General features: G+C 71.1%; 51 protein-coding genes and 1 tRNA gene (2 of these 52 only partly in view). 18 read left to right on the top strand and 34 right to left on the bottom strand.

The window, feature by feature from the left end; all coding sequences use genetic code 11:
• Positions 1 to 720 carry the start of an ATP-dependent chaperone ClpB gene (gene clpB, locus MMF94_RS13235; RefSeq protein ID WP_241036670.1) on the bottom strand. The gene continues 1,893 nt to the left of window position 1, outside the view, so 720 of the gene's 2,613 nt are visible here — the first part of the coding sequence; the start codon lies at positions 718 to 720; its stop codon lies beyond the left edge, outside the window.
• A 125-nt stretch (positions 721 to 845) separates the two neighbouring features.
• On the opposite strand from clpB, the gene MMF94_RS13230 reads away from it, so the two are divergent.
• The 3 genes from MMF94_RS13230 (at position 846) to MMF94_RS13220 (ending at position 4,485) form a co-directional block, all read left to right on the top strand.
• Entirely contained in the window at positions 846 to 2,108 is a 1,263-nt protein-coding gene (locus MMF94_RS13230; protein ID WP_241036669.1) for an AAA family ATPase, read from the top strand.
• A complete protein-coding gene (locus tag MMF94_RS13225) occupies positions 2,105 to 3,127 on the top strand; it encodes a tetratricopeptide repeat protein (RefSeq protein ID WP_241036668.1) in 1,023 nt (340 codons plus the stop codon). Before MMF94_RS13230 ends, MMF94_RS13225 begins: the two co-directional genes overlap by 4 nt.
• A gap of 185 nt (positions 3,128 to 3,312) precedes the next feature.
• Complete coding sequence (locus tag MMF94_RS13220; RefSeq protein ID WP_241036667.1) at positions 3,313 to 4,485, top strand: globin domain-containing protein; 1,173 nt, start codon at positions 3,313 to 3,315, stop codon at positions 4,483 to 4,485.
• Between the two features lie 76 nt (positions 4,486 to 4,561).
• Here the strand turns inward: MMF94_RS13220 and MMF94_RS13215 are convergent, their stop codons facing one another.
• From MMF94_RS13215 to MMF94_RS13165, 11 genes are all read right to left on the bottom strand, one after another.
• The gene (locus MMF94_RS13215; protein WP_241036666.1) at positions 4,562 to 5,020 is read right to left on the bottom strand and encodes a heat shock protein transcriptional repressor HspR; all 459 of its coding nucleotides are present in this window, start codon (positions 5,018 to 5,020) and stop codon (positions 4,562 to 4,564) included.
• Positions 5,017 to 6,222 carry a molecular chaperone DnaJ gene (gene dnaJ, locus MMF94_RS13210; protein ID WP_241036665.1) on the bottom strand — a complete coding sequence of 402 codons (1,206 nt, stop codon included), beginning with the start codon at positions 6,220 to 6,222 and terminating at the stop codon, positions 5,017 to 5,019. Before dnaJ ends, MMF94_RS13215 begins: the two co-directional genes overlap by 4 nt.
• Positions 6,223 to 6,241: 19 nt before the next feature.
• Positions 6,242 to 6,916, bottom strand: coding sequence for a nucleotide exchange factor GrpE (grpE, locus tag MMF94_RS13205; RefSeq protein WP_241036664.1), 675 nt, complete (start codon positions 6,914 to 6,916; stop codon positions 6,242 to 6,244).
• 73 nt (positions 6,917 to 6,989) lie between these two features.
• Positions 6,990 to 8,849: a molecular chaperone DnaK gene (dnaK, locus tag MMF94_RS13200; protein ID WP_241036782.1), complete on the bottom strand. Its 1,860-nt coding sequence runs from the start codon at positions 8,847 to 8,849 to the stop codon at positions 6,990 to 6,992.
• A gap of 167 nt (positions 8,850 to 9,016) precedes the next feature.
• Positions 9,017 to 9,445, bottom strand: coding sequence for a hypothetical protein (locus MMF94_RS13195; RefSeq protein ID WP_241036663.1), 429 nt, complete (start codon positions 9,443 to 9,445; stop codon positions 9,017 to 9,019).
• Positions 9,446 to 9,482: 37 nt separating this feature from the next.
• Positions 9,483 to 10,475 carry a C40 family peptidase gene (locus MMF94_RS13190; RefSeq protein WP_241036662.1) on the bottom strand — a complete coding sequence of 331 codons (993 nt, stop codon included), beginning with the start codon at positions 10,473 to 10,475 and terminating at the stop codon, positions 9,483 to 9,485.
• A 16-nt stretch (positions 10,476 to 10,491) separates the two neighbouring features.
• Entirely contained in the window at positions 10,492 to 11,109 is a 618-nt protein-coding gene (locus MMF94_RS13185) for a hypothetical protein (protein WP_241036661.1), read from the bottom strand.
• Positions 11,099 to 13,018, bottom strand: coding sequence for a hypothetical protein (locus tag MMF94_RS13180; protein WP_241036660.1), 1,920 nt, complete (start codon positions 13,016 to 13,018; stop codon positions 11,099 to 11,101). The genes MMF94_RS13185 and MMF94_RS13180 overlap by 11 nt, the downstream gene beginning before the upstream one ends.
• Positions 13,018 to 16,035, bottom strand: coding sequence for an ATP-binding protein (locus MMF94_RS13175; RefSeq protein WP_241036659.1), 3,018 nt, complete (start codon positions 16,033 to 16,035; stop codon positions 13,018 to 13,020). The genes MMF94_RS13180 and MMF94_RS13175 overlap by 1 nt, the downstream gene beginning before the upstream one ends.
• Positions 16,022 to 16,507 (bottom strand): hypothetical protein, encoded by a 486-nt coding sequence (locus tag MMF94_RS13170; RefSeq protein WP_241036658.1) that lies wholly within the window; start codon positions 16,505 to 16,507, stop codon positions 16,022 to 16,024. Before MMF94_RS13170 ends, MMF94_RS13175 begins: the two co-directional genes overlap by 14 nt.
• Positions 16,508 to 16,511: 4 nt before the next feature.
• Complete coding sequence (locus MMF94_RS13165) at positions 16,512 to 16,775, bottom strand: hypothetical protein (RefSeq protein ID WP_241036657.1); 264 nt, start codon at positions 16,773 to 16,775, stop codon at positions 16,512 to 16,514.
• 432 nt (positions 16,776 to 17,207) lie between these two features.
• Between MMF94_RS13165 and MMF94_RS13160 the strand changes: the two genes are divergently transcribed.
• Positions 17,208 to 19,550 carry a (Fe-S)-binding protein gene (locus tag MMF94_RS13160; RefSeq protein WP_241036656.1) on the top strand — a complete coding sequence of 781 codons (2,343 nt, stop codon included), beginning with the start codon at positions 17,208 to 17,210 and terminating at the stop codon, positions 19,548 to 19,550.
• Positions 19,551 to 19,574: 24 nt separating this feature from the next.
• Here MMF94_RS13160 and MMF94_RS13155 read toward each other — a convergent pair whose 3' ends face one another.
• Both MMF94_RS13155 and MMF94_RS13150 read right to left on the bottom strand, forming a co-directional pair.
• Positions 19,575 to 20,477, bottom strand: a complete 903-nt coding sequence (locus tag MMF94_RS13155; RefSeq protein WP_241036655.1) for a hypothetical protein — start codon at positions 20,475 to 20,477, stop codon at positions 19,575 to 19,577.
• Positions 20,478 to 20,529: 52 nt separating this feature from the next.
• Positions 20,530 to 21,438, bottom strand: a complete 909-nt coding sequence (locus MMF94_RS13150; protein ID WP_241036654.1) for an AraC family transcriptional regulator — start codon at positions 21,436 to 21,438, stop codon at positions 20,530 to 20,532.
• Positions 21,439 to 21,562: 124 nt separating this feature from the next.
• On the opposite strand from MMF94_RS13150, the gene MMF94_RS13145 reads away from it, so the two are divergent.
• Positions 21,563 to 22,207: a class I SAM-dependent methyltransferase gene (locus MMF94_RS13145; protein ID WP_241036653.1), complete on the top strand. Its 645-nt coding sequence runs from the start codon at positions 21,563 to 21,565 to the stop codon at positions 22,205 to 22,207.
• 4 nt (positions 22,208 to 22,211) lie between these two features.
• Here the strand turns inward: MMF94_RS13145 and MMF94_RS13140 are convergent, their stop codons facing one another.
• Together MMF94_RS13140 and MMF94_RS13135 are read right to left on the bottom strand one after the other, a co-directional pair.
• Complete coding sequence (locus MMF94_RS13140; RefSeq protein WP_241036652.1) at positions 22,212 to 22,859, bottom strand: response regulator transcription factor; 648 nt, start codon at positions 22,857 to 22,859, stop codon at positions 22,212 to 22,214.
• Positions 22,856 to 24,052: a sensor histidine kinase gene (locus MMF94_RS13135; RefSeq protein WP_241036651.1), complete on the bottom strand. Its 1,197-nt coding sequence runs from the start codon at positions 24,050 to 24,052 to the stop codon at positions 22,856 to 22,858. The genes MMF94_RS13140 and MMF94_RS13135 overlap by 4 nt, the downstream gene beginning before the upstream one ends.
• Positions 24,053 to 24,190: 138 nt before the next feature.
• Here MMF94_RS13135 and MMF94_RS13130 point away from each other — a divergent pair, with 138 nt between their 5' ends.
• Complete coding sequence (locus tag MMF94_RS13130) at positions 24,191 to 25,141, top strand: ABC transporter ATP-binding protein (RefSeq protein WP_241036650.1); 951 nt, start codon at positions 24,191 to 24,193, stop codon at positions 25,139 to 25,141.
• The gene (locus tag MMF94_RS13125; protein ID WP_241036649.1) at positions 25,138 to 25,923 is read left to right on the top strand and encodes an ABC transporter permease; all 786 of its coding nucleotides are present in this window, start codon (positions 25,138 to 25,140) and stop codon (positions 25,921 to 25,923) included. Before MMF94_RS13130 ends, MMF94_RS13125 begins: the two co-directional genes overlap by 4 nt.
• Positions 25,924 to 25,942: 19 nt before the next feature.
• Here the strand turns inward: MMF94_RS13125 and dcd are convergent, their stop codons facing one another.
• Both dcd and MMF94_RS13115 read right to left on the bottom strand, forming a co-directional pair.
• Positions 25,943 to 26,524, bottom strand: a complete 582-nt coding sequence (dcd, locus tag MMF94_RS13120) for a dCTP deaminase (RefSeq protein WP_241036648.1) — start codon at positions 26,522 to 26,524, stop codon at positions 25,943 to 25,945.
• Positions 26,525 to 26,547: 23 nt separating this feature from the next.
• Positions 26,548 to 27,699 carry a UDP-N-acetylglucosamine 2-epimerase gene (locus MMF94_RS13115; protein ID WP_241036647.1) on the bottom strand — a complete coding sequence of 384 codons (1,152 nt, stop codon included), beginning with the start codon at positions 27,697 to 27,699 and terminating at the stop codon, positions 26,548 to 26,550.
• 185 nt (positions 27,700 to 27,884) lie between these two features.
• On the opposite strand from MMF94_RS13115, the gene MMF94_RS13110 reads away from it, so the two are divergent.
• Together MMF94_RS13110 and MMF94_RS13105 are read left to right on the top strand one after the other, a co-directional pair.
• Positions 27,885 to 27,958: transfer RNA gene (locus MMF94_RS13110), tRNA-Gly, on the top strand.
• Positions 27,959 to 28,216: 258 nt separating this feature from the next.
• Positions 28,217 to 29,542: a phosphoribosyltransferase gene (locus MMF94_RS13105; RefSeq protein WP_241036646.1), complete on the top strand. Its 1,326-nt coding sequence runs from the start codon at positions 28,217 to 28,219 to the stop codon at positions 29,540 to 29,542.
• A 227-nt stretch (positions 29,543 to 29,769) separates the two neighbouring features.
• Here the strand turns inward: MMF94_RS13105 and dinB are convergent, their stop codons facing one another.
• A complete protein-coding gene (dinB, locus tag MMF94_RS13100; RefSeq protein WP_241036645.1) occupies positions 29,770 to 30,969 on the bottom strand; it encodes a DNA polymerase IV in 1,200 nt (399 codons plus the stop codon).
• A 43-nt stretch (positions 30,970 to 31,012) separates the two neighbouring features.
• Positions 31,013 to 31,507, bottom strand: coding sequence for a cupin domain-containing protein (locus MMF94_RS13095; RefSeq protein WP_241036644.1), 495 nt, complete (start codon positions 31,505 to 31,507; stop codon positions 31,013 to 31,015).
• Positions 31,508 to 31,578: 71 nt separating this feature from the next.
• On the opposite strand from MMF94_RS13095, the gene MMF94_RS13090 reads away from it, so the two are divergent.
• A complete protein-coding gene (locus tag MMF94_RS13090) occupies positions 31,579 to 32,487 on the top strand; it encodes a LysR family transcriptional regulator (protein ID WP_241036643.1) in 909 nt (302 codons plus the stop codon).
• A 146-nt stretch (positions 32,488 to 32,633) separates the two neighbouring features.
• Here MMF94_RS13090 and MMF94_RS13085 read toward each other — a convergent pair whose 3' ends face one another.
• From MMF94_RS13085 to MMF94_RS43350, 7 genes are all read right to left on the bottom strand, one after another.
• Positions 32,634 to 32,873: a hypothetical protein gene (locus MMF94_RS13085; protein WP_241036642.1), complete on the bottom strand. Its 240-nt coding sequence runs from the start codon at positions 32,871 to 32,873 to the stop codon at positions 32,634 to 32,636.
• The gene (locus MMF94_RS13080; RefSeq protein WP_241036641.1) at positions 32,870 to 33,031 is read right to left on the bottom strand and encodes a hypothetical protein; all 162 of its coding nucleotides are present in this window, start codon (positions 33,029 to 33,031) and stop codon (positions 32,870 to 32,872) included. Before MMF94_RS13080 ends, MMF94_RS13085 begins: the two co-directional genes overlap by 4 nt.
• A 369-nt stretch (positions 33,032 to 33,400) precedes the next feature.
• Positions 33,401 to 33,748, bottom strand: a complete 348-nt coding sequence (locus tag MMF94_RS13075; RefSeq protein ID WP_241036640.1) for an MmcQ/YjbR family DNA-binding protein — start codon at positions 33,746 to 33,748, stop codon at positions 33,401 to 33,403.
• Between the two features lie 64 nt (positions 33,749 to 33,812).
• Positions 33,813 to 34,631 (bottom strand): hypothetical protein, encoded by an 819-nt coding sequence (locus MMF94_RS13070; protein ID WP_241036639.1) that lies wholly within the window; start codon positions 34,629 to 34,631, stop codon positions 33,813 to 33,815.
• Between the two features lie 48 nt (positions 34,632 to 34,679).
• The gene (locus tag MMF94_RS13065) at positions 34,680 to 35,153 is read right to left on the bottom strand and encodes a GNAT family N-acetyltransferase (protein ID WP_241036638.1); all 474 of its coding nucleotides are present in this window, start codon (positions 35,151 to 35,153) and stop codon (positions 34,680 to 34,682) included.
• A 33-nt stretch (positions 35,154 to 35,186) separates the two neighbouring features.
• Positions 35,187 to 35,459 (bottom strand): hypothetical protein, encoded by a 273-nt coding sequence (locus tag MMF94_RS13060; protein ID WP_241036637.1) that lies wholly within the window; start codon positions 35,457 to 35,459, stop codon positions 35,187 to 35,189.
• 187 nt (positions 35,460 to 35,646) lie between these two features.
• Positions 35,647 to 37,737: an Hsp70 family protein gene (locus MMF94_RS43350; protein ID WP_277398719.1), complete on the bottom strand. Its 2,091-nt coding sequence runs from the start codon at positions 37,735 to 37,737 to the stop codon at positions 35,647 to 35,649.
• A 293-nt stretch (positions 37,738 to 38,030) separates the two neighbouring features.
• On the opposite strand from MMF94_RS43350, the gene MMF94_RS13050 reads away from it, so the two are divergent.
• The 4 genes from MMF94_RS13050 to MMF94_RS13035 all read left to right on the top strand — a co-directional run bounded on the left by MMF94_RS13050 (position 38,031) and on the right by MMF94_RS13035 (position 43,802).
• The gene (locus MMF94_RS13050) at positions 38,031 to 38,936 is read left to right on the top strand and encodes an IniB N-terminal domain-containing protein (protein ID WP_241036636.1); all 906 of its coding nucleotides are present in this window, start codon (positions 38,031 to 38,033) and stop codon (positions 38,934 to 38,936) included.
• 505 nt (positions 38,937 to 39,441) lie between these two features.
• A complete protein-coding gene (locus MMF94_RS13045; RefSeq protein ID WP_241036635.1) occupies positions 39,442 to 40,302 on the top strand; it encodes an IniB N-terminal domain-containing protein in 861 nt (286 codons plus the stop codon).
• 168 nt (positions 40,303 to 40,470) lie between these two features.
• Positions 40,471 to 42,318 carry a dynamin family protein gene (locus MMF94_RS13040; RefSeq protein ID WP_241036634.1) on the top strand — a complete coding sequence of 616 codons (1,848 nt, stop codon included), beginning with the start codon at positions 40,471 to 40,473 and terminating at the stop codon, positions 42,316 to 42,318.
• Complete coding sequence (locus MMF94_RS13035; protein WP_241036633.1) at positions 42,315 to 43,802, top strand: dynamin family protein; 1,488 nt, start codon at positions 42,315 to 42,317, stop codon at positions 43,800 to 43,802. Before MMF94_RS13040 ends, MMF94_RS13035 begins: the two co-directional genes overlap by 4 nt.
• Before the next feature lie 23 nt (positions 43,803 to 43,825).
• Here the strand turns inward: MMF94_RS13035 and MMF94_RS13030 are convergent, their stop codons facing one another.
• Positions 43,826 to 46,477, bottom strand: coding sequence for a helix-turn-helix transcriptional regulator (locus MMF94_RS13030; protein ID WP_241036632.1), 2,652 nt, complete (start codon positions 46,475 to 46,477; stop codon positions 43,826 to 43,828).
• Between the two features lie 331 nt (positions 46,478 to 46,808).
• On the opposite strand from MMF94_RS13030, the gene MMF94_RS13025 reads away from it, so the two are divergent.
• Complete coding sequence (locus MMF94_RS13025) at positions 46,809 to 47,630, top strand: sugar phosphate nucleotidyltransferase (RefSeq protein WP_241036631.1); 822 nt, start codon at positions 46,809 to 46,811, stop codon at positions 47,628 to 47,630.
• Positions 47,631 to 47,660: 30 nt separating this feature from the next.
• On the opposite strand, the gene MMF94_RS13020 is transcribed toward MMF94_RS13025, so the two are convergent.
• On the bottom strand, positions 47,661 to 48,623 hold the full coding sequence (locus MMF94_RS13020) for a peptidoglycan recognition protein family protein (RefSeq protein WP_241036630.1): 963 nt from the start codon (positions 48,621 to 48,623) through the stop codon (positions 47,661 to 47,663).
• A gap of 267 nt (positions 48,624 to 48,890) precedes the next feature.
• Here MMF94_RS13020 and MMF94_RS13015 point away from each other — a divergent pair, with 267 nt between their 5' ends.
• Positions 48,891 to 50,741, top strand: coding sequence for an acyl-CoA dehydrogenase (locus tag MMF94_RS13015; RefSeq protein ID WP_241036629.1), 1,851 nt, complete (start codon positions 48,891 to 48,893; stop codon positions 50,739 to 50,741).
• A 71-nt stretch (positions 50,742 to 50,812) separates the two neighbouring features.
• Here the strand turns inward: MMF94_RS13015 and MMF94_RS13010 are convergent, their stop codons facing one another.
• The 5 genes from MMF94_RS13010 to MMF94_RS12990 all read right to left on the bottom strand — a co-directional run bounded on the left by MMF94_RS13010 (position 50,813) and on the right by MMF94_RS12990 (position 56,760).
• Complete coding sequence (locus MMF94_RS13010) at positions 50,813 to 51,241, bottom strand: CBS domain-containing protein (RefSeq protein ID WP_241036628.1); 429 nt, start codon at positions 51,239 to 51,241, stop codon at positions 50,813 to 50,815.
• Positions 51,242 to 51,340: 99 nt separating this feature from the next.
• Positions 51,341 to 54,034: a VanW family protein gene (locus MMF94_RS43345; protein WP_277398718.1), complete on the bottom strand. Its 2,694-nt coding sequence runs from the start codon at positions 54,032 to 54,034 to the stop codon at positions 51,341 to 51,343.
• Positions 54,035 to 54,085: 51 nt separating this feature from the next.
• A complete protein-coding gene (locus tag MMF94_RS13000) occupies positions 54,086 to 54,403 on the bottom strand; it encodes a GroES family chaperonin (RefSeq protein ID WP_241036627.1) in 318 nt (105 codons plus the stop codon).
• Positions 54,404 to 54,611: 208 nt separating this feature from the next.
• Positions 54,612 to 55,802, bottom strand: coding sequence for an ATP-binding protein (locus MMF94_RS12995; protein ID WP_241036626.1), 1,191 nt, complete (start codon positions 55,800 to 55,802; stop codon positions 54,612 to 54,614).
• Positions 55,803 to 55,926: 124 nt separating this feature from the next.
• Positions 55,927 to 56,760 (bottom strand): DUF1206 domain-containing protein, encoded by an 834-nt coding sequence (locus MMF94_RS12990; RefSeq protein WP_241036625.1) that lies wholly within the window; start codon positions 56,758 to 56,760, stop codon positions 55,927 to 55,929.
• 99 nt (positions 56,761 to 56,859) lie between these two features.
• Here MMF94_RS12990 and MMF94_RS12985 point away from each other — a divergent pair, with 99 nt between their 5' ends.
• Together MMF94_RS12985 and MMF94_RS12980 are read left to right on the top strand one after the other, a co-directional pair.
• Positions 56,860 to 57,489, top strand: a complete 630-nt coding sequence (locus MMF94_RS12985) for an SIMPL domain-containing protein (RefSeq protein WP_241036624.1) — start codon at positions 56,860 to 56,862, stop codon at positions 57,487 to 57,489.
• Between the two features lie 79 nt (positions 57,490 to 57,568).
• Positions 57,569 to 57,671, top strand: partial view of an Rv1733c family protein gene (locus MMF94_RS12980; RefSeq protein ID WP_241036623.1) — the 5' end (the start) only. 461 nt of this gene lie beyond the right edge of the window; only the first 103 of its 564 coding nucleotides appear in the window; its start codon is at positions 57,569 to 57,571; its stop codon lies beyond the right edge, outside the window.

Genomic DNA, 57,671 nt, shown 5'->3' with positions numbered 1-57,671 from the left:
GGCCACGACACGCTTGCCGCGCAGCGACTCCGGGACGTCGCCCGCCACGATCCGCTGGGCGAGCCCCTCGACGATCGCCGTCTTGCCGACGCCGGGCTCACCGATGAGCACCGGGTTGTTCTTGGTGCGCCGCGACAGCACCTGCACGACGCGGCGGATCTCGGTGTCGCGCCCGATCACCGGGTCGAGCTCGCCCTTGCGGGCCCGCTCGGTGAGGTCGACGCCGTACTTCTCCAGGGCCTGGTAGGTGCCCTCGGGGTCGGGGCTCGTCACCCGCGAGCTGCCGCGGACCTTGCTGAACGCCTCACGCAGCGCCTCCGGTGTGGCTCCGTGGCGGCGCAGCAGGTCGGCGACCTGGCTACGCGCCGATGCCAGCCCGAACAGCAGGTGCTCGGTGGAGACGTACTCGTCGCCCATCTCCGTGGCCAGTTGCTGGGCAGCGGTGATCGCCGCGATGGCATCGCGGGACAGCTGCGGGGCGCTCACCGTGGCACCTGCCGCCGAGGGCAGGCGGTTGCCGAGCTGCGCGAGCTCACCTCGCACGGCCGCCGGATCAGCACCCACCGCCGTGAGCAGCGGCACCGCGATCCCGTCACCCTGGGCGAGCAGTGCCCCCAGCAGGTGCGTCGGGCCGACATCGGGGTTACCGGCGAGCGCAGCAGCCTGCACGGCGGCCGAGATGGCCTGCTGCGCCTTGGTGGTGGGGTTGAAAGAGTCCATCCCCTGTACCTCCTGCATCGTCGCCTGGGCACCATCGTGCCCGTCGCTTGGAAGAACGTAAGGAAAGTTGAGTCTGTTCCGCTCAAGGCAAAGCCGGGCCCCTTCCTCGGCGATACTTCCGGCCGATGTCTGACGATGTTCTCCTGACCAGCCTGCTCACAGCGGTGACCACCGCCCCCGACGACGTTCCGCTCCGGCTGCACGTGGCCGGGCTGCTGGCCGAAAGAGGCCGGAGCGCGGAGGCTCTGCAGCACTGCATCCAGGTGCTGGCCCGCGACGCGTCCAACGTCGACGCAATGGGTCTCCTGCAACGTCTGACCAGCGGGCTCACCGCGCCCCCCGCCCCGGACGTGGCCGCCGCGCCTGCGGAACCGGCACCCGTAGCGCCGCCGGCACCCGACAGAACGGGGCAGCACCGGCTGCAGGGCTACGACTGGACGCACGCCGAGGAGGAGGTCGCCGGCACCCCGGAGCCGGTACTCGCCCACGACGAGTCGTCACCGGTCGTCGAGGACATCGAGCAGCCCGGCATCCGCCTGGCCGACGTGGGCGGCATGGAGGACGTCAAGCAGCGCCTGGAGCTCGCCTTCCTCGGACCCATGCGCAACCCGGAGCTCGCCAAGGCCTTCGGCAAGACCCTCACGGGCGGCCTGCTCCTGTACGGGCCTCCCGGCTGCGGAAAGACGTTCATCGCCCGTGCCGTCGCCGGCGAGCTCGGGGCGAACTTCTTCACCGTCGGCATCTCCGACGTCCTCGAGATGTACACCGGTCAGAGCGAACGCAACATGGCCCGGATCTTCGCCGAGGCCCGGCGCCGCGCTCCTTGCGTGCTGTTCTTCGACGAGCTCGACGCCCTGGGCCAGAAGCGCTCGCAGCTCAGCCACGCCAGCAGCATGCGCAACACGGTCAACCAGATGCTGAGCGAGATGGACTCCCTGGGCGGGAACAACGACGGCGTCTTCACCCTCGGTGCCACCAACCACCCGTGGGACGTGGACAGCGCCCTGCGCCGCCCCGGCCGGTTCGACCGCATGGTGCTCGTCCTGCCGCCGGACGCCCCCGCGCGCACCGCGATCCTGCGTTACCACCTGCGCGACCGCCCGGTGGCCGAGATCGACCTCGATCGGATCGTCCGGCTCACCGAGCATTTCTCCGGGGCCGACGTCGCGCACGTCTGCACCACGGCAGCCGAGCGGGCCCTCGCCCTGTCGATGCAGATCGGCCGGCTGCACGCGCTCACCACGAAGGACCTGGAGGCGGCCGTGAAGGAGGTCCGGCCGAGCACCGGGGCGTGGTTCGCCACGGCCCGCAACGTCGTCGCGTTCTCCAACTCCGACGGCGACTACGACGACCTCTCGGCCTACCTGCGGAAGCACAAGAAGCTGTGACGACCGCGCTCCACCGCGTGGAACAGCTGCGCCTCCTCGGCCGGTTCGACGACGCCGAACGGGCCGCGCGCGAGGCGCTCGCCGCCTCCCCGAACGACCCCGGGCTGCTCCTGGGGCTGGCGGCCGTGCTGTACGAGTCCGGACGGCTCGTCGACGGGCTGGCCGCGGCCGAAGCAGCGTCGGCCGCCGCTCCGGAGTTCGATCGGCCCCAGGTGGTGCGGGCCGCGATCCTCTCCGGACTCGGCAGGCACGACGAGGCCGTCGAGGCCGCGTACCGGGCAGTGACACTCGCCCCGGAGGAGACCCCGGGCGCCACGATGTACGCCGAGGTGCTGAAGCAGGCCGGGCGCCTGCCCGAGGCGGCACAGGCGGCCCGGCGGGTCGTGGAGCTCGCTCCGAACTCCCCGGCGTCGCATTTCCTGCTCGCCGACGTCACCAGCGGCCTCGGGGACAAGGAGACGGCCCGCCAGGCCTACGAGGAGGTGCTCCGGCTCGATCCGCAGCACGCCGTGGCCAGGCACGACCTGGCCGTCCTCGACGCCAGGGGGCACCGCCCCGCGCAGGCTCTGCGCGGGCTCATCGACGCCGGCATGCTCGCACCCGGGATGCCCAAGGTCATGCAGACCATCAGGGCGGTGCTCTGGCAGTTGTCCTGGCGGCTGCGGATGCTGCTCGGGCTGGCCACCGTGGCCGTCATCGTCTTCAGCGGCGAAGATCCCCTCGACTCGACGTGGTCGGGCCGCATCGCCGCAGCCGTCACCTTGGTGATCGCGGGCGGACTGACGTGGTGGACAGTCCGCAACCTCCCGAAGCAGACCAGGCCCGTGGTCCGGGCGGCGCTGCAGGGGGACGGGCCGCTGCGCTTCACGTACGTGGCCGTCGCCGCCTGCGTGCTGCTCCTCGTCGTCGTCCTGATCACCGGGGTCGGGGTGTTCGCCGCGCTGGTGTGGCTGGTGCTGGGCCTGCTGGGTGGACTGGCGATCGTCGTGAGAACGGTGCGCCGGTTGCGCCACGGCTGACCCCACCCCACCGGTGGACCGCCCGTGCGCCGAACGGTCGGCGGTGAGGACGAGGAATTTCTGCCACCACACGATCTGGTCCAGGCACGGAGGGTCTCCAAGGCGCTCTCGGAGCGTTAGGCTGCCTCGGCCAGGGACCCCCCTCCCTCGCCCCCCGATCATCGAGCAGGAAGAGTCGGCCATCCATGACCGCTGAACAGTTGCTCGCTGCCGATCTCCCCAGCGTCGGCGCGCCCCGCAGCGAGCAGTCCGGAATGGTCGAGCTCATCCGTTCCAGCTTTGCGTTGGTCGAGCCGCACATGGACGACCTCGGGCGGTACTTCTACGCCACGCTGTTCCAGATCGCGCCGCAGACCCGCGACCTGTTCCCGGTCAACATGGAGGTGCAGCGCAGCCGCCTGCTGCGGGCGCTCGTGCACGTCGTCCAGATGGTCGACCAGCCCGACGACCTCACGCCCTTCCTCGAGCAGCTCGGACGCGACCACCGCAAGTTCGGGGTGCTCGCCCAGCACTACGACGCGGTCGGGGCGTCGCTGCTCGGCACCATCAGCCACCACTCCGGCGCTGCGTGGACGCCGGAGGTCCAGAAGGCCTGGTCCGAGGCCTATGCAATCGTCGCCGCCGCCATGATCAGTGCCGCGCAGGCCGACCGCGGCCCCGCGTCCTGGCTCGGGCGGGTGGTGGACCACCGACGCGTCGGCTGGGACCTCGCGGTGATCACGCTGCAGACCAGCGAGCCGGTCCCGTACCGGGCGGGCCAGTACCTGAGCGTGGAGACGCCCCAACGGCCGCGCCTGTGGCGCTACCTGTCGCCGGCCAACGCGCCGAGGAGCGACGGCACCCTGGAGTTCCACGTCCGCGCCGTCGACGGCGGGTGGGTGAGCCGGGCGATCGTCGCCCACTCCCGGATCGGCGACACCTGGCGGATCGGGCCGCCGATGGGCCGCATGCACGTCGAAGCCGGCACCGGGCGTGAGCTTCTGATGGTCACCGGCGGCACCGGCATGGCTCCCATCAAGGCCCTCCTCGAGGACCTCTCCACGCGCCAGGAGCAGCCTCGCACCCAGGTGTTCGTGGGCGGCCGCACCTGGGACGACCTGTACGACTTCCCCAGCCTGCGGCGGCTCTCCTACAGCAACACCTGGCTCGACGTCATCCCCGTCGTCGAGAAGGACGAGGGCGGCTCGGGCGCCGAGCGGGGCACCCTCGCCGACGTCGTCACGCGCTACGGGGCGTGGGCCGACCACGACGTGCTGGTCTGTGGGTCACCGGCCATGATCCGCTCCACGGTGTCCCGGATGCTGGTGGCGGGCACACCGCTCGACCGCATCCGGTACGACCCGTTCACGATGGACTGACCAGGCCACCACGCACACGTCTTGGCCACCGCGCACACGTCAGGACGTCTGTGCGGTGGCCAAGAGGTACGTGCGGTCAGGTCTGCTTCTCTTCGCGGCGCGGTTTCGGCCGCCACACCACCAGGGCTTGGCGGCGGTCCACCGGCACCAGGTCCCGCCGGTACGAGGCGTGCACGCTCGCTGCTGCCTGCTCAGCCGCGGCGTGGGCGGCCATCAGCTCATGTGTCAGCTCGTCCAGCCGGGCGCGCAGCTCGTCGACGAGCTGCTCCAGCTCGATGATCCGCTTGATGCCCGCGAGGTTCACGCCCTCCTCCTGGGAGAGCCGCTGAACCTCGCGGAGCAGGGCGATGTCACGAACCGAGTAGCGCCGCCCGCCGCCCGCCGACCGGCCGGGGCTCACGAGCCCCAGCCGGTCGTAGCTGCGCAGTGTCTGGGCGTGCAGCCCGGCCAGCTCCGCCGCCACCGAGATGACGAAGATGGGGCTGTCCGGGTTGGCGCCCGGCGGTAGCGCCGGGCCGCCGGGCGTGGTGCTCACGACCCGCTCCCGAGCAGATCGGCACGCGGGTCGAACGACTTGGTGGCCTCGGCGTAAGCCTGCAACGCCTCGGTGGCACCGTCGTCGAGCGAGCTCGGCACGGCCACCTCGACCGTGACGAGCAGGTCACCGGTCTTTCCGCTCTTCCGCTTCACACCTCGCCCGCGCACCCGGAACGTGCGCCCGCTCGATGTGCCCGGGGGAATCCTGAGCGACACGGTGGAGTCCAGCGTGGGCACGGTCAGCGTGCTGCCGAGCGCCACCTCGGGGTAGGTGACCGGCACCGTCAGCGTCAGGTCGTCGTTGTTGCGCTCCGACCGCCCGAAGAGCCGGTGGGGCGTGACGTGCACCTTCACGTACAGGTCACCAGCCGGTGCACCACCCCGGCCCGGCTCGCCCTGCCCCTTGAGCCGGATCTGCTGCCCGTCGGCCACACCGGCCGGAACCCGGACGGTGAGCAGGCGGGTGCGGGTGCTGACGCCGTCGCCCCCGCACTCGGGGCACGGGTCGTCGATGATCCGGCCGGTGCCGCGGCAGTCGCGGCACGGCTCGGAGAACGCGAACGCGCCCTGGCTGCGGCTGACCAGGCCGACGCCACCGCAGGTGGGGCACTGCCGCGGCGTGCTGCCCGGCCGGGCACCCGTGCCGCCGCACCGCTCACACCGGCCCGGCGACGACAGCCGCAGCTGCACCTCCGCACCGCGGACGGCGTCGATGAAGTCGATACGCAGCTCGCTCTCGACGTCGGCACCACGCTGCGCCCGAGGGCCCGTGGTGGTGGTGCCGGCCCCGGCGCGGTTTCCGAAGATCCCACCGAGGATGTCGCCGAGCCCGCCGGCCCCGCCCGCGCCGGGTGACCCGGCACCGGCCCGGCCGAACAGGTCGTTCAGGTCGAAGCCCTGGCCGGCGGCGCCGCCACCGAAGCCACCGGGGAAGCCCCCGCCGGCTCCGTAGCCGCCGCCACCGGCGAAGAGCGCACGCGTCTCGTCGTACTCACGGCGCTTCTTCTCGTCGGACAGCACCCCGTACGCCTCGGACACGGTCTTGAACCGCGCCTCGGCGTTGGCGTCACCAGGATTGGCATCCGGGTGCAGCTCACGCGCGAGCTTGCGGTACGCCTTCTTGATGTCGTCCGCGGACGCGCCGGAGGTGACGCCCAGCTCGCGGTAGAAGTCCTTCTCGATCCAGTCGCGCTGGGTCACTCCGCCTCCTTCGCGTCTTTCAGAGCCCCTCAGCGGGGCCGGGTTCAGTTGTGGTGGTCAGCGGAGGCTGGGTGGTGCCGTCGTCAGGGCGGTCGGTGACCGCCACCATCGCGGGCCGCAGTACGCGGTCGGCGATGCGGTAGCCGGGGCGGAGAACCGCCGAGACCACCGTGACCGTCGGTCCGCCGGACCCGCCGCCCTCGTGCTGCACGGCCTCGTGGACCGACGGGTCGAAGGGCTCGCCCTCCAGCCCGAACGGCTCCAGGCCGAACTTCTGCACGACGGCGACGAGCTTGTCGGCAACCGCCTTGAACGGACCGGTGAGATCGCCGTGCGCCTCGGCGCGGTCCAGGTCGTCGAGCACGGTGAGCAGTTCGGAGACGAACTGCACGCGCGCGCCGACGAGAACGCTCTCGCGATCGCGGTCGACACGCCGCCGGTAGTTGGCGTACTCCGCGCTGACCCGCTGCAGGTCGGCGGTGCGCTCGGCAACCTGGGCGGCGAGCTCCGCGGCCGCGAGGACGTCGGCCGCGCTGTCCGGTGCCGGCGCCTCCGGGGCGGTCCCGGCCGACTCCTCGGCCGGGACGCGAACCTCGCCGGTCTCCGGGTCGATCCGGCGCCGGTTCCGGACCACGACCCGCTCGCCCTCTGCGCCGTTCTCGCTGCGCTCGTTGCGGTGGTCGCGTCCAGTCATGAGACCTCCTCGCTGGCGCTCGTCGGCTGCATTCTCAGAGGTGCTGTGCTGAACGGTGAGCTCGCAAGCTCGCTCACTTCTTGTCCTTGTCCTCGTCGACGATCTCGGCGTCCACGACGTCGTCGTCGGCGCTGTTGCTGCCCTGGGCCTGGCCGCCGTCGGCGCCCGGAGTGGCGGCACCCTCGGCACCCGGCTGCTGGTACAGCGCGGCGCCCATCTTCTGGGACTCGGTGGCGAGCTTCTCCATCGACGACTTGATCGCGTCGGTGTCGGTGCCCTTCAGCGCGGCCTGCGCCTCACCGAGAGCGGCGTTGACGCTGTCCTTGACGTCGGACGGAAGCTTCTCGTCGTTCTCCTTGACGAACTTCTCCGTCTGGTAGACGAGCGACTCGGCCTGGTTGCGGACCTCGGCCTCCTCGCGGCGCTTCTTGTCCTCCTCGGCGTGCTGCTCGGCCTCGCGCATCATCCGGTCGATCTCGTCCTTGCCCAGGGCGGAACCACCGGTGATCGTCATGGCCTGGCTCTTGCCGGTGCCCAGGTCCTTCGCCGACACGTTGACGATGCCGTTGGCGTCGATGTCGAAGGACACCTCGATCTGCGGCACGCCACGCGGGGCCGGCGGCAGGCCCGTCAGCTCGAACATGCCGAGCTTCTTGTTGTAGGACGCGATCTCGCGCTCGCCCTGGAACACCTGGATCTGCACGGACGGCTGGTTGTCGTCGGCCGTCGTGAAGATCTCCGACCGCTTGGTGGGGATCGTGGTGTTGCGCTCGATGAGCTTGGTCATCACGCCACCCTTGGTCTCGATGCCCAGGGACAGCGGGGTGACGTCGAGCAGCAGGACGTCCTTGACCTCACCGCGCAGCACACCGGCCTGCAGGGCGGCGCCCACGGCGACGACCTCGTCCGGGTTGACGCCCTTGTTGGGCTCCTTGCCGCCGGTGAGCTCCTTCACCAGCTCGGTGACGGCCGGCATGCGGGTGGAACCACCCACGAGCACGACGTGGTCGATGTCGCCGACGGAGATGCCGGCGTCCTTCACGACCTGGTTGAACGGCGCACGAGTGCGGTCGAGCAGGTCGGAGGTGATGCGCTGGAACTCGGCCCGCGACAGCGTCTCGTCGAGGAACAGCGGGTTCTTGTCGGCGTCGACCGTGATGTAAGGCAGGTTGATCGTGGCCGTCGACTGGCTCGACAGCTCGATCTTGGCCTTCTCAGCGGCCTCACGCAGCCGCTGCATCGCCATCTTGTCCTTGGTCAGGTCGATGCCCTGGCTGTTCTTGAACTTGTCGACGAGCCAGGTGATGATCCGCTCGTCCCAGTCGTCGCCACCGAGGTGGTTGTCGCCGTTGGTGGCCTTCACCTCGACGACGCCCTCGCCGATCTCCAGCAGCGAGACGTCGAACGTGCCGCCACCGAGGTCGAAGACCAGGATGGTCTGCTCCTTCTCGCCCTTGTCGAGCCCGTACGCCAGAGCGGCGGCGGTGGGCTCGTTGACGATCCGCAGGACGTTGAGGCCCGCGATCTGGCCGGCCTCCTTGGTGGCCTGGCGCTGCGCGTCCTCGAAGTATGCGGGGACGGTGATCACCGCGTCGGTGATCGTCTCGCCCAGGTACGACTCGGCGTCGCGCTTGAGCTTCTGCAGCACGCGCGCGCTGATCTCCTGTGCGGAGTACTTCTTGCCGTCGATGTCCGGCGTGGTCCAGTTGGTGCCGATGTGACGCTTGACCGACCGGATCGTCCGGTCGACGTTCGTCACGGCCTGGTTCTTCGCCGACTGCCCGACGAGCACCTCGCCGTTGCGGGCGAAAGCGACCACGGACGGAGTGGTCCGGGCGCCTTCCGAGTTGGCGATGACCGTCGGCTCGCCACCTTCGAGGACGGCGACGACGGAGTTGGTGGTCCCGAGGTCGATGCCGACCGCACGAGCCATGGTGATTGCCTCCGAGTAGCTTGAGTTCGGTTCGCTCAAGTCTTCCACGGTACCGACCGGGCCAGCGATGCACCCTTGAGTCGGTCCCGCTCAACTTGCTCGTTCCGTCCAACGCGGTTCCCGGCGCGGGTGTTCCCGCCCCGTCGCGCGGAGGCGATCGGCAGCTCCTACAGGGCCTCGGCAGGGCGCGGTTCGATCCGGCCGGCGGAGGCCGGGGGCAGCGGATCGGTCACCGGTGCGAGCACGCGGTGGTTCTCCGGATCGGGCACCACCTGGTCTGCGCTGTCGCGATACTCCAGCTCCCCGTCCGGGCCGAGGTCGGCCACGTAGCCCGCGGCCGCGAGCTGCTCCTCGTCGAGATCGACCAGCAGCTCCCAGCGGCTCGCCACGACGAGGTAGTCGGGCCATGGCAGGTCCCCGTAGGCGTCGTGCAGATCGGCGAGCAGCCCCACGAACACCTGCTGCCAGCGCAACGGCATCGACTGCGCGAGCGACCGCGGCACCACCAGGTAGTCCTCGTTGGCGCCACGGGCAGGCAGATCGAGGTAGTCCTGCAGCGGGGTCGTGGATGCCGGTACGGAGGGTTCGGGTGGCATTGCTACTCCTGCTCTTACGGGGACGCCGGTGAGGACCCTAAGCGCGGTTCGGTGACGTGCCCGGGCGAGTGGCCAGCGGCACGAGCTCCGAATAGTTCCACGGCACGGGCTGCACCCGCACGGATTGCCCGGTGTAGGGCGCCTCCACCATCTGCCCGTTGCCCATGTACAGCATCACGTGATGGATGGTGGACGGGTCGGACGGATCGGTGGCGTAGAAGAGCAGATCCCCCGGCTGCGCCTGCGATACGGGGACGTGACCGCCGGCGTAGAACTGCTGCCGCGACACCCTCGGAAGGTTGATCCCGGCCGACTGGAACGCACGCAGCATCAAGCCGGAGCAGTCGTACGTATTGGGCCCGGTGGCGCCCCAGACGTAGGGCTTCCCGACCTCGTTGAGGGCGAAGGCGATCGCCGCCCCGGCCGCCCCCTGGGGGAGCATCGCCGTCTGCCCGCACCCGGCCGGATCGCTCACGTCGGCCAACTGCTGCACGAGATCGGAGGCCAAGCCCTCCCACTTGGCGTACGCGTCGGGGAAGGCCGAGCGCTGCACGATCTGCGCCGCCACCGTCACCGGCATGTCGGCCCACCCGGGCACGGCGAGGAGCCGCTGGATGAAGATCGTGGTGCTGTACACGGGGTCGGTGACCTGGCTCGGCGCCCCCCATCCCTGCGACGGCCGCTGCTGGAAGAGTCCGAGCGAGTCCCGGTCGCCGTAGTTGATGTTGCGCAGGGTGGACTCCTGCATCGCCGTGGCGAGCGCGACGAGCCAGGCCCGCGGCGGGGCACCCATGTTCCGGGCGGTCTGGATGATGATCGCGGCGTTGCGCCGCTGCTCCTCGCTCAGGTTGCTCGCCCGGATTCCGGGGCTGCCCCCGGCGAGCCCGGCGTCACAGGGCCCGTACGACTGCGGGCGGCCCGCCCCGCTCCCCGTGCTGAACAGGACGAACCCGACTCCGAGGAACAACCCCAGTGCGGCCGCAATCGCGACGAACGGGATGAGGAGCCGCAGCGGCCGGAGCAGGTTCATCGCCGGTCCACGGCCCTCAGGTCCGGTCGTAGCCGGCGACCCGCCAGCCTTCGGTGTCGGTATCGACCACGAGGACGAGCAGGGTGAGCGCGTCCGTGGGCACCGCGACCTGCACCGAACGCGGGGAGACCCGCACCGCGCGCGGCTCCCCCGTGACCCGGGTGGCCGGGATGTTGGCGGGGTCGACGCCGCTGAGCACCCCGAGGTACTCGTCGGTCGTGGTGGACCGCAGCCCGTCGAGCCACTCATCGGTGGTGGTGCCGGACGGCGGCCGAACCCACGCGGCCGACCAGCGGGCCGCCACCGACAGGGCGGCCGCCGGGGCTTGCGACAGCGGCAGGTTCTTCGGCTCGAGCTCCGGCACGGGCGGCAGCGCCGTCGGGGCAGGCGTCAGCGGGACGGCAGGCGATCCCGGGAGCCGTGGCGCCGAGGAAGCCGGGTTCGCGGGCTCCGGGCCGGTGAGCAGGCCGCGCTCGTTCGAGCGGCCGGCGAGCGACGTGACACCGAAGCTGACCCCACCCGCCACCACGACGACCACGATCACCGTGATCACGAGCCGGGCCGGGGACTGCAGTGGCCACTGCCAGATCCCGCGGTAGGCAGCAGCCCGCCCGCGCGGCGACCTAATCGGCACGGCTGGTCCCGCCGCTCGGGCTGTAGGCAACCGGCGCCGAACGCGGCCGGTAGATGCGGTACACCGGGACGCCGTCGACCAGTTCGGCCTGCACCGGACGCGCTCCGCCCGGGCGCAGCGGCACGGAGTCCGGGCGGCGGTAGATCACGCGGTCGTCGACCTCACCGGGATCGGCCCAGCTCGGTGTCGGCCCAGCGGCGCGCGCACCGCTGGGCCCGGCAGGAAGGGCCGGGCGGCGGGCTGCCGGAACGAGTAGGGGAGCAGACGGCACGTCGGACTCCGCGCGCCTGCGCGCCGGCCGGGCGCCCTGCTGGGTGGGGATCCGGATGCCCGGCTCGGCCTCCGGGCGCCCGCCGTCGGGGTACGGGTAGGCCGACGCCGCATCGCGCCGCTCGTTCCACCACCGGGACTGCCGGTCCTCGGTGGGCCCGCCGCGCATGCGCAGCCAGACCCGGGACATCGGACCGGAGCCTGCACCCGGCACGATCCCACCGAACTGGTCGCGGGTGAGCGACACCATCGACACGAGCCGCCGGAACGGCCGGGCCACAGCCCAGAGGACCACCGTGACCACGCCCGTGACGAGCAGCCCGAGCCAGAGATCGACACCGCTGCCGGGACGGAACAGCGACACCACCAGCAGCGCGTGGAGCCCGGCCAGTGCCCCCACGACCAGTGTGTTGACGATCGCCGCGCCTGCGACGCGGAGCACCGCCGGGAGGATGTCGGGCTTGAGCACGGCCACCACGGCGACCGCGGGCGCGGTCATCACCAGAAGCCGCAGCAACAGCATCGCGACCAGCACGAGCACCTTGGACAGCAGCTGGAACAGCGCGATGCACAGCGCCTGCACCACTGCCAGCAGCCCGGCCCCGATGCGGCTCCCGGACGTGCCCTGGAAATAGGAGTACCGGTCGCCCATGCGGCCCGCGAGCGCGGCGAAGTCGGCCTTCTTCTGCTCGGCGAGCTGCACCGTGTCGCGGCCTTCGGCGACCTCGGGCTTCGTGAACGTCTGGGCGCGCAGCAGGTCGCGCCCCAGCTCCTTCGCCTGTGGCACATCGGGCGAGCCGAACTCGCCGCGCAACCAGTTCTGGTAGATCACCTGGTCGACCAGCACGGTCGGCAGGGTGTCCCGGTCGCCGAGCCCGACCTGGCCGAGGAAGCCCTGCTGCATGTCGGTGACCCCGTTGAGCAGCAGGGGGTCGGCTGCCTTCGCCCAGTCGACCGGAGCGAGGTAGGCCGCCGAGCCGATGAGGAGGGCGAGCGCCGCGAACCCGGCGCGCTGCGTCTGTCTTGCGAGGTCCCCGCGCAGCGCGAGCACGAGCAGCAGCACCGCGAGGATGAGCAGCACCGGGCCGATGAACGTGGTGAACACGGCCTGGTACATCGCGCGGGTGCCATCGCTGATCAGCTGGTCGAGCGGGGCGAGCACCTCTCCACCGTCGGCGATCAGGTAGTGGGCCCAGTTGACCCCGGCGACGAGGAACTTCGCGACGTTGAAGGTCTGGTTGCCCAGCCAGGTGTCGGTGCTGGTGGCCGGGTTGACGACCGCGCCTGCGCAGCCGAGGTCGTAGTTGTGCCAGACGAGGCCCGCGTACCCGACCTCGTCGTAGACGCTGCCGGGCTCACCCACCCCGTAGGTCGGCGGATCGAGCGAACCGACCAGTCCGGTGCCAGGACGGTCCGGCTCGGGCGATTCCTTGCAGTCCAGCGACTGCGCGAAGGCAGGCGACCCGATCAGCACCGAGCCCGCGACGAGACCGACGACGATCCCGAGGGCCACCCGGCGACGCGGCCGGACGTCACCACGCCTGCGACGGCGCCGGCGTCGAAGGTCGACCAGGACGGCTGCGCCCAGCACCAGCGCCACCGGCAGCCAGGCTGCGACCGGTGGAGGCCCCCCGGGCATCACCGACGGGCCTCCCCGACCGCCCGGACACGCTCCTGGCCCTGGCCGGCGGAATGTCCGCCGCCGTTGTCGTCGGTGGGGTGGCGGTCGTCGCCACCGCTGTCGGCGTCGCCGAGGAGATCGAGCTCCTCGTCGTCGAGGAGTTCGTTGACCGCGCCACGGGTGGAGCCGGTGGTCGGCCGGTTCACCGTGAGCAGCTCGTCAGGATCGTCGACGTCGGCGAACTCGTCGTCGAGGTCGTCGCCGAGCATCACGTGGTCACGTTCGCGCCCGGGAGCGGGGCGGAGCATGTGGGGCGGCACGGCGGAGCCGCGAGGAGCGGGCTCGTCGGGAGCGCGGACCGCGGCAGCGCTGCGGCCCGACACGGCGCGGGTGGCCACCCTGCTGGCGTCGGGGTTGGTGTCGAGAGCCTCACGGACGTGTTCGAGGTGCGGCGCCTCGAGGTCGATCCGGATCTTCTCCACGCCACCGTGCCCATCGGCGAAGATGAACTGGCGCGGCGTGTCGTCGGGCCGGTCGTCGTGGCGGGGCCGTGGCGACAGCGTGCCGAGCATCTGCTCGTACCCCACGTCGGTGGGCACCTTCAGCAGGCGCAGTGCCTCGCCCTGCGCCTCCTCGTCGTCGGTACGCCCGACGAACACGGCGTTGACCAGCGAGGCGAACCCGGACACCCGCAGAAGGTCGCCGGCGAGCTGCGAAGCGAACAGCGCGCGGACGTTGAACTTCCGGGAGTCGCGGGCAAGCCGGTCGATGAGCACCTTGCCCGTGGGCACCTGGGACAGGAAGTGGGTCTCGTCGAGCGCCACTCCCTTGCGGAGGTTGCGGTCGGCGTCGTAGATCGTGCGCTGGGTGAGCCAGGACGCCAGGTTGAGCAGCTCGACGGCGAGGGACTCACCGTCGGTCCACTCCTCCCGTGGACTGCCGGGCCGCGGCAGCGTCATCCCCTGCATGGTGAGGACGGTGAGCCGGTAGTCCCGCTCGGCGTGCCACGGGTCGTCGCGGGAGGTGTCGGGGAACAGCAGCGCCGCCTGGGGAAGCTCGCGGCGCTCCTCCAGGAAGTCGGCCACCACCCCGGCGTGCTCCTCGCCCTCGCGTGCGTGCCTGCGCAGCGCGTCGATCACCTGGCCAGGGTGCCGGTCGGTGGCGCCACCGACCTCCCGCACCGCGCGGAGCAGCACGATGCGGGTGTGCGGGAGCCGCGACACGTCGTAGGGCAGCAGCCCCGTGAGCACGTCCAGGACGAGCCGTCGTCGCGTGGCCGCGGCGAGGGAGCGCTCACGGCGCCACGCCCGCTCGGGATCCTCCTCGTCGGCGAAGTGGTCGGCGCGTGGTTCGGCGACCACCCGGTACGGGTTGAGGATGCCGGGGTCGGCACGAAGGAGGTTGATGTGCCGGGAGAACGGGGCGAGCTCGGGTAGCCGGGTGAGCTCGGCGAGCGGGCCCGACGGGTCGAGCACCGTCCACCGTGCACCGGAGCGCAGTGTCTTGTAGACGATCAGGCCGGTGAGGAAGGACTTGCCCGATCCCAGCCCGCCGACCACGGCGGTGAGCCCGGAGGCCCGGCGCACCTCCTGTGCGAGCCAGGGGTCCCACGCCACCGGACGCCGGGTGGCCGTGCAGGTCTCGCCGATCATGATGCCGCGCCGGTCGCCGACCGACGCGGTGGCGGCGGGAACGGCGGACGCCGCCCACGTGACCGAACCGCGCCGCCGGTAGGCAGTGGACGCGAGCGGCTCGCCGGGGATGAACTCACGGGCGAAGCGGTACTGCGCCTCCGGGTGCTCGATCTGCACCTTCGGCCGGTAGACGTCGAGCACCTGCTGTGCCCGGCTCACCGCCTCCGCCTCGTCCTTGCCCGCCACGGCGATACGCCACCAGCCGTAGAGGCGGGTGTTGAGCTGGGTGAGCCCGGTGGTCAGCTCGTCCTCGACCTCCAGCACGCGGTCGGCCTGGCGGGCCAGCGACATCGGCGGATCGAGGTCGTGGTCGTGCGTGTAGTGCCGGATCTGGCTGCGGACCTTGCCCATCTGTCGCTGCAGCTCGCCGGCCACCTCCTCGGGGCGCCGGACGTAGATGCGCGCCGACCAGTCCACCGGGAACGGGAGCCGGTCGGAATGCTGCATCCACGGGTCGTCGACCTCGGGGATGCGCAGCCCCTCCATCAACCCGAGCGACAGCACGGCGACGTTGCGGGAGACGGTCTGCGTGCGTAGCCGGCCGATCACCCGGACCGTGGGCGCGTAGGGCTCCTGGTACATCTCGACGCCGTCGGTGAACGCGGCGAGGTCCTCGGTCTCCCAGCGCGTGACACCGCCGGGCACCACCGAGAGGGTGCGCGGAGCGGGCAGGCCCAGCGAACACGAGCGATGCATGAGCCACGCGATGTCGTCGGCCGAGGCAGGCACGGCGTCCAGCCCGCTGCCCGCCACGAGCGAGTCGAGGTGGCCGACCTCGGTGGCCAGCGCCGCGAGCTCGGCACGCACCGCGGCGGGCGCGACCTTGCCCAGCACCGGCGCGGCACGCTCCACCCAGCGGTCGAGCATCCCCCGCCCGGAGACCTCGATGCCGAGGAAGACCTCCTTGTCCGACATCGACAGTCCCATGAGGTGCCGCTGCTCACCCTCGAGGAACCCGTCCCAGCCCAGGGCACCGGCGACGTCGGGCAGGCGGCCCATCGCGTTGTGGTCGAACGACTCCGCCCACATGTGCACGGGGTAAGGCCGCGTGGTGACGCGCAGGTGCAGCCAGCGGCCCTGCAGCTCCCCGAGCTGCGCGGCGATCTGGCGGATCAGCACCTCGCGCTGGGAGTCGCTGCGGAAGCTCCAGGCCTGGGCCGAGAGCCGGTACCAGGCCATCACCTGGGTACCGGTGCGTGTCAGGTGGCCCTCGATCGACCGCAGCGCGATCTCGGGCACGTACTTGGGCAGACCCGACTCGCCCGCCAGCGCACGTCCGCGACGCCTGCCTCGCTGTCTCTCCAGGGGAGTCCTGTCACGACGGGCGTCACGTCGCGCCACGTGCCCGTCCCTTCCCACGCCCGGCCGCCGCACGGCCCTTCGCGCGGCCCGTGGTTCTGCCCGTGGTCCGGGCAGGCTGCCGGGAACCGCGGTCTGCCGACGACTTGCGGGGCCGGACGACCGGACCGACGCGCACGTGCTCGGAGCGGACCTCGCCACCCCCGATGGCCGTGCGCGCTCTCGGTCCGGTGATCTCGTGACGGAAGAGCTCCACAACCTGCCCGAGGGGTCGTTCGTAGTTGATGCGCTTGCCGATGAAACGGGTGACGACGATGGTGATCACGAGCGCCCACGCGACGGAGAAGAAGTCGAGCCCGATGCCGACCCGCCGTTGCAGGAACATGACGCCGATCATGACGAGGAGGCCGACGCCGTAGCTGACGTAGCGCGCACGCCACGGGAACGTGGCCCGCGGCGGACCCAGCCAGACGGAATCGACGCGGTAGATCTCGTCGTCGGTGCGAACGAGCAACTGGTCACCCGACGAGGAGGCTTGCGAGGAAATTACCGATCTGCGGGCCGTTGCCCGAGACGGCGATTCCGAGGGCGACCAGACCGATCAGGAGCCCGACGCTGCGCCGGGCCACGCCGGCGTTGTCGCCCCGCCCGCCGATCCATAGAAGGATGATTGCGATAGCGAGCAGTACGAGTGGGACGATATTGTTCTGGATCCACCCTTGAAGACCGGTGGTGCTCAGGCTCTCCTGCGCGTACAGCGCAAGCACCTCTGGTCCGGTCATACGGCTCCTCCTTGCGGCGCTACCCACCCGAGGCTGCCCGTTCCAGACCCCCCGAGCTCGTGGATACCCGAACGTGTGGACTCAGCTATCCCGCGTTGAGTAGACCATGCTGACCAGCCGGAGCATAGTAGGTCGCCCGCACGGCGGTCATGAGGTTGCACCAAGTGCCACCGACACCGCCGACAGGGTGACTGACCAGGGCTTTGTTGGTGGTCCGACTATCTGTACCGATCGAGTGATGGTCCATCAGAAACGGGCACTGTGAGCAGCACTTTCTCGTCATCACGTGGTGGATCGCACAAGTCGTTACCGGCCGGTAAGTTAGCCCTGAACGGCCCTATCGTTCCCGGTGGCGAGTAGGGGCCAGCGGTCTACCCTGCTCGCGGGCGGCCCGCGGCCCCCGCCCGCCGCGCCAGCCCTGGGAGGAAGACTGTGGTTGTCAGACTGGTCATCGGACTGGCCATGACAGTGGCCGCCCTGGCGGTGTCCGGCCGCCGGGCGTTCTGGCTCTATCGCCTGATCATGTCCGGTCAGCCGGCCCACGACCGCAAGGACGAGCTCGGCGCGCGGCTGCGAGCCCAGCTCGTCGAGGTCTTCGGGCAGCGCAAGTTGCTGCGATGGTCGGTGCCCGGATTGGCCCACTTCTTCACGTTCTGGGCTTTCGTGATCTTGATCACGGTCTACATCGAGGCGTACGGGGCGCTGTTCGACCACGACTTCCACATCCCGCTCATCGGACGTTCCCCGGTGCTCGGGTTCCTGCAGGACTTCATCGCCGCTGCCGCCCTGATCTCCCTCGTCGTCTTCTCCGTGATCCGGCTGCGCAACGCCCCGGAGCGCGAGGCGCGGGCCTCCCGGTTCTACGGCTCCCACACCGGCGGCGCGTGGCTGATCCTCTTCATGATCTTCAACGTGCTGTGGACGCTGTTCTTCTTCCGCGGCGCGTCCTCCGCGCTCGGCGTCTTCCCCTACACCTCAGGGGCGTTCGTCTCGATCGGCGTCGGCCACCTGTTCGGCGGACTGTCGACGGGCACGCTCGAGGTGATCGAGAGCGTCGGGCTGCTCCTGCACATCGGCGTGATGCTCGCCTTCACGGTGATCATCGCCTACAGCAAGCACCTGCACATCTTCGTCGCGCCGATCAACGTCTCGGCCAAGCGGCTGCCCAAGGCGCTGGGCCCGCTGCCGGTCATGGAGTCGGGCGGCAAGCCGATCGACTTCGAGGATCCGGGCGAGGACGACGTGTTCGGCCGCGGCAAGATCGAGGACTTCACCTGGAAGGGCATGCTCGACTTCGCGACGTGCACCGAGTGCGGTCGCTGCCAGAGCCAGTGCCCGGCATGGAACACCGGCAAGCCGCTCTCGCCGAAGCTCGTGATCATGGACCTGCGCGACCACCTGCTCGCCAAGGCGCCGTACATCATCGGCGGCAAGGAGGTGCCCGAGGGCGGGTCGCTGGAGCTCGCGGGTGAGGAGCGCGGACACGCCGTCCCCGAGGCGGGCTTCCCCCGCGTGCCCGGCTCCGGGCCCGAGCAGGCGCTGCGCCCGCTGGTCGGCACGCTGGAGCAGGGCGGCGTGATCGACCCGGACGTGCTGTGGTCCTGCACCACGTGCGGCGCGTGCGTCGAGCAGTGCCCGGTGGACATCGAGCACGTCGACCACATCGTCGACATGCGCCGCAACCAGGTGCTCATCGAGTCGGAGTTCCCCTCCGAGCTCGGCGTGCTGTTCCGCAACCTGGAGAACAAGGGCAACCCCTGGGGGCAGAACGCCAAGGACCGGCTCGACTGGACCAAGAGTCTCGACTTCGAGGTGCCCGTCTTCGGTGCTGATGGGTCGGGCGAGCTGTCCGCCGACACCGAGTACCTGTTCTGGGTCGGCTGTGCGGGTGCATTCGACGACAACGCCAAGAAGACGGTGCGGGCCACCGCGGAGCTGCTGCACCGGGCCGGCGTCGGCTACGTCGTGCTGGGGCCGGAGGAGAGCTGCACCGGCGACCCTGCCCGCCGCTCGGGCAACGAGTTCCTGTTCCAGATGCTCGCCCAGCAGAACGTCGAGGTCCTCAACGCGGTGTTCGAGGGTCGCGAGCCGGGCACCCGGAAGATCGTCACCACCTGCCCGCACTGCCTCAACACGCTCGGCCGGGAGTACCCGCAGCTGGACGGGCACTACGAGGTGGTGCACCACACCCAGCTGCTCAACAAGCTGGTGCGCGAGGGCAAGCTCGTCCCGGTCGCCGCGCCCGACGGGGCGTTGACCGACGTCACCTACCACGACCCGTGCTACCTGGGCCGGCACAACGAGATCTACGAGGAGCCGCGGGAGCTCGTCGGGGCCGCGGGCGTGAAGCTCAACGAGATGCCCCGGCACGCCGACCGGTCCTTCTGCTGCGGCGCAGGCGGCGCCCGCATGTGGATGGAGGAGAAGATCGGGAAGCGCGTCAACCTCGAACGCGTGGACGAGGCGCTCGGCACCGGCGCGGAGAAGATCGCCACCGGCTGCCCGTTCTGCCGCGTGATGTTCTCCGACGGCCTGACCCAGCGCCAGAGCGAGGACAAGGGCGCGGGCGTCGAGATCCTCGACGTCTCCCAGATGCTGCTCGCCTCGGTGCGGCGTGGCGACGCGACGGCCGCCGACACCAACGGTTCGGTGGACGCCGTCGGTGCGGGCTCGGCCCGTGACTCGGCGAACGGCGCGGCCACCAACGGCGCCGAGCCGAAGAGTGCGCGACCTGAGGGCGCTGCCTCGCAAGAGTCCGGCTCGGGCGGGGACTGACCAGCCGCTACGCCGTGACCGCGCTCAGCAGGGACGGAAGCCGGTCACGACGTAGCGGGACGGCGCCACGGGCCCGATGGTGAAGTGGCCGAGCTGCGGCCCTGCCTGCGCACCCGAACCCCAGCTCATGTTGCACGCGTCGGCCTCGATCCCCGTGGCGGTGGACACCGACGGGATCTCGGCCTGGGAGTACCGGATGCGGTCCGACACGAGAGCCGCGAGCGCCATCACCGCGGCTGCGCAGTCGGGCTGCCCGACCGACGCGGCGAAGGGCGTGCGGGCCGGCTCGCTCAGCAGGTTGTCGCAGACGGCGCCCGGACTGCCCATGGCGATCCGGTTGAGCAGCGACGGCAACACGCTCTGCGGCCGCGGTGCGCCCTGATCAGCTCTGTTCTGCTGCTGCGTGATCTCATACGACGCAGCGGCCTGCTGCCCCTGCTGGAGATCGGTCACCGCGAAACCGATGCCGGTGATCAGGCACAGCACGGCGCCCGCTGCCGCAAGCCGCCAGGCCGGCAGCCGGACGAGCCCCGCGATCAGCACCCCGATGCTCGCCGCGAGCGCCCATGCCCAGGGGCCGGTGCTCATCGTCAGCCCGACGACGACCACCAGGCCCGCGAGGGGCAGGTCCCATCCACGCAGCAGTCCGTCCAGCCGCAGTATCCGCAGGACGATGAGCGCTCCGAGCCCTGCCAGCCAGGGGATCCACGACAGTCCCGAGAACGGCCACAGCAGCAGGGCAGCGGCGAGGATGGCGAGGCCGGCAGCACCTCGCCGCGAGCGGGCGAGCCGGCGCCACTCGAACCGCGGGCGGGCGGGCGGCCCGGGAGGCGGAGCGGCAGGCGGGGGTTCGGAGACGGCCGGTGGGGGAGCCTGCGGACGCGCCGCGGGCAGCCACGGAGGCGGGGTGGGACGTCGCGGATCCATCGGTACCGGAATCTACTGCTCGGACCGTCCGTGTCCCAGCGATCGCGCTGGGTCAGCTGCTGCGGCCCGCGCGACGCCACTCCTGCGGGGCGCAGCCGTGGCTGCGCCGGAACCGCTTGATGAAGTAGCTGGCGTCGCGGTAGCCGATCCTGGCCCCGATCGCCTCGACGGTGAGGGCGGTCTCCGCGAGGAGACGGCGCGCCTCCCTCATGCGCCGCTCGGTGATCCACTGCTGCACGGTGCGGCCCGTCTTCCGGCCGACCACGGTGGTGAGGTGGCCGGGTGTGAGCCCGACGGCGCGCGCGACGTCGCTCAACGAGATCGGGCGCCGATAGCTCTCCTCGATGACGTCGAAGACGGCGGCGAGCATCGGCTCGTCCCGCAGCATGAGGTCGCCGGAAACGTCGGCGGCCAGCCGGGAGACGGCCACGAGCAGGAGCGTGAGATGCGCCAGAACGGCCTCGTTGTAGCCGTCGCGCCGCTCTCGGAGCTCGCGCTCCAGCGCGGCCAGGCGTTCGGAGAAGCCGGCCCGCTCGGCGGAGGGCACGTGGAGCCGCTGCGCACCGCCCACCACGCCCCGCACGAACGGGAACAGCAGGGGATGCGCACGCCAGGAGAGAAAGGCTCCGGGAAGGCTCGGCTCGACCACGTCCGGGGGGAAGAACACCGCCCAGACCGCGCCGTGCTCGCCGTCGGCGACCTCGCCGGGCGTCACCACCTCACCGGGTGCCACCACGAACAGGTCGCCGGTGCCGAGCGGCCACTCGCGGCCGTCCACGCGGAACGAACCACCTCCGCGCTCCACGTAGACCAGTACGAGGAAGTCGTGTGCGTGGGGTTGCAAGCGCTGCTGCACGTCGTGGCGCAGCACCTCGCCCCAGCGCAGCACGCCGACGGGCGGCACGCCGGGTAGCCGTACGTAGGCGTAGAGGGGGACGCCCTGGTCCACCGTGCCGGCCACAGCTGTCGACGGGGCCGAAGATCGTGCTACTGCTCCCGCAGAACCGTCCTTGGCTGCAGGTGGGTCCCGTTCCAGACTCGGGGATGACACCGAAGGATCGTCGCATGAATCAGGGAGCATCACCATGAATGAGCCTGCACGGCTACACGGAGGGCACGGACACGGCTACCTCCCCGCGATGGGGCGCGACCGGCTGCTGCCCCTCTACGACCCCTTCACCCGGCTGCTGGGCGTGCGGTCCATGCACCGCAGGCTGGCCGACCAGGCCGGGATCGCAGCGGGCCATCAGGTGCTCGAGATCGGTACCGGCACGGGCAACCTCGCGCTCCTCGTCAAGCGCCGGCACCCGCAGGCGAATGTCGTCGGGCTCGACCCCGATCCGCTCGCGCTCGGCCGTGCCCGGCGAAAGGCCGCCCGCGACGGGCTCGACGTGCAGTGGGACCTCGGGAGCGCCGCGGAGCTGCCCTATCCGGACGGGAGCGTCGACCGGGTGCTGTCCGCCCTGATGTTCCACCACCTCGACGAGGCCGTTAAGGAGCGCACCCTCACCGAGGTGCGGCGTGTGCTGCGACCGGGCGGACGCCTGCACCTCGTCGACTTCGCCGGTCAGCCCCACGGCGTGTTCAGCCGATGGGCCGGCCGGAACAGGCGGCTGCACGGCAACGTGGGGGACCAGGTCCCCACGCGGATGCGCGAAGCCGGTCTGACGGACGTGGCCGAATGCGGCCGCGGCAGGCTCGGTGTCGGCTTCTACCGCGCCACCCGGTGAACGGTCAGAGCCAGCCGCTGTCGCGCGCCCGCTCCACCGCTTCCAGGCGCGTCCCGACGCCGAGCTTCTGCATCGCCGACGACAGGTAGTTGCGCACGGTGCCGGGCGAGAGGTGCACGCGCCGCGCGATGTCGGCGGCCGTGCCCGACCCGTCGACGGCGCGCAGGACCTCGAGCTCGCGACCGGTGAGGGGGCACTCCTCGGTCATCAGCGCCGTCATGGCGAGCTCGGGGTCGACGTAGCGGCCGCCGCCGTGCACCCGGCGGATGACGTCGGCGAGCACGCTGGCGGGAGCGCTCTTCGTGACGAAGCCCGTGGCGCCCGCGACGAGCGCGCGGCGCAGGACGCCCGGCCGGGCATGGCGGGTGAGGATGATGCAGCGCGTGGACGGATGGTTGGCCGCTATCCACTGGGCCACCTCGGAGCCGTCCCGGCCCGGCATCTCGACGTCCAGCACGGCGACGTCGGGGTGGTGCTGCTGCACACGGGCGATGGCGTCGTCGCCGGTGGCGGCTTCGCCGACGACCACGAGATCAGGCTCCAGGCCCAGCAGCGCGCTCACCGCGCCCCGGGTGAGGGACTCGTCGTCGGCCAGCACGAGCCGGATCCGAGCAGGCTCAGCGGGCCGTCCGGGGGCGCTCTCCGTGGTCATCGTGCGGCCCCGGGCAGCACTGCGTCGACGTGGAAGGTGCCGTCGGGGCCTGGGCCGGCGTCGAGGCGCCCGGCGTGCTCGTCGAGGTAGCGGCCCAGCGCGTCCAGGCCGGTGCCCGGCGGCATGCTCTCGGCAGGCAGGGCACCGTCGTTCTCCACGCGCAGCCGAGCGTGTCCGTCGGTGACGTCGATCTCGATCGTGCAGTGGTTCGGCTGGGCGTGGCGCAGCACGTTGGTCATCGCCTCCCGCAACACCCGGCCCAGCACGTTGCGCGCGGTCGGTCCGAGCCCGGTGGGGTCCCCCCGCACCACCAACGTGACCCCCGCGGACTCGAGCACCGCCCGGGCCCCTGCCAGCTCCGTGACGAGGTCGGTCGAGCGCGCGTCGCGCACCAGGGCACGCACCTCGCCGAGCGACTCCCGGGCCACCCGCTGTACCTCGTCCATCTCCGAGCGGGCACGTTCCGGATCGGCAACCTGCAGCCTCGACGCCAGCTCACTCTTGAACGCCACGACCTCCAGCGCGTGACCGAGGATGTCGTGCAGGTCGTCGGCCAGTCGAAGCCGCTCGCGAGCGGTGGCGAGCTCGGCGGCGATGCGCCGCGAGTCGTCCAGGTCGGTGACCGCCTTGAGCCACCAGAGCCGCTCGAAGTCGAGGGTCCACATCGAGCCGACGAAGAACGCGGCGAGACCGGCGACGTAGAACGGGATGTACGAGGACCGCTCCATCGTCTCGCCGTAGGCCTGGAGCAGCACCAGGTAGCCGGACCCGAACAGCACACCGACCGCACCGAGTACCCAGACGACGGTCCAGCGGGCCCGCAAGCCGCCGACGATGTCGCCGAGCAGCACCCCGCTGACCAGCGCCCAGAAGAACCCGACCGGGCTCCCCGCGAGCGCCACCAGTGACACGGCCAGTCCGACGGCCGCCGCGACGATCATGAACCAGGCCGGCGCCCGACGGCCGAGTGACTTCGTCAGCTCGCGGATACGCCAGACGTGCAGGCCCAGCGCGACGACGAAGAGGGCCAGCAGCGCTGCGGTGTACCCGGCAGGCGGCCACCCGGTCAGCGTCATCGACATCGGCACCACGAGCAGCCAGGCGATGGTCATCAACAGCCCGATCCGGCCGAAGCGGCGGGCGGCGCGGACGGTGCGCTCCTCCGCTCCGGGCAGCGGCTGCGAGATCTCCACGGCCCGAACGTATCGGACGTATCGAGACCGACGCCCGGAGTTGATGACAGGTGTCATCAGGGCCGCTGCGCACTGTCAGCCCGACCGATGCTGATCGCCACTACCGGCACGGTCCCCCGCCTCGCGACAGTGGATCTCATGACAGAGACGACATTTCGGGCCGGACGGGCCGTGGCGCCACCTGAGCAGATGACAGCCGTGTCGGTACGCGGCCTGCGCGTCCGGTACGGCGACTTCGAGGCCGTGCGCGGGATCGATCTGGACGTGCGGCGGGGCGAGGTCTTCGCGCTGCTCGGCACGAACGGCGCCGGCAAGACCACCACCCTGGAGGTGCTGGAGGGGTTCGGCACCCGCAGCGCCGGAACCGTCTCGGTCCTGGGGCTCGACCCGGCGACCGAACGGGCGGCGCTTCGCCCACGGATGGGTGTGCAGCTGCAGGAGGGCGGCTTCGTCGAGGAGCTGACGGTGCGGGAGACGCTGGTGCTCTGGCAGCGCCTCGTCGACCGGCCGGACCGGCCAGGGCGGCTGCTCGACCGTTTCGACCTGACCGGCCGCGCCGAGGTGCCCGTCGGGAAGCTCTCCGGTGGGGAGAAGCGCAGGCTCGACCTCGCGATGGCGGTGTGGGGCTCACCGGAGCTGGTGATCCTCGACGAGCCGACCACCGGCCTCGACCCGGAGTCGCGCAGGCGCACCTGGGACGCCATCCAGGAGCTGCAGGACGCGGGCCGCACCATCATGCTCACCACGCACTACCTCGAGGAGGCTGAGGCCCTCGCCGATCGCATCGCGATCATGCACGAGGGCCGTGTGGCCGTCGCCGGAACGCTGGCCGAGATCGTGGCGGCTCAGCCCGCGCGCTTCTCGGTCACGCTGCCGGAGGCCGTGGCCGACCTGCCGCAGCTGCGGGGATCCACGCATCGCGACGGGACACGGGTGCAGGTCCGCACCGACGACCTGCAGGGCGACCTGACCATGTTCCTGACCTGGGCAGCCGCTCGAGGGGTGCGGCTGCCCGACCTGCGCGCCGCGCCCGCCTCGCTGGCCGACATCTACCACGCCGTACGGACCGAGACGGAGGACCGGGCATGACCATCGCGATGGCGGCCGCCACGACCACGCCGACGAGCAGGGCTCTGGCACTGGCGATCACCGAGACCCGGCTGATCCTGCGCAACAAGACGGTGGCTGTGTCCTCCGTCCTGCTGCCGGTGGCGTTGGGAGTGTTCTGGAGCTTCCAGTTCGAGTCCGGCGGCGACCCGGCGCGACAGGCCGTGAGCATCACGCTGCAGCTCGCCGTGGCGATGACGATGGGGCTCTACCTCACGGCCACACAGACACTGGTGACCCGGCGGCACACCCGCGTGCTCAAGCGGATGCGGACCAGCGGCCTGTCCGACCGCGGCCTGCTCGCGGCGACCCTGGCCCCGAGCGTCGTGCTCGCGCTCTTCCAGCTGGCGGTCTTCGCGGTGGTCAACGTGGTGACGGGGACGCCGCTGCCGAGTGATCCCCTGCCGTTGGTGCTGGCCGTGTTCGGCGGGCTGACCCTCGTCGTCGCGGCGGCGCTGGCGACGAGCGTGGTCACGCCCTCGCCGGAACGGGCACAGATCACGACGCTGCCGCTGATGTTCGTGATGCTCGGCGTCGGGGTCGTGGCCGCGATCGCGCCCGCGGACGGCTGGTGGCCCGCCCTGATGGTCGTGCCAGGTGCAGCGGTGGGCGACCTGACCCAGCTCGCCCTGACGGGCGGCGCCTGGACGGCGGGAGCGGCGGGCCTGCCGGCGATCCTGCCGCCGCTCGCGGCGCTCGTGGTCTGGCCTGCCGTGTTCGGGACGTTCGCCGCGCGCCGGTTCCGCTGGGACCCGCGGCACTGACCGCGGTTGTCGAGCGGCCTCAGCGCCGGGTGTCGGCCCGATGGAAGTTCCGGTGCGCCCGCGAGGGCGTCGGCCCCCGCTGCCCCTGGTAGCGGGAGCCGACGCCCTCGCTGCCGTAGGGCCGCTCGGCCGGGCTCGACAGCCGGAACAGACAGAGCTGCCCGATCTTCATCCCGGGCCAGAGCGTGATCGGCAGGTTCGCCACGTTCGACAGCTCGAGCGTGATGTGCCCGGTGAAGCCGGGGTCGATGAACCCCGCGGTGGAGTGGGTGAGCAGGCCGAGGCGCCCGAGGCTCGACTTGCCCTCCAGCCGCCCGGCCAGGTCGTCGGGAAGGGACACCGACTCGAACGTCGAGCCCAGCACGAACTCTCCGGGGTGCAGCACGAACGGCTCGTCGCCGTCGGGCTCGACCGGGGTGGTCAGCTCGTCCTGCTGCTGCGCAGGGTCGATGTGGGTGTACCAGGAGTTCTGGAACACCCGGAAGAACCGGTCCAGCCGCACGTCGATGCTCGACGGCTGGAGCATTTCTGGATCCCACGGTTCGAGCACGAGACGTCCCGCCTCGAGCTCCTTGCGCAGGTCACCGTCCGACAGCAGCACAGGACCAGCGTATCTGCGCCCGATCAGACCTCGGTGTTGGTGGCCGGGTCGTCCAGCGACGACGAGAAGGGCGCCGTGAGTATCGGAGACGAGCACAGCCCGAACATCCACGCAACGGCCTGCTCGACGCGGGCGGCCTCGAACCCGTCGGACAGCGGGGGCAGCGTCTTCGGTGCCGCGAGCACCTGCCGCACCGTGGTCATGACCTTGGGGCTGAGGATGCTGCGAATCGAGTCGCCGGGCTCCGGGATGTGCGGCCCGTCGACCAGTACCGCGGGGGTGCCGAGCCCGGGAGCGTCGGCAACCAGTTCGGGATCGTCGCAGACCAGCACGGCGCTGGCCGAGATGAGCCAGACCAGCTCCGCGAGCGGGAGGTTGCGCACCACGATGGCCCGCGGGTGGTTCAGCAGCGGGTAGGCCGCACCGTGGCTCGCGAGCTCGCCGTAGACGACGATCTCGATATCGGGTTCGCGGTCGAGCAGGTCGGGGAGGCTGGCGAGCACGCCGAGGGAGTCGGGACGGTCGAGTCCGACGAGAACCACCTGCGGACCGCCGGCCGATACGCGGCGCAGCAGCCGCGCGAACCGGAGATCGGCGGGGCGCGGGTTGGCGGCCAGGGTGTCGCCCACCGAGATGGCGTTGGGCCCGACCGGGCTGCCCAGCGTGGCGTCGCCGGTGGTGGTGAGGAAGAGCGACGCGAGCTGACCGATCACGCGCCGGTTGGCCTCCTGCGGGAACGGGCACAGCAGATCGTCGCCTGCGACGCCGGCCTGTAGGTGCACGACCGGGATCTGCCGCCAGAAGGCGACCTGCGCCGCCACCACGGCGGTCATCCCGCCGCCGTAGACCATGACGGCGGAGGGATCGAGGTCGACCAGCAGTTCGTCGAGGCGCGTCATCAGCAGGGACGCGATCGCGGCGGGCTGCGGGCTCGGCGGCTCCCGCAGCAACTGCGTGACGTCGGCGGGCACCCCCAGCGACTCGAACGCCTCGTGGACCGTCATCGGGTCCGGTCCGGTGGCGACCGTGAGGGCTCGGATCCGGTCGGAGTCGGCAAACGCGGTGGCCACCGGCGCGAGGCGGGCGACCTCGGGTCGGCTGCCGGCGATCAGGAGGACGTCGTGGTCGTGATCCTGGATCGGGAGCGAACCCAGGGGCGGTTCGAGCTCGGTCATGCTCGGGTCCTTCGCGGCCGGGGGAGCTGGCCTTACGGGGCTCCAGCAGTGTGACTGGACGGCTACCGGCCGTCGAGCCCTGATCCCAGCAACCGGATCGTGAGGGTGAGAACCACCCTCTTGGGGGACCGACCTGGCCTTGCTCGTTACGCAGCGTGAAGTGCTAAGCTTTCCCCTATCACTCTGCGGATGTAGTTCAATGGTAGAACATCAGCTTCCCAAGCTGAATACGCGGGTTCGATTCCCGTCATCCGCTCCATGAGTAAGGCTCAGATGTGGGCTATTCAACCGCATCTGGGCCTTTGTTATGCCCGCTCCTCAGAAGTAACCACACCATTTCCAGGCCATTCGCGACGTCGGCGTCAACGCCCGGCGGCGATCTTGGTGACGCTGATCGACCTGCCTTCGCGGTCGCAAGAAGGTGATCTCGCCAGGTCGCCTGGTCGGCGACCACGGCCCGATGCCCCTACCGTGGACCGGGTCGCCGCCCGAAGACTCGATCTCCAGGGAGGGTGCTATGCCGTTCACCGATCGCGTGGATGCGGGGCGTCGGCTAGCCGGCAGGTTGCGTCAACTGCGGGGCGAGGACGTGGTTGTGCTGGGCCTGCCACGGGGTGGGGTACCGGTCGCGTTCGAGGTGGCCACGGCGCTCGATGCGCCGCTGGACGTGATCATCGTGGGCAAGCTGGGAGTCCCGGCCCAGCCCGATCGACCCAAACGCTCGCCTGCGATGGGTGCGGTCGGCGAGGGCGGTGTGCTGGTGCTCAACGAACCGGTCATCCAGCAGGCGGATGTGAGCGACGCGCAGCTTGCGGAGATCGAGGGGCGGGCGCGCGCCGAGGTCGACCGGCGGGCCCACCGGTTCCGCCACGATCGGCCGCCCCTGCCGTTGGCCGGTCGGACGGTCGTGCTGGTCGACGACGGGATCGCGACCGGTGCGAGCGCTCGGGCGGCGTGCCAGGTCGTCAGGGCGCAGGGCGCTGCCCGGGTGGTGGTGGCAGGACCGGTCTGCTCACCCGGTTCCGCCGCCGAGCTGGAAAACGAAGTAGACGAGCTGGTGTGCCTGGAGATCGGTGGGCGAACGGGACGCGTGACCGACTTCTACGACGACTTCCGCCAGGTCTCCGACGAGGAGGTCGTGGACTTGTTGCGGCGTGCGGTGCGCGAGCAACCGGCCGAGGTGAGCGCGGCCGGCGATGACGAGGTCGAGATTCCCGTGGGGGAGGTTCGGCTCAAGGGGTGCCTCACCGTTCCGGAGGGCGCCGCCGGCGTCGTGGTGTTCGCGCATGGCAGCGGCAGTAGCCGGCACAGCCCGCGCAACACGTACGTGGCCGGGGTCCTGCAGCAGGCTGGACTGGCGACGCTGCTGTTCGACCTGCTGACCACGGAAGAGGAGCCGCGGCGGGCCAAGGTCTTCGACGTCGAACTGCTGGCCGGCAGGCTCGCCGAGGTGACCGGCTGGGTGCGGAGCCGGCCCGAGTTCGCCGGCCTGCCCGTCGGCTACGTCGGCGCGAGCACGGGTGCCGCGGCAGCGCTGTGGGCCGCCGCGGACTCGGACGCGGACATCGCAGCAGTGGTGTCCCGTGGCGGGCGGCCGGACCTGGCCGAGTCGCGGCTGGGCGATGTGCGAGCACCGACGCTGCTGATCGTCGGCGGGCGGGACACGAAGGCGCTCACCCGCAACCGGCGGGCGGAGACCTCGATGCGCTGCGAGAGCCGGCTCGTCGTCATCCCTGGCGCCACCCACCTGTTCGGAGAACCCGGCGCGCTGGAGGCAGCAGCGACGGCTGCACTGGCCTGGTTTACCGAGCACCTCGTCCCCGCCGCAGCACCCAGTGGCTGACGTGGGCACGGACACGATGGTTCCCACACTGAATACGCAGGTTCGATTCCGTCGCAAACGCCAGTGAAACTGCGCGACTGTGACGGCCGTCGCATGTCGGGTCTCGAACCGGGCAAACCACCGAGTCGCGTGTGCGATGCCCAGCCGCGCGAGGGCCGGGAACCCCACGAAACATTGGGGAACCATGCTTCGCCAATTCGCTCTGCCCCGCCCGCGGCCACCTCTCATCAGTCCGGGGGGATCGGAACGGTGAGACCCGGATCGCGGCCGAGCAGCACGGCGCGGGTGACCGCAGTGGATCCGAAGCGATCATGGACGGTGTCGAGCACGGCGTCGAGCGCGGTGCCGGCCACCTCGTCGAACGGCAGCACGAGTTGCACGGCGTCATCGTCGTCGAGGTTGCCGATCGCCACCCCGACCAAGGTCAGGCCTCGTTCCTCGATCACCGGCATGGCCCGGGCCGTGAGCGCCCGCACCGCGGTGAGAATCGCGTCGGTGGAGCACGTCGCCTGGGACAGGGTGTGGGATCGCGAGGCACGGGAGTAGTCGGCGAATCGCAGCCGGAGCATGACCGTGCGGCCGACCCGTTCGGCCGCACGCAGCCGCCGCGCGATCCGGTCCACCAGCGCGACGACCACAGCGTCGACGGCCTCCGGGGTGTTCGGTGCGCGGCGCCCCATCGCGCGCTGCGCGCCGATCGACCGACGCCTGCGGCCGACCTGCACCGGCCGCGGGTCGCGGTTGTGGGCGAGGGCGTGCAGATGGCGGCCGAGCGCCGGGCCGAGCAGCGACACCAGGATCCGCTCGGGGATCTCGGCGACCTCCCCGACCGTGGTGATGCCGTGTTCGTGCAGCTTGGCGGCCGTCACCTTCCCCACGCCCCACAGCCGCTCCACCGCGAGCGGGTGCAGGAACCCGAGTTCGTCGCCGATCGGCACGACGAGCAGGCCGTCGGGCTTGGCCACCCCGCTCGCCACCTTGGCGAGGAACTTCGTCCTCGCCACCCCCACGGTGATGGGCAGCCCGACTCGCTCGCGCACCTCTGCGCGTAGCCGGGCGGCGATCCCGCTCGGCGACCCCGCGATCCGCCGGAGACCGCCGACGTCCAGGAACGCCTCGTCGATCGAGAGCCCCTCCACCAACGGAGTGGTGTTGCGGAAGACCTCGAACACCGCCTTGCTCGCCTCGGAGTAGGCCGACATCCGGGGCGGCACGACGACGGCCTGCGGGCACAACGACCTGGCCTGGGCGCCACCCATCGCCGTGCGGACGCCGTGGGCCTTGGCCTCGTAGCTCGCGGCCAGCACCACGCCCGCGCCGACGATCACCGGCCGCCCGCGCAGCCGGGGATCGTCGCGTTGTTCGACCGACGCATAGAACGCGTCCAGATCGGCATGCAGGATCGTCCCCTCGCCGGACACGAACATATGTTCGCATCGATGCCCGACCGGAGCGAGCGACCGCACCCGTTCAGGAGCGGGTTTCACGCCAGAGGGGGCTGTCCACGTAGTGGTTGTCGAAGCGCTCCTGCGACTCCCCGATCTCCCGCGGGTCGGCCTCGCCGCGGTGGACGCGGTCGAGCAGGCGGTAGTAGTCGAACCGGTCCATGCCAGGGGTGAAGACGACCAACACGTCGGCGTCGACACCGGCAACGGCGCCGAAGGCGTGCGGCACGCGCGGCGGGACGAGCAGGACGTCGCCTCGGTCGAGGACGTGGACGCGATCGTCGACGAGCACCTGGAGCCTCCCGCCGAGCACGACGAACAGCTCGGAGGCGCGGGTATGGAAATGCGGCGGAGCGCCGTCGGCGCGTGCCCTGAAGGTCGACCTGTTGCAGGTGATCGCCCCACCAGTGGTGGCGGAGTCGGCGAGCAGGGCGATCGTGCCGCCGGGGTCGCCCGTGAGGATCTCGGCCGCGGAAGCCCGGACGAGCAGCGGACCGGTCGCGGTGGTGTCGGTGTCCATGCCATCGACGATCGTCGCCGGCGAGAACACGAACAACGACCGAAGTGGCCTCGAACGATAACCTCTACATTATGGAGCTCCGGGAGATCGAGATCTTCCTCGCGCTCGCCGAGGAACTCCACTTCGGCCGCACCGCCGAGCGGCTGCACGTGTCCCAGGCCCGCATCAGCCAGACGATCAAGAAGCTGGAGCGGCAGGTGGGCGCCCCGCTCTTCGACCGGACCAGCCGCCGCGTGGCGCCCACCCCGATCGGCGCCCGGTTGCGCGACGACCTCGCGCCCGCGTACCGCCAGATCGTCGGCGCCGTGGCCAGGGCGACCGACGCCGGGCGCGGCACGGGCGGGGTCCTGCGGGTGGGGTTCGAGGCACCGGGCGTCGCCGACCTCATCGCAGGCGTGCTGGACACGTACCGCTCCCGTGCCGCCGACGGCGAGGTGGAGATCCGGGAGGCCGACTTCGCCGACCCCTTCGGCCTGCTCCGCGCGGGCGAGGTGGACGTGCTGGTCACGCTCCTGCCCGTCGCCGAGCCGGATCTCGCCACCGGCCCGGTCGTCCTCACCGAGCCGATGGTGCTGGCGGTGCCGGCGCGGCATCCGTTCGCCCGGCTCGACTCCGTGACGCTCGACGATCTGGCGCGCGACACGGTGTTCCGGGCGGCGCGCCCGGCACCGCCCTACTGGGTGGAGCCGCCCGAACCGTGGACGACGCCGAGCGGGCAGCCGGTGCGACGCGGGCGCCCGCTCGCGACGTTCCAGGAACTGCTCGCGGTGATCGCCGCCGGGGAGGGTGTCTGCCCGCTCGCGGCGCACGCGAGGCAGTACTTCGCGCGGCCGACGATCGCGTTCGTGCCCTTCCGGAACGCACCGGACGTGCGGTGGGCCCTGGTGTGGCGACGCACAGGTCGGACGGCACGGGTGCGCGAGTTCGCCGAGCGCGCCCGTACACAGGCCGGCCCGTCGAGCGGCCCCGCTCGCGGGTAGCGCCCGTTCCGGCGGACCGGGCACAGGCGGCCGTTGAGCACCAGCTTCCTGAGCCCTGTTGCGTTCTGCACGTGTTCTCGCGACGTCAGGTTGCGAAAGCCCTGGGACCTGGTGTCCCGGGCGCCCTTGGGCTTGCTCGTGCCAGTTCAGGCAGCGGCGACGTCCCCCGCCTGGACGGCAATGACCTTCAGGCCTGCGCGGGTGACGTCGGCGAGCGCGCTCTGGAGCGCTTCGGCGAGCGTCTCGGCCTCACGGTCGAAGTGGATGGCGGTCCGGTCTGCCCGCAACTCCGGTGCGGTGTCGTCGGCGCCCGCTTCGAACAGGGCGTCGAGCTCGGCATCGGTGAGGCGGTGGTCGACGACCAGCGTGATCTCCTGGTTGCTCATCCCATCTTCTCCTCATGCAGGTGGCGGTCGGCGAACCGGTAGATCTGGCGGGCGAGGTTCTCCGGCACCCGTGGTGTGGACCAGAGTGCCAGCTGGTCGCCGCAGATGGTGCAGACGAGGGCACCCCATCGGTGGCCTCGATGGATTTCCTTCCACATCGACGACGCCGTCTTGGACGACGTCGGCAATCGCGTCGGCGATCGCCTTCTTGGGGTGCCGCCCCCGGCTGACCATCGCCCGTTGATTCTCATTCAGGGCCCGGAACCCGGTGGTCGCGGGCCATCGAGGTCCTGCGTGTGCTGCTCTGCTGTGGCTCCGAGGTAGACGCCTTGGGCGATCAGACCCGGGAACCCAAGGTCCAGCTGTCACCCAGGTGGTAGGAGCGGGCCCGATTGACGACAAGGAGCTCGCCGAACTCGTCGAGACTCTGCTCGACGAGGCGTCGCTCGAGTTCCTCGTCGGTGCGCCGCGGTGCCGGAGGACGGTCCAGGTGGCTCGGCGAGTGGTCCGAGCCGTGCCCGAACCCGTCAGCGGCGCTCGGCGTCGAACGCCTTGCGCAGACGCACCGGAGCCCGCTCGCGCCATGCGTCCTCGATCAGCTCGGTCAGCTGCTGCCGGGACACCTTCTCCAGGTCGACGAGGATCGCGCCGTACCCGTCGTAATGCGGTGTCGTGTAGAACGCGGGGTCGCCGGAGGCGAGCAGCGCTTCTTTCTCGTCGAGCTGACACATCAGCACCAGCCCACCCTCGGCCTCCGTGCGGAGGCGTGCGAACGATTTCCCCTTCACCTTCATGGAGGGTGTGCCGTAGGAGGTGGACTGCTCGACCTCCGGCAGCCCACCCGCGATCGTCACGACGTCGTCCCAGCTCGGCACGGGCACATCCTGGCGCGCCGCGCACCCTCACGTCATGGACGAATCGGAACCGGACGGGTGACGTTCAGCGGACGCGGGGCGGCCGCAGCGGTGGCGCCTTCGCGATCACCACGGTGCCGGCCAGCGCCATCGCCAGACCCACCGCGAGCACCCACGCCCAGCCGGGACGAACGGGGTCCCCCAGCAGCCAGATACCGACCATCCCCGGTACGAGCACCTCGGTCACCGTGAACACGGCGGTAACCGCACCGACGTCACCTCGTGACAGCGCGGCCGTGTAGCTGGTCATCCCGACCAGCCAGAACCCGACCACCAGGTACGTGGCCGGTTGGCCGAGCAGCAGGGCCAGGTCGAGTCCCTCGCCGGTCTGGACGTGGGCCGCCCGCACCGACAGTGCCGTGCCACCGAACCCGAGGCCCGAGAGCAGGGCGAGCGGCCATGCGTGCTTACCCTGCCGCAGCACCAGCACGGCGACGGCCAGCAACAGCAGCGAGACGAGCAGGACGACGTCCACCCCACGCGGGCGGATCGGCGGCTGCTCGGTGCCCGCGCTGGCGGCCACCAGGACCAGACCCGTGAGACACACAGCGACGGCCAGCCGGATCTCGAGGGGTAGTCGCACCCCGATCATCCGGGCGTTGATGACGGCGGTCATGGCGATGGTGCCGCCGATGATCGCCTGCACCGCGAACACCGGCAGGACCCTGAGCGCCAGCACGGCGCACCCCCACGCGACGAAGTCCACCGCGACCCCGGCGACAAACCGGGGCTGGAGGAAAGCGGGCCGCTTGCGGGTGGCCCGCCGGGCGCCCTCGGCCTGGAGTAGCGCGCCGAAACTGTTCAGGACCATCGCGGCCGTCGCGAGCAGGATCCCGACCAGCACGTTGCCAGCATGCCGCCCCCGCAGGGCCGACGCTCGTCCGACCCGCCACTAGGGGGTAGGTCCGCCGCCCTCCGGGCCCGCCAGCCCCAGCCGCATCACCGGGAGCCGCCGGCCGAGCGGCGAGTCCACCCAGCCGACCGTCTCGCCGCCCATGCGCTCGTAGAAACCGACGGCGTACGGCTCGGCCTCCCACTCGAGGACACGCGCGCCTCGCGCAGCCGCCCGGGCCGCCGCGTGCTCGAAGAGCGTCCGCCCGCACCCGCGGCCGATCTCGGCGGGCTCGAGCCACAGGTCGTCGAGCACGGCCAGCCCATCGCGGTGCAGCAGGACGTAGAACCCGCTGACCACGCCGTCGCGTTCGGCCACGAGCACGTCGTTCGACGCCACCACCTCAGGCGTGAGCGCAAGCGTTCGCTCGAAGCGCTTCAGGAACGCTGCCGAGTACGGCCAGTGCCCCTTGGAACGGACAGCCAGCGCCGCAAGGGCGCCGGCCTCCTCCGCACGGGCCGGCCGGATGAGCACACCGTCAGTCTGCCGCCCGCCGCCGGAACCCGGTCAGCGCCCCGAGCGATCCTCCCCACTGGGCACCGGTGTGAAGAACCCACTCATGAGGCCGCCCGCCACCGCCTGACGCGGATCCCACCGCTGCGCGCGGTGCTCGTGCAGCATCTGCCGAGGCTTCTCCGACATCCCCACGAACGCCAGTACCAACACCGTCCCCAGCACGACCGGGACTCCCACCAGCAGCACCAGCCAGCCGAACCCCACGTACGCGACGCCCAAAGCCGCCAGCTCCATGGCGATGACCGCCCCGCCCAACCTCAACACGACAGATCTCCCTATTCCCCCCGGCGCCCACTGTCGGCGCCACACCCCAGCTACATCGCCGAAGCCTGCTCATATGTGACGGGGCGGCGCCACAGCGACACGAGTGAAGGCGGGCGAGCGAGCACATCCGCTCGCCCTGCGGAACGACGACCGGCGCGAGGCCCGGATGAGAGCCGGGCCGACCTGGTCAGACCGCCGGGGAGCCCTCTGTGAGCGACCCTGCCGGGGAGAAGGCCGGACCGGGGCCGGTGGGAGGGGCGGAGCCGAGGGTTGCGGGCGTGGTACCGCCACCGGGGGTCGAACCACCACCGGGGTTGCCACCGCCGGGGTTGCCACCGCCCGGAATGCCACCACCGGGGGTCCCACCCGGATTGCCACCACCCGGATTGCCACCACCGGGGTTCGTGTTCGTGGTGGTCGGGCTCGTAGTGGTGGTGGTGGTGGTCGGGTTCGTGGTGGTGGTGGTCGGGGTGCTGTTGGTCGTGGTGGTGGCTTGTGTGGTGGTGCTGGTCGCGTTCGCCGTCGTGGTGGTCACCGGCGACGGATCGGTGGTCGTGCCGCTGCCCGGCGGTGGGCCGCCGGCGGCGGACGGCGTCGGCGCGGCGCCACCACGCGGAACGCCGGCAGGGGCGCCACCGCGTGCCGGAGCGCCATCGGGAGCGGCGCCCGCCCCGCCGTCGCCGTTCCCGGGGCCGGAGTCACCGGGGGCGGGCACGGGCGCCACCGGCGCGGAGCCGGGGGCGGGCACGACGGTGGACACGGCGTCGCTCGGCGTGTTCGCGCCGACCTCGGCGGCGGAGGGCGTGGTGGGCCACAGCATGACCGCGGCGATGACGGCAGCGGAGGCCAGCAACCCACCGATCCCGACCAGCAGCCCGACCGGGCGCTCCGCCTTCGCCTTCTGGTGCGCCCAGGCCGGTGGGGCCAGCAACTGCCTGCCGGTGTCCGGGTGCAGGGACACGGCGGACTCGCGCAACACGCCGTCCGGGCCGACCTCGTAGGACGGCGTGAGAGACCGCAGCGCCGGCCTGGCCGGTGGCGCCACGGCTGCGCCCCCGGCCGACGCCAGCACCGGGATCCGGTCCGAGGTGCCTGTGGTGCCCTCCGCGAGCGCCGGTGGCCTCGGCGACGGCACGAAGCCCGGGGGAACGGGCTCGATCTCCACACCCGGCCAGGACGCCGTAGGGCTGGGGGAGATCGCCAGTGCGGCGCCCTTGGCGATGGCGTTCTTCGGGTCGGCGTCGACGGCAACCGGCCTGCCGAGCTGCTCGGACACGAGCTGCGCGACCAGCGGGACCCGGGAGGAACCGCCCACCAGCAGCACGGCCGTGAGCTCCTCGGGAGAAAGGCCCGCCGAGGTCACCGCCGCGCGCAATGCGGAAACCGTCTCCTCGACCTGCGGCCGGATCATGGCCTCGAACTCGCTGCGGTGCAGCCGCACCGAGCCACGCCCCGCGGGCATCAGCACCGGGATGGAGACGTCCGTGTCGCTGCTCAGGGCCTCCTTGGCCTCCGTGCACTCACGTCGAACCCGCGCCACGGCGGCCAGCACCGCCGGATCGGTCTCGTCCAGGTCGACGAACGCCTCGGGCAGGCCCGAGTAGACGTGCTCGAAGACGGCATCGTCGAAGTCGACACCACCGAGCCGCTCCAGGCCTTCCGGACGGCCGAGCAGCCCGAACCCCGCCGTGGTCGGAGCGATCGCGGGGTCGCCCTTGCGGACGACCGCGGCGTCGAACGTGCCACCGCCCAGGTCGTACACGGCGATGGCTGCGCCGGCGGGGACCCGTTCGGCAGCGGCGTAGTGCAGGGCAGCGGCCTGCGGCTCGGCCAGGAACGTGGCCGTGACGCCCTCGACGGCCAGCGCGGCACTGAGCAGATCCAGCTTGTGCGCACCCCACGAAGCGGGGTGGGTGACGGCGATGCCATCGGCCGGGCCGCCCTCGCGTTCGGCGACGCGGTCGACGACCCACCGCACCAGCCGAGCGGACAGCTCCTCGGGAGCCCAGGCCTGCCCGGCCACGACGATCGGCGTGGGGTCGCCGATCCGGCGCTTGAACTCGCGCACGACGCCGCCGGGGTCGGTCAGGGCGCGGCGCTCCGCGGCCTCACCCACCACGACCGAGCCCTCGGGGGCAACGAACATCACCGACGGGACGATGGCGCTCCTGGTGCCGAGGGTGGCGACCTCCGGCTCGGCCCAGCCCCGATCCTGGGAACGGCACACAGCAGCAGCGGTGTACGTCGTCCCGAGATCGATACCGAGCTGGTAGCTCATCGTGCTCCCCTCACAGACGGTCCGGCCGTAGCCGGATCGGTCCTCACCTCTCGCAATCGCAGTAACAGGCTGGTCCGTTAGCTCCTGATCGTGTCACGTATCGAAACGGACCGGATCCCATCTGTGTTTACCGAAAACCCCCACAGCCAACCGAACTACCCCCTACCGGAGGGGTCGGCGAACTCTGGCTGATCCCCGATGGCCCGGCGGCACCCCGCTCCTAACTTCTGCGTCAACGCCGGTCGGCCCCGACCGACACGACGATCCGCACACGAACATCGGAGATGATCACCATGGCCGAGCACATGACGCTGCTGGAGTTCCTGCGCGAGCTGCTGACCAACGAGCAGGCCCGCGACTGGTACGCCGAGGACCCCGACGCCGCCCTCAAGTACTACGGGCTCGACGACCTGAGCCCCGCGGACGTGCGGGACGCCCTCGTGCTGCTCGAGGACAACCAGACCGCCAACTTCGACCGGGACTACAACACCGGCTGGGACGGCGGCCGTGACCACGACGACAACGACCGCGACCACGGCCGTGACCACGACGACGACCGCGACCACGGCGGCCGTGACCACGACGACGACCACGGTGGCGACGACCACCGGGCCGCGGTCGAGACCATCAACCGCTACATCACCAACAACTTCACGAACGACCGCGACACGATCATCGACAACTCGACGAACCAGCAGATCGACACGCACGGCGGCGACTTCGACCAGGACATCGACGTCGACTCGGTGGTCGCCTCCGGCGACGGCGCCGTGGCCGCCGGCGGGGACATCGAGGACTCCAACATCGTGTCGGGCGACGACAACCAGGTCGGCGACGGCAACGTTCGTGGCGACGACAACGTGGTGGGCGACGACAACAACGTCGTCAGCGGCGACAACAACACCACGGCCTTCGGTGACGGCGACGCCAACAACGCCTCCTTCGAGGACGTCGAGGTCGGCGGCGGCGGCGCGATCTCGGTCGGCGGCAACGCCAGCGGCTCCTACGACGTCGACGACTCGTTCAACGAGTCCGAGGAGACGACCACGAACAACACCCACTTCGAGGACTCGTTCAACGAGGACAACGACTCCACGGAGAACTCGCACAACGACACCGACACGGACATCGACACCGACTCGCACAACGAGTCCGTGAGCCACGTCGGAAGCCACAACACCGTCGACATCGACGACTGATCTCTCCACCCATCCCGATCGACTCCCCCGATCGGCGAGGCGGCCCCGTTCCTGCGCCTGCAGGGGCGGGGCCGCTGCCGTTTCCGGGCCGTGCGGGGCGCCCCGTGGCCGTCGATCCGGTCGAGCTCCCATGCGCAGCGCCGGCCGTGGGGGACGACCCGAACGACCCCCGTACGGCTCGCAGATGGCCGCCGGGGAAGTCGTCCCGATGGCTTCACGGTCTGTAGCCCGTTCGCCGGGCGCTATTAGCCCGTTCGCGTATCCCCCGAACCGGGCTCAGCTGGTCCCGACTACCGAACGCACGCATGAGAGGCTTCCCCTCCCCGCCCAGGGGGACGACCCCCTAATCCCCCGATCCCCTAGCACCCGCGCCTCGGATCCCCGCACGGATCGCGGATCAGGACCCTGGACGATCCCCGATGGCCCGAACGGCGCAGCGCCCTAACTTTCTCCGCAACGCCGGGACGACCGGCAACCCGCCGAACCACTTGGGAGATGATCCGAGATGACCACCTCGACCTCGCTGCTCGATCTGCTGCTCAACCTGTTCCGCGATCCCGAGGCCATGGCCGCCTTCAAGGATGACCCCAACGGCTACCTCGCCCCGTGCGGCGACATCTCGCCCGACGACGTCCACGACGCCCTCGTCCTGCTCCAGGACAACCAGGACGCCGACTTCAGCCGTGAGTACAACACCGGCTCCGGCCACACCAGCGGCCACGGCCACGTCCCCCCGCCGCCCGTCCCCGAGAAGCACGAGGGCGAGAGCGACCACGAGGCCGCCGTCCGCTACGTCAACACCTACGTCACCAACAACTACGTCGATGACCGCGACACCATCATCGACAACTCCGTCAACCAGCAGATCGACACCGGTGGCGGCGACTTCGACCAGGACATCGACATCGACTCCACCGCCGCCACCGGCGACGGCGCTGTCGCGGCCGGCGACGACATCGAGGACTCCAACATCGTCACCGGCGACGACAACCAGGTCGGCGACGGCAACGTCTCGGGCGACGGCAACGTCGTCGGCGACGACAACGACGTCGTGAGTGGCGACAACAACACCTCCGCCTTCGGCGACGGCGACGCCAACAACACCTCCCTCGAGGACGTCGATGTCAGCGACGGCGGCGCGCTCGCCGTCGGTGGCAACGCCACCGGTGAGCAGGACATCGACGGGTCGTTCAACGACACCACCACCACCACGGAGACCAACACCGAGTTCGAGGACTCGTTCAACCAGGACAACGACGACACGTCGGGTTCCTTCAACGAGACCGACACCGATGTCGACACCGACTCGCACAACACCACGCACAACGACGTCCAGAGCCACAACGACGTCGCGATCGACCACTGACGAGGTTCACCGGCCTCCGGAGGCTGCCCCCTGCCGGGGTAATCTCCAGGTGATGTGACCACCGGCCCCGCCACTCCACGGGATTCTCCGAGGTGGCGGGGCCGGTGTCGTCCTGGAGACGATGCAGGCCCCGACCTGCACGTGCAGCATTGAGGAGGCAGGGACGCCGTGGCGGTACCCGCAGCGGTCGAACTGGTCGACCTCGCCCTGAAGGCGACCACCGCCTACGACCGCCCCGACCTCGGCGGCCGCTTGCTTCAGACGCGACGACGGCTCGTCGACCCCGACGTGCGCGTGCTCATCGTCGGAGAGTTCAAGCAGGGCAAGAGCCAGCTGGTCAACGCGCTCGTCAACGCTCCCGTGTGCCCGGTCGATGACGACATCGCCACTGCCGTGCCGACCGTCGTGAAGCACGCGGAGACCACCACAGCCGCACTGGTCCGGGAGAGCGGCGAGGACAAGCCCCCGGAGCGCATGGAGGTGCCGGCAACCCGGCTCTCCGAATACGTCTCCGAAGCCGGCAACCCGGGCAACAAGGCGATGCTGAGCTACGCCGAGGTCGGACTGCCGCGCAAGCTGCTCGCCGGTGGGCTCGTGCTCGTCGACACCCCTGGTGTCGGCGGCCTGGGTTCCGCGCACGGCGCCGCCACGATGTCGGCGCTGCCGAGCGCCGACGCCGTGCTGCTGGTCTCCGACGCGGCCCAGGAGTACACCGGCCCGGAGCTGGAGTTCCTGGAAGCCGCGATGAAGCTGTGCCCCAACGTCGCGTGCGTGCTCACCAAGACGGATCTCTACCCGCACTGGCGCCGCATCATGGAGCTCGACCGCGGCCACCTCGGGAACGCCGGGATCAACGCCGAGATGTTCCCCGTGTCGTCCATGCTGCGGCTGCACGCCGCCAAGACGCAGGACGCCGCGCTCATGGACGAGTCGGGGTTCCGGCAGCTGGTGGACTTCCTGCTCAACAAGGTCGTCGCCCAGTCCGACGACCTGGACCGGCGCTCCACCAGCCATGACGTGCTGTCCGTCTCCGAGCAGCTCTCGGCGGGGATGAAGGCCGAGCTCGAGGTCCAGCAGGATCCCGAGCGCATGGAGTCGCTCGTCGGCCAGCTGACCCGCGCGAAGGCCCACGCCGACGAGCTGAAGCAGCGCTCGTCACGCTGGCAGATCACGCTGAACGACGGGGTCGCCGACCTGCAGTCCGACATCGACTACGACCTGCGCGACCGCCTGCGCACGATCACACGCGAGGCCGAGCAGCTCATCGACGACGCCGACCCTGCCGAGATCTGGGAGCAGTTCGCCGAGTGGTTCCACCAGCAGGTGTCCTCGGCGGCGTCGGCGAACTTCGTGTGGGCCGCGGAGCGCGCCCGCTGGCTCGCCGGTCAGGTGGCCGAGCACTTCGCCGCCGGCGCCGACATCGCGATGCCTGAGCTGCGGTTCGACGACGAGGGGATGGCCGGGAAGGTCAACCCGCTCGTGCAGCCGGAGGTGGAGAAGTTCAACACGGGGCAGAAGCTCCTCACCGGCCTGCGAGGCGGCTACAGCGGTGTGCTGATGTTCGGCATGCTCGGCGCCCTGATGGGCCTCCCGATCTTCGCGGGCGCACCGGCAGGTATCGCGCTGGGCATCAAGACGGTGCGTGACGAGAGCAAGCGGCAGCTGCTGAAGCGGCGGTCCGACGCGAAGCAGGCGGTGCGACGCCACATCGACGAGGTGACCTTCCAGGTGGGCAAGGACTCCCGCGACATGCTCCGGCGCAGCCAGCGCCAGCTGCGCGACCACTTCAGCGCCATCGCCGAGGAGATGAGCACGTCACTCGCCGCGTCCGTGATGGCGGCCCAGAGCGCCGTGAAGACCACCAGTTCCGAGCGCGAGCGGCGGATCCGCGATCTGAAGGCCGAGCTGGAACGCATCGACGGTCTCGCCACCAGGGCGCGCTCCCTCGCGAAGAACGTGTCCGCCCCGGCAAAGGCCTCGGTCAGGGCACGGACGGGCACGGGGACCTCGTCGTGACCGCTCCCGCTCCCCATCTCGGGTCCGTCGTCCGGGTGCTGCTGCGACGCACGATCGACGCCTACCACGACAGCCCACAGGCCGTCGGCTGGCTGCAGTACAACCTGAACCGCTTCGACGAGCCGCTGCGGGTCGCGATCGCCGGCAAGGTCAAGGCCGGAAAGTCCACGCTGCTCAACGCGCTCGTCGGCGAGGAGATCGCCCCCACCGACGCCGGCGAGTGCACACGCATCGTCACCTGGTACCTGGACGCCCAGATCCCGAAGGTGACGATGTTCCCGCGCAACACGTCGCCACGGCAGCTGACGATCAGCAGGGCCAGCGGTGCCCTGAAGTTCGACCTGCAGGGCACGCGTGTCGAGGACGTGGACAAGCTCGAGGTGCAGTGGCCGTCGCAGAGCCTGCGCACCCACACCCTCATCGACACGCCCGGCATCGCGTCGCTCTCCCGCGATACCTCGTCGCGAGCCGGCGCGTTCCTCACGCCCGACGACTCGCCCAGCCAGGCCGACGCGGTGATCTACCTGATGCGTCACCTGCACGCCACCGACGTGCGGTTCCTCGAGTCGTTCTTCGACCAGGGCGTGGCCAAGGCGACGCCGATCAACACGATCGGCGTCCTGTCCCGGGCCGACGAGATCGGCGTCGGACGGCTGGACGCACTGAGCTCCGCGCGGCGGATCGCGCGACGCTACCGGGCCGACGAGAAAATCCGGGGGCTGTGCCAGACCGTCGTCGCGGTGGCGGGATTGCTCGCCCAGACCGGCCGCACCATGCGCCAGGACGAGTTCGCCGCGCTCACGGCCCTCGCCGAGCTCCCTCGATCCGACCTCGACGGGATGCTGCTCTCGGTCGACCGGTTCTCCCGCACCGAGCTCCCCGACGGGGCAGCGGGGCCCGACGCCGACGCGCGAGCCCGGCTCATGGAGCGCTTCGGCCTGTTCGGCGTGCGGCTGTCCACCACGCTGATCCGGCAGGGCGTGACCGACCCCAACGCCATCGCCTCCGAGCTGGTCAAGCGCAGCGGCCTCGACGAGCTGCGCAGCGTGCTCACCACCCAGTTCAGCGAGCGCCGCGACCTGCTCAAGGCCCGTTCCGCGCTGCTGGCCGTGGACCTCGTGCTGACCAGAGAGCCGCGCCCGGCCGCCGCACCGCTGGTGGCGGAGGTGGAGCGGATCCTCGCGGGTGCGCACGAGTTCGCCGAGCTGCGGCTGCTGTCCACGCTGCGCTCCGGTGCGATCCGGATGCCCACCGAGGCTCTGCAGGAGGCCGAGCGACTGCTCGGTGGCGACGGCGGGTCGGCCGCCGCCCGCCTGGGGCTCGAACCCGACGCCGGACCGGACGAGCTGTGGAGTGCCGCGCTGGACGCCGTGGCCCGCTGGCAACGGCGGGCCGAGAGCCCGATGTCCGGCCGCGCTGTGTCGGACATGGCGCGGCTGGTGGTCCGCAGCTGCGAGGGAATCCTCGCCGGCCTGCGCCGCTGACGGAGGCCGGACCGCAGCGCGGGTCAGGTCTCGGGCGTGCCGACGATCTGGCGCAGGTGGGCGAACAGCTCGCCGCGGCTCCCTGAGCCGAGCCGCTGGCGCATCCGGGCCACGTGGTGCTCCACGGTCTTCGCCGAGATGAAGAGCTGCTCGCCGATCTCCTTGTAGGTCAGCCCTTCGAGCACCAGCGCGGCGACCTCCCGTTCGCGCTCGCTCAACGGGCCGTCGTCTGCGGGGGTGGCGTCGGCATCGGCCGGGTGCGATGCGATGCGGGCGGCCGGCACCGTCACCGGGATGCCTGCCGGGCCCGTGTCGGTGTCGGCGTCCGCGACGACGTCCGGATCCGCTCCGGCCCGGCCGGCGGACCCGCTGCTCTGCAGCGCGCGGGCGCAGCTGAGCAGCGTGCTCATCGCCTTGCGGTCGCGCGTGCGGATCGCAGCCTGCCCCGCCAGCTTCCCGCCCTCCCAGGCGAGCCCCACAGCGTGCAGACCGCGGGCCGCGGCCTCGACCGCCGTTGCGTCCACCTCCGAGTCCAGCAACCGCACCCAGTGTGGGGCGGCGGTCGCCATCGCCGCGGTGTACCGGCTGGCACCCGCCGCCGCCTCCAGCGCGGCGGCGTGCCGCGTTGCGGCCTCGCGGCTCTCGGCGAGGATCGCCGCCTGCAGGCCCGACCAGGCCAGCGGTGCCGCCCACAGCCCGGGATCGCCCAGGCTCGCGAGCAGCTCAGCCGCCTCGTCGAGGTGAGGACGCACCCAGCTCGGCTCACGCAGCCGCGTGGCGGCGATCGACAGCTCGCCGAGCTGCTGCAGCACGAACAGGTCGACGGGGTGGCGCACGATCGCCTCGCGGGCCCGTCCCCACGCGGGCATCAGCGACGCGAGGTCGCCGGTGCGGCGGGTGAGTGCGACCTCCAGCGCCGCGGCGAGGAACTCGTCGCGAGGCTCGAGCTGCGCGCCGGGCGGCGACACCGCGGTGAGCGCCGACCTCGCGGCCGTGGTGGCACCGCGGAAGAGCGCGATCCAGCCGAGCAGTAGCCGGTGCCGAGTGGCTGCGCTGCGGCCGCCGAGACCCACCCGCACCGCCCGTTCCAGTACCGACTGAGCGACGTCGAGCTCCCCGCAGTGCACCGCGACGAGCGCGGCCAGCGCCGCCGGGGTGTCGGGAAGCAGCGCCGCGCGGTTCGACGACTCCAGGAGCGACGCCGCGCGGGTCAGCTGCGACAGCGCCGCCGTCGGTGACCCGGCGACCGAGTCGTACACACCCTTGGCCATCAGCTCCTCGGCGCCGGCGAGCAGCGTCGGCGGACGGGGCGGGGCGCCGGGTTCCCGGGCCGGGCCGCGCAACACCTCGCGCGCCTCGTCGAGCGCACCGGTGCCGATCAGCGCAGGCACCGACAGCACGGCCGCGCTGCCCATCGAGGCACTGCCCATCCAGCGATACAGCTCCGCGCTGCGAGCGAGCATGCCCCGGCGGGCGAGAACGGCGGCCGCCACGGTGCCGGCCCGCACGGCGTCCTCCGGTGGCGCCTGGCCGGGGTCCGAGAGCACTTGGTCGGCCTGGGCGAGAGCCAGGTCGAGATCACCGGCCAGCATCGCCGCCTCGGCCCGGCGTGCCGCGAGCTCCAGAGCGGGCGAGCCCGCACGGACCGCGGCCTCGAAGTACTCCCCGGCCACCGGGGCGCCCGTCCGCAGCGCCTCCTCCGCGGCTGCGGTGAACACGGCCGCCACCCTCGCTCCGCTCGCACCCGCGGCGAGGAGCCCACGGGCGGCGGCGAGGACGTTGCCTCCGCGGTTCAGCTCGATCTCGGCCAGTGCCCGCCGCATCTCCACGTGCGACGCCTGCGGCGTATGCGCCAGCACCGCCGCCGAGACCAGCGGCACCGCCATGCCGTCGGCGGTCAGCAGGCCGGCCGCGCGCGCGGCCTCCACGAACTCGTCGAGCTGCGCCGCGCCGTCACCGTCGGGCAGGCCGAGGAGCGGGACGAGGACCTCGGCCTCCAGGGACGCACCGAGCGCGCGGGCCAGGAGGAGTCCGCGAACCCCTGGCCCGAGGCCGTGCACCGCGTAGCCGAGCTGCGCGAGCAGCCCCGCAGGCGGACGGCTCGGCGTCCCGATCCGGGTGCGGTCCGGACCGGCCTGCTCGACGAGGGCGGTCAGCAGCCGATCGACCAGCGCCGGTGACCCGGCCGTCTGGACGAGTACCTGGTCGACGAGCTCTGCCGGCGCCTGCTCCGGCGAGCCGGACCGGCCGCCGAGGAGCAGACCGGCCCGGACGGACACGCCGGCGCGGTCGAGCGCGTCGAGCACCACCGGGGGCCTGCTCACGGCCAGCGTCGCGCCGAGGGCAGCGGTGCCCGCCGGGCGCGGCCACGGCCGGTGGGCGACCACGACGTAGCCGTGCGGAGCCGCAGCCACCTCAGCGAGCCGATCCAGCTCGGCCGGGCTCAGCAGATGCGTGTCGTCCACCAGTAGCGCCGTGTCGGGCGCGAGTGGATCACCGGGCGCGGGCACGTCGTGCCGGACGGCGACGCCGGCGTCCCGGAAGGCCCCGGACATCGCGTCGAGCAGCACGGTCTTGCCATGGCCGCCGGTGGCGATGATGTCCACCCTGCGCACCCCTGCGCCCGCGGCGGCCGCCTCGCGGACGAGCCGCCGGGCCACCGGTGCGCCTGCCACCGCACCCTCCGACGCGAGCCCCGGAACCGGCTGAGTTCGCGTCGACACCAGCTGACCCCCGTCGTGCGTCTGTTCGATGGGCGCCCGGGAGCCTACCGAGAGTGGCGAGCGTCTCCACGCGCCACCGCCGTGAACAGCGGCGATGTCCGCCGATCGGGGCAGCGGGCGCCGCCATCCGGAGTCACGCAAGCTCGCAGCCCCCGATCGTGGGGTGCAGATGGTCACAAGGACAGCTGTTGCCCAAACACGATCTCTGCACTATCAAGTGGTCGATCTCGGCGACGTCCTCAAAACGGACATCGGCGGCCGGCGCGGCGGAGGGAAGCACGCAGTGCACGAAGAAACGGACATTCCGGTCGTCGTACTCTGCGGAGGGCAGGGCACGCGCATTCGAGAAGCCAGCGAACGGTTGCCCAAGGGCATGGTCGAGATCGGCGGCCGCCCGATCCTCTGGCACATCATGAAGCTCTACAGCCACTACGGCTACCGCCGCTTCGTGCTGTGCCTCGGCTACAAGGGCTGGGAGATCAAACGGTTCTTCCTCGACTATCGCGCCCACATGTCCGACTTCACGTTGTCGCTGTCCACAGGCGACCATCAGCCGCAGTTTCGCAACGGCGTCGCGGACGAGAACTGGGAGATCACTTTCGCCGAGACCGGGCTCGCGGCCGGAACCGGCGCCCGGTTGCGTCGTATTCGCCACTACATCGACACGCCCCGATTCATGGTGACCTACGGAGACGGCGTGAGCGCCGTGGACATCGCGAACCTGGCGGCCGTCCATGCGGAAGGTGGCCGCGTCGGCACGGTCACAGGGGTGCACCCGACGTCGAAGTTCGGCGAGATGCAGGTCGCGGGGAACCTCGTCTCGGAGTTCAACGAGAAGCCCACACATGTCGACGGCTGGGTCAGCGGCGGGTACTTCATGTTCGAGAAGTCATTCCTCGACGACTATCTCGACGACGACGAGGACCTGTTCCTCGAAGCATCGCCGCTGCAGAAACTCGCCCGCAACCAGCAGCTCACGGTGAACAAGCACGAGGGTTTCTGGGCCGCGATGGACACCTACAAGGACTACGAATGGCTCAACAAGCACTGGGCCACGGGCAAGGCCCCCTGGAAACTGTGGGAGGACGGATCCCGCGGCTGGTGACGCTCCGGCGGCCTTGACGCGCGTCGCGCGTCACCGCACCAGCGACGTGGGAGTGGAGAGGAGCCTGCGCCAGTCCTCGGCGCCGACGAGGGACATGGCACCGGCGCCGACGGGATCGGCCTGGGCCTCGACCAGGACGCGAGCCGCCCGGGCCGCCTCCCCGTCCTCGCCCGGCGCCACGGCGCGCACGAGCAGTGGCCAGGACTCGCCGCCGATCATGCCGTTGACCTCCTCCGTGCGGTGAGCCGTCTGGAACTGACGCACGGCGTCGGAGGTCGCGCGGTCGAAGCTCCCGCTCGGCTGCACCTCGGTCATGCCCGCGTCTCGCAGGAGATGCTGCGCGGCGGCCACCGCAGGCCCTTGGTCGGCCACCCGCAGCAACGGCCACGACTCCTTCATCGCGACACGGGCGCTGAGATGCTCCCCGAGCACGCCCGCGACCTCGCTGCGCAACTGCGGCAACATGCCGTAGAGAACGTCTCCCGGGCAGGCCGTGTCCTTGAAGTCGCGGTGCCCGAAGATCTCGGTCGGCTCGATGTCGTACTGGTCGCAGATGTAGGCGCACATGTCACGCAGCCGGTTCCAGAGCACGGGCGGCGGACCGACCGCCGTGTAGGTGCCCTCGTTCTCGATGCCGATGGCCACGACGTTCTGCCCCGTGCAGTGCGCTCCCTCGACCTGGCGCTCGCCTCTCTCCAGCACTTCGAGACTGCGGTGCCTGCCCTCGAGCACGTACCCGCCGCGGCTGATCGTGAAGTGCTGTCCGGTATCGAGCCATCCGCGGTTGTCCATGTGGAAGTTCTGGATTCCACGGGCGAGCCGGTCGGCCGCTTCGCGGCTCACATCGGACTGGTTGGGAGTGGCCGTGTGATGCACGAGAATCTTGACCGGCCGCTGGTTCCAGATCGTCACGATGTCGCTGTTCGGACGTGCCCCCCACCCGTCGCAGTCGATGATCTCCGGCTCGCCTGCCCAGGCATTGCCAGTGCTCACCAGGCCGCCGGTAGTGGCGACAACGGCCAGCCCACCGAGTAGGAATCCCCGGCGGGACACGTGATCCCGAGCCACATCGCCTCCGTCACGACCGTCGCATTGTTCTCATTCGCCTCACAGAGACCATGCGTCACATCGTGCGGAAGGCACAACCAACGGACTCGAAGGTGTGAAGCGAGCTGGGGCCTCTGAGTGCCTTGTCCCTGTTACCCGTGAGTAATATGCTCGTTGTTACCGGCGAGTAGTCAGTGGTGAGGAGTCCCGGACATGGGCCACTTCAGGAGCAACCTGCGCGATCTCGAGTTCAACCTGTTCGAGGTGTTCCGAGTGCAGGATCGGCTGGACACCGCGCCGTTCGACGGGGTCGACATCGACACCGTCCGAGGGGTGCTCAAGGAGCTGAACGCCGTGGCCACAGGGCCGCTGGCCGAGTCGTTCGCCGACGCCGACCGCAACCCACCCGTCTTCGACCCGGCCACCCACACCGTCACGCTGCCGCAGTCGCTCAAGGACGCCTACAAGGTGCTCTGGGACGGCGAGTGGTGGCGGCTGGGCCTGCCCACCGAGCTCGGCGGCTACGGCATCCCGCCCACCGTGCAGTGGGCCGCTGCCGAGCTCATCCTCGGCTCGAACGCCGCCGCGTTCATGTACCTGGCCGGCCCCAGCTTCGCGGCCGTGGTCCACCGCAACGGCACTGACGAACAGAAGCACTGGGCCGAGCTGATGATCAACCGCGGCTGGGGCGCCACGATGGTGCTGACCGAGCCCGACGCGGGATCCGACGTGGGCGCCGGGCGCACCAAGGCGGTGCAGCAGGCCGACGGGAGCTGGCACGTCGAGGGAGTGAAGCGCTTCATCACCTCGGCCGAGCACGACCTCACCGAGAACATCATGCATCTCGTGCTGGCCCGCCCCGAAGGTCCGGGGATCGCGCCACGAGCCGGCACGAAGGGCCTGTCGCTCTTCCTCGTGCCGAAGTTCCTCTTCGACTCCCAGACCGGCGAGACCGGCGAGCGCAACGGCGCCTTCGTCACGAACGTCGAGCACAAGATGGGCCTGAAGGCCTCCACCACCTGCGAGCTCACGTTCGGCCAGCACGGCGTCCCCGCGAAGGGCTGGCTGCTCGGCGACGTGCACGACGGCATCGCGCAGATGTTCGAGGTGATCGAGTACGCGCGGATGATGGTGGGCACCAAGGCCATCGGCACGCTCTCGGCGGGATACCTCGCCGCGCTGGAGTACGCGAAGGAACGCGTCCAGGGTGCCGACCTGCCGAGGATGCTCGACAAGGCCGCCCCGCGCGTCACGATCACCCACCACCCGGATGTCCGCCGCATCCTGATGCTGCAGAAGGCATACGCCGAGGGGCTGCGCGCCGTGTACACCTACACGGCCACCTACCAGGACCGCATCCGCATCGGGCAGGCCGCGGGCGAGGACGTCACGCTCGCCGAGAAGGTGAACGACCTGCTGCTCCCGATCGTCAAGGGGGTCGGTTCCGAGCGCGCCACCGAACAGCTCCTGCTCTCACTGCAGACACTGGGCGGCTCTGGTTACCTGCAGGACTACCCCATCGAGCAGTACATCCGCGACGCCAAGATCGACTCGTTGTACGAGGGCACCACCGCGATCCAGTCGCTCGACTTCCTCTTCCGCAAGATCGTGCGGGACAACGGGCAGGCGATCGGGCACGTCGCCGGCGAGATCCAGGCCTTCCTCGACGCAGAGGCGGGCAACGGGCGGCTCAAGGAGGAACGCGCGCTGCTCGGTGTGGCCCTCGCCGACGTCCAGGGCATGCTCGCGGCCCTCACGGGATACCTGATGGCCTCGGCGCAGGACCCGTCGAGCATCTACAAGGTCGGGCAGCACACCGTCCGGCTGCTGATGGCCGTCGGCGACCTGCTCATCGGCTGGCTGCTGTTGCGCCAGGCCGAGGTCGCGCTCACGGCGCTGAGTCAGGACGGGGCCGGTCAGGCCAAGGACGCCGCCTTCTACGAGGGGAAGGTGGCTGTGGCCCGGTTCTTCGCCAAGACCGTGCTCCCGCTGCTCACGGCCCAGCGTGTGGTGGTCGAGACGGCCGACAACTCGCTGATGGAGCTGTCCGAAGCAGGCTTCTGAACACCGGAGCGGGAATGGCAGGGCCGGGGGCGGCATCCGCCCTCGGCCCTGTCCGTTGTGTCCGTTCGCCGCTAACCGGCCGCGATGTAGCTCTGCAGCTGCTCGCGTTCGGACTCGAGAAGGTCGATCCGCGCCTTGACCAGGTCGCCGATGCTCACGATTCCGGCCAGCTGGCCCTCGACCACGACCGGCAGATGCCGGAACCGGCGGTTGGTCATCACGGCCGCGATGTCCGCCACGCTGTCGCCGGGAGCACACGTGGTGACCCCGGTGATCATGATGTCGCCGACACTGGCCTCCAGCAGCCCCGGCCCCGCGACGTCGAGCCTGCGCACGACATCACGCTCGGAGACGATTCCGACCAGCTGCCCCTCGTCGACGACGGGTAGCGCCCCGACGTTGTGGGTGGCCAGCTGGGAGATCAGCTCGGCGACGGTGACACTCGGGTCGACCGTCGCCACGTCACTGCCCTTGCTCCGCAACACGTCCGCGATACGCATGTCGAGGCCTCCGTTCCCCTCGGCTTCAACCGAGAGTACGAATGTGAGCTGGATCGCGAAAGACCTGGCGCCCGAGAAAGATCGCCGAGCGCCCCCAGCTCACGGCCCACAGACGACGATCGGCGACGGGTTGTACCGCACCGTGCGGGTCTCGTGGCGCGTCTCGCCCGTGCTGATGTTGCGCAGTGTGCGGGTGTCGGTGATGGTGAACCCGGGTGCTCCCTGGCTCGGGCTGCACGGTTCGCCCGCCGGGATCGTCACGGTGGTGGGGGCCGTCGGGTTGGTGCGCGGGCCCGGAGTGGACGTCACCTCGTAGACCTTCGTGCCGTAGAGCCGCACGGTGAGCGAGCTCGGCGTCCACACCGTCTGGATCATGACACCCGTCGGGTTGTCGTTGCGGAACTTCAGGTCGATGGCGCCCTCGAAGACGGTGGCCTCGCGACCGGCGGGGTAGCGGCTGATGTAGAAGCTGTGTTCCTTGTGTGCCACGTTGGCCATGCCCGCGAAGTACGACGCGTTGTAGAGCGTGGTGGCCACCTGGGAGACACCGCCGCCGATGCCGCGCGAGGCGTGGCCGTCGGAGATGATGCCGGCCTCGACGTAACCGTGGCTCGCGTCGCGCGGCTCCGTGGCCTGGTTGAGGCTGAACGTCTCGCCGGGCTTCACGATCATCCCGTTGATCTGCTCCGCAGCCCGCTTGATGTTGCGCCCGGAGTCGGCGGCGAAACCGCCGGTGGTGAACTCGCCGATCACACCGGTGATGCCGAGAGCGTTCAGTTCCTCGGTGGTGAGCTCGGCCGGCTGGTCCCCGTAGACGGCGGTGATCTCGCGCTCGCCCGTGCCGGTCAGCACGTCGAGCAGCGGGGCGAGGCTGGCCTCGTAGTCGACCCCGCGACCGTCCTGCGAGGGGACGACGACCGGCCTGCCGGAGGAGAAGTCGAGCGACGCATCGCGACCCGGCCGCTCCGACTCCGCAAGCTGGGGCTTGAGCGCGTCGGTGATGGCGGCGGTGTTGATCTCCGGCACCAGGTTGCCTGCATCGGCGCGGAACGTCAGGGCCGACGCGATGACGTCCGGCGTGACGGTGCCGGTGGTGCCGCCCTCGCCGATCATCTCGACCGGACCCGACACGGCCGGGCGGGCGACCTGGTCGATCGCGGCGACGACGTCCTCGGGGCTGGTGGACGGCGGCAGCACGGTGAGCGGAAGGGCCACCGGCAGGCCGACGGCCCATTCGTCCTGCAGCACACCGGCCGCCGCCGGCACGTCGAGCTTCTGACCCGGCACCGGGTCGACCGGGACCGGGTCGGTGCCGTCGAACCGCACCGAGCCCTCGACCGGCGCCTTGTCGACGATCGGCGACAGCTCCTCCAGCGCCGCGTTGAGCGCCTCGGCGTCGCTCCTCGTGACGACACCGACCTCGCGCTCGCTGAAGAACGACGTGATGCGGGTGATCGGGTTGAGCGGCTGCGAGCCGGCCTCGGCCAGCGTGGCGTCCCAGTCGATGGCCAGGCCGGCAGCGGCCGGATCGATCTCGCTGCGGGCCTCGCCGACGCTGACCTGGATCGGTTGCTGCGTGCGGGGGTCGATCTCGCTGTGCAGCCGCTGCTCGGCCTCCTCGAGACCGAGGCCGCCCACCTGCACGCCCGCGACCGTGACACCGCGGGGCATCGAGCCGGAGTTGATCACCAGGTCACCGACGTACAGCAGGGCCAGCGCGCCGACCATGCCCGTGAGCAGGAGGATCCGGCGCTTGCGCTTGCGCACGGGAGGCTCGCCGGGGGCGGCCGCCTGCGGGCCCGGACCGCCGGTGGGCGGAGGCATCGGAGGGGACGCGATGGAGGCGGTGGTGGCGTCGATGGAGGGGGCCAGGAAGGCGGTGGCGCTGCCGGCCGGGGGCACGATCGGGATGCGCTCGGTGGTGGGCTCGGCCGGCGGCGGGGGTGCGGCAGGAGCCGGCGCGGGAGCGGGTGGGACATGTGCAGGCGGCGCAGGAGCGGGCGGCACGGGAGCGGGCGGCGCAGGAGCAGGCGGCGCGCCCGCGGGCGGCACGGCGGCCCGCGGGATCATCTGGGTGGCTTCCTGGTCGACCGGGTTGAACCAGGCGGTCGCCGCGGAACGGCCGGCGGCAGCCGGAGCGGTGCCCCCGGCGCGGACGGCCACGGTCGGCGCCTCGCCCTGCGCCGGGCCCCCCGCGTTGCGCCCGGCCTGAGCCGGGGCGCCCGCTCGGGGCTGGTCGCGCGGGGGTGCGGTGGCGGGAGCGTTGGCAGCGGCGAGCGGCGTGCGGTCGGTAGGGGCCTCGTCGTCGCCGGGCGCGGACCCGCCGACGGCAGTCTGGACGGTCGGGCTCTCGTCGGCGTCGGGACCGTCGGGCTCCTGGTGCGGGCGCGGCCGGGGGCGCGGCGCGGGCCGCGTGCCCTCGGCGGGCGGGCCGGACGGCGCCTGCTCCTGCTCCGCGGTGCGGGCGGCGGGATTCTGCGCGGGCGGCGCCACTGCGCCGCCGGGGCCCTCGGTTGCGGGCTGGGCGATCTCGACAGCGGTGTGAGCGTCCAGTACCGGTTCGGCACCGGTCGGCGCGTCGGCCGTGGGCTCGACGGGACCGGGCTCGGTCGCCGGCGGCGATGCCTCGATCTGTTCGGCCACCTGCTCGCCCACGGTGACTGCGCTTTCCGTTCCCCCGTCGGTGCCAGACGAGCGCTCCTGCGCCTCCGGCACCTGGCCGTTCTCGTTCTCCGCCCCGTCCATGTCCGGACGGGACGTCACCTCGCCGGGCGAGGACTGCCGCTCGGGCATGAAGTCCTTTTCCCCTCGAAACTCGGACCGAACCTCACGAGGCCCGGTTCGTCACAGGTAGAGCCCCGTACCGTGCTCGGTGCGCTCGGTCGCGACGGCGTGCAGCTCACGTTCCCGCAGCACCAGGTACGTCGTCCCCTGCACGTCGACCTCGTACTGGTCGTCGCGGGCGAACAGCACCCGATCACCGACCTTGACGGTGCGGACATTCGCCCCCACGCCGAACACCTCTCCCCACACCAGACGTTTGGCGACCTCGGCGGTTGCCGGAATGACGATGCCGGCGCCACTGCGCCGCTCACCGCTCGTCTCCGGCCTGACCATCACGCGGTCGTGCAGCATCTGGATCTCGAGCTTCGGGTCCTGCACCGGCCAGATGCTACGACCCCTGCCCGGCGCGGCCATCGCTGACCTCGCAGATCGGGCACACGCACCGCACTGGAACGAGAAGACCCCGCAGTGCTGTCAGGTCGGGGGTCCGACAGCACCGCGGGGTCGTACTGGGAATCGAACCGGAAGGGCGGGGCGTTACTTCACTCCTCGTAATCCTCCCCTTTCACCCGATCGGGTCATCAGCTCACGCCTGAGTGAGGAGGAAACGACCGAAGTGGGGCACGGTGAACGCGATCTGGCCACGCTGGGCGGAGAAGACGAGCCCCTTCTTCAGCAGGCTGTCCCGGGCAGGCGACAGCGACGAGGCCCGGCGGGTGAGGTGTTCGGCGATCTGGGCGGTGGGCACCGGGTCGTCTCGGCCCTCCGTGAGCTCGGCCATGGCGCGCAGGTACTCCCGCTCCGCGGGTGTGGCGCGCTCGTAGCGCGAGCCGAAGAACCCGACGGCGAGCTCCGCCTCGGCCTCCGGAGCCGCCAGCTTCACGTCGGCCGCGCTGATCGGGCTGCGCGTCGCCGCGTCCCACGCGGCCTTGCCGTAGGCCTGCACGAAGTAGGGATAGCCGCTGGAGGCCTCGAACAGGGCGTCGAGGGCGTCGGTGTCGAAGGAGGCGTCCTCGCGCTCGGCCGGCGCGATCAGGGCGAAGTCGGCGTCCGGACGGTCGAGCTGGCCGATCCGCACGTACTTGAACAGCCGCTCCGAGTAGGACTTGGACGCCGAGAGCACCGCGGGCAGGTGCGGCAGCCCGGCGCCCACCACCACGAGCGGTGCCCGCGACTGGGACAGCTCATGGCAGGCGGCGCAGAGCGCTGACACGTCGTCGGGACGCAGGTCCTGCATCTCGTCGATGAGGATCGCGACACCGGTCTCGACGTCCGCGGCCAGCGCCGCCACCTCGGTGAACAGTTCGACGAGGTCGATCTCGATGTCCCCGGAGTCGGCGCGTCCCGACTTCACGGGCACGTCGATGCCCGGCTGCCACCGGTCGCGCAGCTTCGCCCCGTCCGGTGCGGAACGCATGGCGAACGCCTTGAGGACGCCCAGCACCTCGTCCACGCGGTCGGGGGCGCTGTGCCGCATGGCGAGATCCCGGATCGCCCGGTGCAGTGCGGCAGACAGCGGCCTGCGCAGGTCCGCGTCAGGGCGGGCCTCGATCTTTCCGGCGCCCCACCCGGCACGCACCGCCATCGAACGCAGCTCTCCGAGCAGAACGGTCTTCCCGACCCCGCGCAGGCCGGTGAGCACCAGGCTGCGCTCGGGGCGTCCGCGGGACACCCGTTCGAGCACGATCTCGAACGCGTCGACCTCACGGTCACGCCCGGCGAGCTCGGGCGGGCGCTGGCCGGCGCCGGGAGCGAACGGGTTGCGCACGGGATCCACGATCGGACGGTATCCGCGAATCTTGCCCGCAGCCTAGAAGCTGCTATCGAACCCGATGGCGTGTCGCGAATCGGTTCGTATACAACTCTCTCTGCTGAACGCTAGAAATCGATAGACAAGCCGATCAAGCCCGTCGGGTGCCTGCGTCGGCCAGACAGAACAGTCCGAACGCGGCGAACCCGACGGCCACCACCACCAGCAACGACGAGCCCAGCGCCGTGGCACTCAGCGTGCGCAGGGCCGCGTCGAGCCCACCGGCCCTCCCGGGGTCGGCGAACAGCGCGGCGCTCCCGGCCAGCACACCGACCACGCCGAGGGCGAGCGCACGTGCCAGGTGACCGACCGCACCGAGCAACTCGATCGTCTGCCGCGCGATCGGGCCCAAGCGGCGCACGTCGAGGTCGCCCATGAACGTCCGCCGAAGCCCCGTGTAGACCATCGCCCCCGCGATCACCAGGATCGCGGCGGCGCCGAGCCCCAGCAGCACCCGCCCGGCCGGCAGCCCGAGCACGCCGGCCGCCACCGCCTGCGCGGTCGTCCCACTGGCGGAGCCGAGGTCCAGCAGGTAGTCGGTGATGACGACGGCGAGCGCCGACATCGCGATCGCCTTCGCCACGGCCCCGACGCGCTTTCGTACGCGTTCACCCCCGTCGACCCATCTGAAGCCGATCACGGCCGCCGTGACCTGCCACAGCGCGAACGCCACCAGCCCGACATCGGCCACCGCGAGCGCGACCAGCCCTCCCGGTGTGCGGGCGATCGTGCCGACCGCTCCCTCGGCATCGGCCGGGGCGTTCGGCACACCGAACGCGACCTGCAGCGCGAGCCAGGCCACGAACAGGTGCACGACCCCGTACCCGACGAGCCCGATCCGCCCGAGAACGTCCACGAGGTGGCCCGGCGCATCGGACCGGCCTTCGCGCACGAGGCTGCGCAAGCGCGTGAGGGGAGGGGCCATCAGCGGTCGATTATCCAGCCACACTCGATCTCATACTCTTCAGCATTCTTAAATCGCTGCTAGATAGGCGAAGAGAAGGCGATCTGGTTTCCTGTCGGTGTGACCGAAACGCCGATCGACCTGAACGGCCCCGAGATCGTGACCGAGGGCACCGGCTGGTTCGAGCAGCTCGGTGACCAGGCCGAGCTCGACGTGACCTTCACCGGCTTCGCCGAGAACCGGAGCGACGCCGTCCGCGAGCTCGGCCTCCGGATGGCGGCCGCGGAACCCGCGCTGGGGCTGCCGGCGCTCGTCGTCCGCAACCGCCGGTTCTGGGTGCACGACGAATGGCGGACCGACCGCGTGATCGGCTGCCGGGCCGGAGAGGACCTCGCTCTGACGCTGACCGACCCGACCGGGTTGGAGCGAGTGCTCTCAGCGATCGTCGGCGCCGAGCCGACCGGCGTGCACGGCCCGCGGTGGGTTCTCGCCGACCCTGCGGTCGCGCAGCGGGAGGCGCAGCGCCGGGCGGTCGAGGACGCGCGACAGCGGGCGGAGGGATATGCAGAGGCCCTCGGCGGCCGGCTGGGTGCATTGCGCCGGCTGTCGGACGCGCCCACCCACGGCGGACCGGTCGCGCTGGCGGCGCGCGACTCGATGGGCGGGCCGGACGTCCGGGAGCTCGGGCTCGAACCGGAGCCGGTACGGGTCACGGCGCACTGCACGATCAGCTGGACGCTCGTCACCTGACGTGCCCGGTCGACCCCTCAGCGCAACACGACAGGGTGGTGGCTGCGGCTGATCGGGTGCATAACCGACAATGTCGCGCGTGGATGTCCCCACGCCGCGTGACGACGATCAGGAACCATCACTCTTCCGTGCCACCGACCGTGGACGCCGATCGCTGCGCCATGCACAGCTCGTGCTGGGGC

The organism is Pseudonocardia alaniniphila, assembly GCF_022524485.1.
Lineage (GTDB): Bacteria > Actinomycetota > Actinomycetes > Mycobacteriales > Pseudonocardiaceae > Pseudonocardia > Pseudonocardia alaniniphila.
This window is presented reverse-complemented; position numbering and strand designations above follow the sequence as displayed.

Coding starts and splice junctions, on each gene's coding strand:
- MMF94_RS13230 (WP_241036669.1), top strand. CDS start 846: ATGTCTGACGATGTTCTCCTGACCAGCCTGCTCACAGCGGTGACCACC.
- MMF94_RS13050 (WP_241036636.1), top strand. CDS start 38,031: ATGGCCGAGCACATGACGCTGCTGGAGTTCCTGCGCGAGCTGCTGACC.
- MMF94_RS13105 (WP_241036646.1), top strand. CDS start 28,217: ATGCCGTTCACCGATCGCGTGGATGCGGGGCGTCGGCTAGCCGGCAGG.
- MMF94_RS13015 (WP_241036629.1), top strand. CDS start 48,891: ATGGGCCACTTCAGGAGCAACCTGCGCGATCTCGAGTTCAACCTGTTC.
- MMF94_RS13180 (WP_241036660.1), bottom strand. CDS start 13,018: ATGCCCGGGGGGCCTCCACCGGTCGCAGCCTGGCTGCCGGTGGCGCTG.
- MMF94_RS13140 (WP_241036652.1), bottom strand. CDS start 22,859: ATGACCACGGAGAGCGCCCCCGGACGGCCCGCTGAGCCTGCTCGGATC.
- MMF94_RS13130 (WP_241036650.1), top strand. CDS start 24,191: ATGACAGAGACGACATTTCGGGCCGGACGGGCCGTGGCGCCACCTGAG.
- MMF94_RS43345 (WP_277398718.1), bottom strand. CDS start 54,034: ATGCCCGAGCGGCAGTCCTCGCCCGGCGAGGTGACGTCCCGTCCGGAC.
- MMF94_RS13220 (WP_241036667.1), top strand. CDS start 3,313: ATGACCGCTGAACAGTTGCTCGCTGCCGATCTCCCCAGCGTCGGCGCG.
- MMF94_RS12990 (WP_241036625.1), bottom strand. CDS start 56,760: ATGGCCCCTCCCCTCACGCGCTTGCGCAGCCTCGTGCGCGAAGGCCGG.
- MMF94_RS13090 (WP_241036643.1), top strand. CDS start 31,579: ATGGAGCTCCGGGAGATCGAGATCTTCCTCGCGCTCGCCGAGGAACTC.
- MMF94_RS43350 (WP_277398719.1), bottom strand. CDS start 37,737: ATGAGCTACCAGCTCGGTATCGATCTCGGGACGACGTACACCGCTGCT.
- MMF94_RS13045 (WP_241036635.1), top strand. CDS start 39,442: ATGACCACCTCGACCTCGCTGCTCGATCTGCTGCTCAACCTGTTCCGC.
- MMF94_RS13125 (WP_241036649.1), top strand. CDS start 25,138: ATGACCATCGCGATGGCGGCCGCCACGACCACGCCGACGAGCAGGGCT.
- grpE (WP_241036664.1), bottom strand. CDS start 6,916: ATGACTGGACGCGACCACCGCAACGAGCGCAGCGAGAACGGCGCAGAG.
- dnaK (WP_241036782.1), bottom strand. CDS start 8,849: ATGGCTCGTGCGGTCGGCATCGACCTCGGGACCACCAACTCCGTCGTC.
- MMF94_RS13010 (WP_241036628.1), bottom strand. CDS start 51,241: ATGCGTATCGCGGACGTGTTGCGGAGCAAGGGCAGTGACGTGGCGACG.
- MMF94_RS13095 (WP_241036644.1), bottom strand. CDS start 31,507: ATGGACACCGACACCACCGCGACCGGTCCGCTGCTCGTCCGGGCTTCC.
- MMF94_RS13145 (WP_241036653.1), top strand. CDS start 21,563: ATGAATGAGCCTGCACGGCTACACGGAGGGCACGGACACGGCTACCTC.
- MMF94_RS13195 (WP_241036663.1), bottom strand. CDS start 9,445: ATGCCACCCGAACCCTCCGTACCGGCATCCACGACCCCGCTGCAGGAC.
- MMF94_RS13085 (WP_241036642.1), bottom strand. CDS start 32,873: ATGAGCAACCAGGAGATCACGCTGGTCGTCGACCACCGCCTCACCGAT.
- MMF94_RS13190 (WP_241036662.1), bottom strand. CDS start 10,475: ATGAACCTGCTCCGGCCGCTGCGGCTCCTCATCCCGTTCGTCGCGATT.
- MMF94_RS13080 (WP_241036641.1), bottom strand. CDS start 33,031: ATGTGGAAGGAAATCCATCGAGGCCACCGATGGGGTGCCCTCGTCTGC.
- MMF94_RS13115 (WP_241036647.1), bottom strand. CDS start 27,699: ATGACCGAGCTCGAACCGCCCCTGGGTTCGCTCCCGATCCAGGATCAC.
- dinB (WP_241036645.1), bottom strand. CDS start 30,969: ATGTTCGTGTCCGGCGAGGGGACGATCCTGCATGCCGATCTGGACGCG.
- MMF94_RS13155 (WP_241036655.1), bottom strand. CDS start 20,477: ATGGATCCGCGACGTCCCACCCCGCCTCCGTGGCTGCCCGCGGCGCGT.
- MMF94_RS13165 (WP_241036657.1), bottom strand. CDS start 16,775: ATGACCGGACCAGAGGTGCTTGCGCTGTACGCGCAGGAGAGCCTGAGC.